Here is a 57,671-nt window from a genome sequence, read left to right on the forward strand (position 1 = left end):
AGGACCCCGGAAACCGCAAGCCGCCGCCCACATGTCCCTTCATCTTTACCTACAATGTCAAAGAGCCGACAAAAATACCGACACTCGCATAACCCTCCCTCGCGGAAGATTTGGAGCATCTGGTTTTCTTGCGACAGCCGCAGAGGCCGGTGAGGCACTCCGCTGCGGTTCGACCTATCTAAGAGAGCGAACTCAGAACGTCAACAGCGAATTTTTCAAATATGGAATAACGACGACGCGGGAGGGTAGCGGTCCGGTGTCGGGCTCGCGGACATGAAGCAGCTCATAGACCCTTGGCGCCTACGGTTCGACTAGCACGCCTAGCGAGGGCGGCAACGCGTAGATGAGGCGAACCACCGGGACCTTTTCGCCGCAGGTAATCAGGGCACGCATCGATGACACCCAGCCGTTGAGCGAACCAGCCGTTGAACGAAGTCGCTATCCGGGCGGTCGCAACTGGCTGGTCTGCTGCCAGCCATTCCTCGGGCAGATCACATAGGCATGGATACTGCCGCTGGCGTTATGGTGCGCAGGGATGCCCTGCCCTGCCCTGCCCGGCGCCGCCGCCATCAACGTGCCCGAGCCGATCACCGGCGCGGCGGGTACCGCGCGGGGATCATCCGCGTCGAAGTGACCCTCGAAACACTATAAAACCTTTCGGCTGATCGCGTGGTTGGCGAATTATCCTCCCGCCTCACCCATCGAGATAGGCGGCGAGTTCCTCGGGCGCGGCGTGCGGGAAAGATTGCCGCAGAAAGTCGAGAAAGGCGGACACCCTTGCATTGAGCAGTCTGCGCGACGGGTAAAGTGCCCAAAGGGCGATGTCCGAGTCCGCTATGTCGCCCCAATGCGCCAGCCGCCCGCTGCCGATATCGCGACTGACCAGCGACAGCGGTAGCCGGGCGGCCCCTGCCCCAGCGCGCACTGCGTCGCGGATCATGATCAACGACGACAGGCGCAGCACCGGATCGACCGCAATCGTCGACGTCCCAGCCGGATCTGCAAGCCGCCAGTTTTGCGCGGCGTCGCCACCGCGCACCACGGCGGGCACGGCGCCTGCACTGTGCGGCATGTCAGGCGCGGCCACCACCACCAGTCGGTCGTGGAGAAACGGGCGGCCGACCAGCGCATCATCTGCCGCGGGATCGACGCGGATCACCAGATCGTAGCCTTCCTCGATCATGTCCACCGCACGATCTTCAGTGGTCACTTCCAGCCGTATTTCGGTGTGGCGGCGGGAGAACTCTGCAGCCAACCGGCCCATCGCCGTCTGCGAGAACAGCAGCGGTGCGCTGATCCGCAGGCGGCCGCGTACCCGTTCGCTGCCCGAGGCAATGGCCGCAGCCGTTTCCTCCAATTCGGTCAGCAGCGCGCCGGCGCGTTCGAACAGCGCGCGCCCTTCCTCGGTCAGCTTGAGATCACGTCGTCCGCGTTCGAACAGCCGCAGGTCGAGCGCTGCCTCCAACTCCCCCACGCGTCGGGACAGCGTCGCCTTGGGCCGGCGCGCGGCACGAGCGGCTTTTCCAAACCCGCCATGACGGGCGACGAGTATGAAGTCGGCAAGCGCGAGCAGGTCCATAACGTTCCACCAGTGAGACCATGCGTCCAGATTACGCATCTATTTGCACGAACGTGGATCACGCATCTTTGCATCGTCAGCAAGACAAAACGAAGGAGCGAACACCATGACCATTCTCGTGATCGGAGCCACCGGCCGCGTCGGCCGCCATGTCGTCGACCAACTCATACAGCGCGATGCGCAGGTGCGCGTGCTCACGCGCGATCCCGCCAAGGCGGCGTTCCCGGTCGGCGTCGAGGTGATGCAAGGCGACCTGCTCGACATCGGCGCGCTGCGCGCCGCCTTCTCCGGCGTCAGCACGGTGTTCCTGCTCAATGCGGTAACGGGCGACGAATTCACCCAGGCTATCCTCACACTCAACGTCGCGCGCGAAGCCGGCGTCGATCGTGTCGTCTATCTGTCGGTGTTCGACGCCGACCGCGCCGTCAATGTCCCGCACTTTGCGGTGAAATCGGGGGCCGAGCGGATGCTGGCCGCGATGGGCTTCGGCGCCACCATCCTGCGCCCGACCTACTTCATCGACAACGAGGTGATGGTGAAGGACGTGATCCTACAGCACGGCGTCTACCCAATACCGCTCGGCGGCAGGGGCGTGGCGATGGTCGATGCGCGCGACATCGCCGAGGTCGCGGCGATCGAGTTGATCCGTCGTGAGCGCGCACCGCACACGTTACCGATCGAGACGATCAACCTGGTCGGCCCCGAGACGCTGACCGGGGTCGACGTCGCGGCGATCTGGTCCGACGTTCTCGGCCGCACCGTCACCTATGGTGGCGACGATCCCAGTGGCTTCGAACAGACCATGGCGACGTTCATGCCGGAATGGATGGCTTATGAGATGCGTCTCATGGCCGAGCGCTACGTCAGCGACGGCATGATCCCGGAAGATGGCGACCGCGAGCGTCTCGTGACGCTGCTTGGCCGCCCTCTCCACGGCTACCGCGAGACCGCCGCCCGGATCGCTGCCGATTGATACTCAGGCAGGGCCCAGCGGTCGGCAGGTTCGCACCCGTCGACCGCTGGGTTCGCGTATCAGGCAACCGAGACCGCATCGGCGGGGATCTTGAGCGGCGTCGCGGGATTGGTGGCGACCTCGAACACGGCTGCGGCGACATCGCCCAGATGCGTGACCCGTCCCGTGTCCTCGCGGAACGGCGTCATCATGCCTTCGATCAATGGCTTGTAGTCGAGTTATCGAGCCCACGCGGGAGGGGCATCGCATTGGCGCCGAACTGGGTCGTCGGCGAATGTGCCGCAGCACGAACGGCGAGGCTCTCGGTGAACGTATTTACCGCAGCCTTGCTCGCGCGGTAGGTGCTGATGCGGTTTCCAAGGCAAAGCCCGAGGAACAGCCGGCAATGAGCGCGATGCGCGCTCTTCCATCCGCTATGCTGCCCGGCTGATCCTGTTCTCGAGCAGCCCAGCGATGCGGCCACTCTCAACCGGACGACTGAATAGATAGCCCTGAATGTAACCGCAGCCCTCACCGCGCAGCAGGTCGAGCTGCCCGGTATCCTCGACGCCCTCGGCGGTCGTTTCCATGTCCAGCGCGGTCGCCAGATCGACGATCGCGCGAACGATCGCCGCGGCGCTCGGATCGGTGGCGATGCTGGTAATGAACGAGCGGTCGATCTTGATCTTGTCGAACGGAAAGCTGCGCAGGTAGCTCAGCGACGAATAGCCGGTGCCGAAATCATCGAGCGCAACGCGGATGCCCATCGCGCGCAGCGTGTGCAGCAATGCGATGACCGGGTCCTCGCCGTCGAGGAAGACCGATTCCGTGATCTCGATCTCGAGCCTGTCGGGTGCCAGGCCGCTATGTGCGAGCGCCTGGAGAATGATCGCCTGCAACCCGCTGTTGCGGAACTGCAACGGCGACACGTTGACCGCGACGCGGATATGCTCTGGCCAGTGCATCGCCTGTCGACAGGCCTCCTGCATCACCCACTCGCCGATCGCGATGATCAGCCCGGTATCCTCGGCGATCGGGATGAACTCGGCCGGGGGAACGATGCCGCGCTCCGGATGATGCCAGCGCACCAGCGCTTCGAACCCGCCGATCCGCTCCGCCTTCAGGTCGAATACCGGCTGGTAGTTGAGCACGAACTGGCCTGACTGGATCGCCTCGCGAAGGTCGAGCTCGACCTGCCGACGCCAGCGCGCAGCCGCGTCGAGCGAGGGTTCGAAAAACCGGAACACGCCGCGACCGTCTTCCTTGGCGAGATACAGCGCGAGGTCAGCATTCTTGAGCAGTTCGTCGGCGTCCTCGCCATCGACCGGGCCGATCGCAATGCCGATGCTGACCGCGGTCGCGATATGGTGGCCATCGGCCAAGACCGGCTGGCGCATCATGTCGAGGATGCTCTGTGCCAGGACGCGCGGGCGATCGGCATCGAACTGGCCCGAGAGGATCACCGCGTATTCGTCGCCGCCGAGCCGCGAGACCAGCCCGTCGGGTGCGACCTCGCTCAACATCGTGCCGATCGCCTTCAGCAACGCATCGCCGACCGGATGGCCGAGCGTGTCGTTCACGCCCTTGAAGCGATCGAGATCGAGACACAGCACCGCAATCCCCCCGCCGGCGCGCCGGACCTGGAGGATCGCCTGGTCGAGCGACTTGCGGAAAAAGGTGCGGTTCGGCAGGCCGGTGAGGACATCGTGGAACGCGAGATGCGTAATCCGGTTCTCGCGTTCGAGGATGCCGGCCGACATCCGGTCGAAGCTGGCGGCCAGCCTGCTGATCTCGTCGCGCCCCTTCACGACGATATGCGCGCGACTCCCCTCCTCCAGCGCTCGCGCCGCGGCGTCCAGCGCCGCGATCGGTCCGGCGATCCCCATCGCCAAACGCCGGCTGCCCAGCACGACGAGGATCAGCCCGGCCAGCCCGGCCAGCGCGATGCCCGCCTGCAATGGCAGATACGGAGTCAGCGCGGCGTTGAGCGGATAGCGGATCAGGATCGCCGCCTGCGGTCGATTTGTTAGGCCGGCGAGCGGCTTGGCGATCGCGAACGCGCGGCCGGTCGACAGAGTGAGAGTGGCGAGTGTCCGAGACGACCGCGATGCCTCGACCAGATCGTCGACCGCGGCGTTCGATCCGACCGACCTGTCTGCCGCGTGCCAGCGCCCTGCGCCGTCGCTGCGCATGATCGTCGCGATCAGCGGGATCGCAGAAAGCCGTTCGAGCCCCTGCATCTCCATGCCGTCGAGCCGCACTGCGAAGACCACCCAGCCGACCTGCATAGGTGCCATCACCGGTGACATGATGAGTCGGTACACCTGCCCCGCCACCACCACGACCGCGTCGCGCCGACCGTCCGGAACCGCGAAGGGGAACTGCGCGACCGTCGCAGCCAGGGCGCCTGAGGGACCGGTGACCTGGCCGTCCTGATCGACCACGAACGCGGCGGTAACCTCTGCCCGGTTGCTGATATTGGCGAGCGCGGACGCAATCGTCGGCCGATCGCCGCTAGCGACCGCCGCGCGGAATCCGAAATCTCGCGACAACAGGTCGGCCGAGGCGATCAGCGACTGAGACCTGAGCGACCAGAGCCGGTCGTAGACGCTGCCGCTGGTAACGAGTTCCTGACGCACGGAATCGCGCGCGTGCGTCCAGATCATCACCTGCGCGACGACGGCAAGCAGCACCAGCGTCACCGCGAACAGGCTTGCGTACAGCACTGACAGCTTGGTCCGAAGATGGCGGAACCGCGGCCAGCGCAGACTCATCACCGGTGCAGCACGAAAGTCGTGGCAAAGCCGGTGGCGGCGACGTCGATCGGCTGGGAGGCAGTGCTGCCGGGCGCGCGAATAGATGGGTGCCAGACACGGACCGTGCCTGTCCCCGCGGGAACGCCGGTGATGCTGACATGCCCCGCCTGGTCGGTCAGCGCGGCAAACGGGGTGGCAGTCACGAACACGAATCCGCTCATCGAGTCATGGATGTTGCAGCCGAGCGGGACCACGCCCGGACGGTCGAACAGGACGGTTCGCGCATCCTCCTGCCCGTAGAGTTTCAGATCGAACTTCTTGGTCTTCGAAAACGAATAGACGTGGTGACGCACCCGGTCGCGATTGGGGAAGCCGACCGTCGCGCCGACGGGGACGATCAGCACATGCGGCTGAAACGCGATGTCGCGCTGTTCGATCATATACGGCCCACGCACCGTCACCGCCGGCGCCTTGGGCGTCTCGATCGTGACCACCGCGCCCGGCAGCGGCTTGCCGTCGAAGCCACGGACGTCGATCGCCACCGTGGCGGCATGCGCCGCCATCGGCAGTGCGAGCACGACGATCATCGAGGTCAGGCGGAGGACGGATGCGTACATAGCTTGGCCTCTAACGGTCCGAAGATTGCGAAGCCGTAAACGCCACTGACGTCCGGTCATGTCTTTTTCGCTCGGGCTCCGCATCGATAACCCGACGTGGGAGACCAACAATTAACCAATAGTCTCCATGAGATACCGGATGATTCGCATGTCGCCATCGACCGTCGCCGGATGCATCGCCAAGCTCGTAGTGGCGATCACCGTCGTGACAGCATCCCCCGCCGCAGCGCGCGAGGGTCGTGCCGGCGGTAAGCTCATGCTGACCAACGGCGTCACCACGATCGAGGGAAGTTCGGGCGGCGGCATCTCCACATGGGCGCTGATCGCCGGTAACGAAACCGTCGACGGGATCGGCGGGTCCGCGCATGTCTCGGTCATCCTGCTGCCGGGCTATCGGTGGGAAAGCCACGGCGCAGCGATCGGCGTCCACGACCGGCTGGAACTGAGCTACGCCCGACAGAATCTCGATACGCGCGACGTCGGTGCAAAGCTGGGTATCGGCCGCGGGTATACGCTCAACCAGGACGTATTCGGTGCCAAGCTGCGCGTCGTCGGCGATGCCGTCTATGGCAGCCCCTACCTGCCGCAGATCGCGATCGGCGCGCAGTACAAGCACAATCTCGATCCGCAGATCGTCGCTGCGGTCGGTGGACGCCACGCCAGTGGTACCGACATCTACGTGGCTGCCACGAAGCTGCTGCTGCGACAGAGCATCCTGCTCGGCACCACGATCCGCTACACCAAGGCCAACCAGAATGGCCTGCTCGGGTTCGGGGGCGATCGTGGCGCAAATCGCACCGTCCAGGTCGAGGGCACGCTGGGCTATCAGATCTCGCGCCAGTTGGTCGTCGGCGGCGAATACCGGTCGAAACCGGACAATCTCGGGTTCGCCAGGGAGAACGACTGGAAGACCGCCTATGCCGCGTATGCGATCAGCAAAAACCTGACTGCGACCGCGGCCTATGTCGATCTCGGTTCGATCGCGACGGCCGAGCGCCAACGCGGCGGCTTCCTGTCGCTCCAGACCGCCTTCTAGGAGACGTTTCCGATGCTCGTGCTAGCCCTGCTCGCCCTCCTCCAGACCGCGCCCACGCCGCCCGGCGAGGACCCGGTCGCGCCCTATGCAATGAGCGATGCCAATGCCGGAGGCCGCCCGTTCAAAGGCGTTGCCATGCTCGAAGCGTTTCACGGGGTGGCCGGCATCGACCGGATCGTCGACGATCTGGTGACGACGAGCCAGGCCGACGCGCGGATCGGCGACATCTTCAAGGGGCAGGACATGATCCGCCTGCGCCGCACGCTGAAAGAACAATTCTGCGTCCTGCTGAACGGTGGCTGCCGTTACACCGGTCGCGACATGGCGACCGTGCACAAGAACCTCGGCATCCAGGCCAAGGACATGAACGCGCTGGTCGAAAACCTCCAGGCCGCCATGCGTCGCGAGGGTGTGTCGTTTCCAGCTCAAAACGCCTTCCTCGGCAAGCTTGCCGTTATGAAGCCGGACGTGGTCACCCGGTAGAAACACTCACGGACGTTCGGCTTCCTGTCCCCGCCTCCCAACTTCAGATGCACCTTGATGAAGAGGGTCTCGGGGGTCGTCAAAAAATCAAACTGTTGTGAATGATTGAGTTTTGTGACGGGCCAGGATGGTGAGCTTGGCGCCAGAATGCCGGCGATTCATCGCTGCTCAGGCGGTATGTCTCGCGCTCGGGCTGACAAATCACGGATGTCAGTTGGCTCGAACCTCAGCTGTCGACGGTGCGTCGACGGTGGCCTCTTCGCCACGGATAGTCCCGGCCGCCATTCTGTCGCAGGGCGGATAGGACGCGGCGTAAACCCTCCTCCGCAATTTGGGCAGACGTTGAGCAACTCCGTCTCGACGCACGTCGTACAGAAGGTGCATTCATAGGTACAAATACGCGCGTTCGTCGCCGCGGGCGGCAGATCGCGATCGCAGAACTCACAGTTCGGCCGTAGCTCAAGCGCCATGATTTCCTCCGGCATCCTGCGTCGCGGCCCGCGCCGGTTTGGGGGGCTCGACAAGGTGAATGGAGTTACGGCTGTCGCCGATCCGCTTCGGCATTATGTCTGGTGTACGCCCCCGCTCCCCGCGAGCGTCCGCCAGTGGGTCTCCGTCCTGTCGCCAATTGGTCCATTCCGGCGACCGGTACGCTCGGCAACGACATGCTGGTCGTCCACGCCTCGCAGACCGGCAATGCCGAACGCATTGCCCGGTTGAGCGCGGCGGCCTTTCCCGGCGCGACCGTCCGTGCGCTGGCGACGCTTGATGCTGAGACCTTGCGTGCCGCCGACCGCGCGCTGTTCGTGATCGCGACCTACGGTGAAGGCGACGCCCCCGATCGTGCCCGCAAATTCGAGGTGAAGACGATGGCCGCCCCGATCGACATCGGTGCGCTCGACTATGCGGTGCTGGCGCTGGGCGACCGCGAATATCCCGGTTTCTGCGCGTTCGGGCACCGCGTCGATGCGTGGCTTCATGCCAGCGGTGGGAAACGGTTGTTCGACCGTGTCGATCTCGATGGCGCCGACATCGACGCAGAACGGCATTGGCAGCAACAGCTGTCCGCCATCGCCGGCGCGGCGATCCAGCCCGACTGGCAACGTGCGGACTATACGCCGTGGACACTCGTATCGCGCAAGCACGTCAATCCGGGCAGCCCAGGCGGCGCGGTCTACCGGGTCGTGCTGACACCCCACGCGCCGACCATTTGGGCGCCGGGCGCGATCGCCGAGGTTCTGCCGCGCCACGACCCGGCACGCGTCGATCGCTGGCTGGCCCGCGTCGGTCGGTGCGCCGATTCCGGGTTACGTGAGACGCTGCTGGACAAGATACTGCCTGACGACGAAGGCGACCGCCCCGCCCCGCTACAGGCCCTCGCGCACCGCGACTACTCGATCGCCTCGATCGCAGCGTCCGGCGCGGTCGAACTGCTGGTCCGTGCGTGTCCAGGTCCGGATGGGGGGCTCGGGATCGGTTCCGGCTGGTCGACGAAGGTCGCGCCAATCGGTGGCGCCATCCTTCTGCGTATCCGCGACAATCCGGGGTTCGCGCCCGCCGACCCGACGATACCGATCGTCCTGATCGGAAACGGGACAGGACTTGCCGGCCTAATGGCGCATCTACGCGCACGGACGGCCGCCGGCGGCGCCCCGGCATGGCTGCTGTACGGCGAGCGGTCGGGTGCTCACGACCGACCTTTTGCCGCGGAACTGGAAACGCTGTCCAACAATGGCCCACTGATCAGAATCGACCGCGCGTTCTCGCGCGACGCGGAGTGTGGCCGCTACGTCTAGCACCTCGTCGCCGGTGCTGCCGACGCGATGCTCGAATGGGCGGATCGTGGCGCGGCCATCTATGTGTGCGGCAGCCTTGCCGGCATGGCGAGCGCCGTGGATGCGGCGTTGCGCGCCATCCTTGGCGATGCGCGACTTGAGGAGATGGCCGAACAGGGCCGATATTGTCGCGACATCTATTAGGCAGGTCCCACAGCCGTGGCAGCCGAACGGTCCCTGTTCCCGGCAAGGGCGATCAGAAGCACGATGGCGAACCCGAGAACGACAGATGCCAGCGGACGGCTGAAGGCCAACCCACCATGATCGACCGGCTTGTCGAGGAAATCCCCTACCGCTGCGCCTAGCGGGCGAGTCAGGATGAAGGCCGTCCAGAACAGGGTGACCCGGCTGACGCTTGTCTTCACGTACAGCAGCACGAGCAGGGCAAGGCCGGCAGCGAAGATGGCTGCCGCGCCTATGTAGCCAAGCCCGCCGGTATCGGCGAACCAGTCGCCTAGCGCAGTGCCGAGCGTCTGCGAGACGGTGATCGTGATCCAGTAGAACAGTTCCGCACGCGGTTCGTGCACCGTCTCGACCGCGATCGAGCCGAGCGTGCGATACCAGGCGAACAGCGCCATCAGGACGAGCGTCAGTAGCAGCGCCGACCCACCGGCATAGCCGATCCCTAGCGAGCGGGTGGCGAAGTCCGCCATCGTCGTGCCCGCGGTGGTCGAGGCGATGATCGTCGTCCAATAGAGGAAAGGCCGGTAACGCGTCGCAGCGATCTGCAAGGCGATCAGGATGACCAGCGCACCGAGGAAGATCGCGCTGCCGACCAGATAGCCGAGGTTCATCGACATGCTGACGGTATCGCCGGCGGTCTCACCCAGCGTGGTCGCGAGGATCTTGATGATCCAGAACCCGAGCGTGACCGCCGGCACCTTGATGATGGCGGCACGGGCGGGGTCTGACAGCGGCATCGCGCGATCTCCAACGAATACCGCGACGTCTAGACTTTTGTGGGCACGGCGCGAAGATGCGCCTGCGAACATTAGGAAATGGCGTAGCGCCGCAAGCTGCTCTCAATCGGCGCCGCTAACCGGGGGCATGCCCCTGATACGCCCGATCCCGATGTTCGCGCACCGCTATCGTCCGAAAACCGGCCGGCGGCATCGCTTGTCGCGTCGGCGAAGACCGAGGCAGTCGCCATAAAGGCGATGTGCTCAAGCCAACGTTGCCTGCCGACGCGCAAGCCCGGATTGGCATCGTCACGGTCCGGGTCGAACAACGATCCGGCTTCGGTGAAGGCTCAGCGTGAACCTTATTTACCAGGATCAGGACCGATGAGGTCAACGAACTCGCCGGCCGGGTCGAGCCCGATCGCGACGAGCAAGGTGTGATCGGGATAGACGAGAGCGAACTCGTCAAACCCGAACCCATCGGGCCGGCGAAAGCGGATGGCCTGCGAACGCCGAGCAGCCGTAGGCGGCGGTGGAAGATCACCCCCATGCTGCAAATGACCCACCCGCTATCGCGTGCATGCATGATGGGCTTTAGTGAATCTCTGCTCCCGCACACATCCGCAACTGACGGCGTTGCCCCGCTCGTCCATCCAGGTCCAACGCCAAACCTTTAGAGACAGCCCTCCGGGAAGCTCAGGGCTGTTCCCCGACCGGGGCGACATACTCGCCCATGTCGGGCGCATCGTCCTGCGGCTCTCCACGCTGCAGGTTCGAGTGGCGGATGCCATAGGCGAAATACAGCACCACCCCGCCCGCCAGATACCAAAGGAAGAACATCAGGACCTTCATCGGCACCGTCGTGATCAGGTAGACGCACGACGCGATGCCCAGCAGGGGCACAACCGGATACAGCGGTACGGTGAAGCCACGCGGCAAATCGGGCGCGGCGCGGCGCAGATAGATGACCGACAGGCAGACGATCGAGAACGCCGACAACGTCCCGACCGAGGTCATGTCGCCCAGCACGTTGATGTCGAAGAACCCCGCCGCCACCGCGGTGATGACGCCGACCAGCACCGTGTTGACATACGGCGTCTTGAACGTCGGGTGCACGGTCGCGAACACCCGCGGCAACAGGCCGTCGCGCGCCATCGTGTAGAAGATCCGGGTCTGGCCGTACATCAGCACCAGCACCACCGACGTCAGGCCGATGATCGCGCCGATCTTGATGAGCTTGGCGAGCCAGCTCCATGTCGGGCCGAAACTGTCGACCACCACGGCAACCGGATCGGACACGTTGAGCGCGGTATAGGGCACCAGCAGGGTCATGATCGCGGCGACGAGCATGTAGATCAGCGTACAGACGACCAGCGCTCCGATGATCCCGAACGGCATGTCCTTCTTGGGATCCTTCGCCTCCTGCCCCGCCGTCGAGATCGCCTCGAAGCCGACATAGGCGAAGAACACGATCGAGGCGGCGCGCATCACGCCGTCGACGCCGAACTTGCCGTCGCCTTGGCTGGCGGGAATGAACGGCGTCCAGTTGCGCGCGACCAGCTCGTTGAAGTGCGACAGCACGATCGCGCCGCCGACCGCGATGAAGGCGACCAGCACGCCGACCTTGATCGCGACGATGATCGTGTTGACCTTGGCCGATTCCGCAACGCCCCGCACCAACAGCGCGGCAAGTGCCAGGCAGATCAGGAACGCCGGCAGGTTGAAGATCGTCGTCACCGGTTGTCCGTCGACCAGCACGGGCACACCGCCCCGCATCAGCGGGTACCCGGCCGGTCCGGTGAACTGCGGCGGAATGTGCATGCCGAAATCGCCCAGTAGGCTTACCGTATAGCCCGACCAGCCGACAGCCACCACCGACGCCGCCAGCCCGTATTCGAGCATCAGCAGCGCACCCATCATCCACGCGACGAACTCGCCGAGCGTGGTATAGCCATAGGTGTAGGCCGATCCGGACACCGGCAACGTCGAGGACAGCTCGGCATAGCACAACCCGGCAAACGCGCAGACGATGCCCGCTACGACGAACGACAGCAGCACCGCCGGTCCGGCATGCAGCGCGGCCGCCGAGCCGGTGCGCACGAAGATGCCCGCGCCGATGATGCAGCCGATGCCCAGCATCAGCAGGTTCCATTTGCCCAGCGTGCGCTTCAGTTCGCTCGCCGCGGTTTCGCGTTGCACCTGCGCAATGGATTTGCGCGCGAACATGCGCTCGACGATGCCCCTCGCGGCCTTGGTTGCCATGTTTCCCCCGGGGTCAGATAAGCCAGCCAACGCGTCTAAGCGCAGCGACCAACCGGGACAACGCAATCTTGCTGCTTTCTAAGGGGTTAGCGTTTCGATGCCCGTGGCAGACACACGGCTGCCCTGCGCTCCGCAACGCGACTCTCGGCCAGCGTTGGTGATCGACTGCTGTCATCAATCGTATCCGAATAATCGATTGGACAAATGTCGGTCAAATCCTGCATCTTAGGCCCAAGCACGGAATACTCATCGAGAGAGGACGCCAAGATGGCCGATTACGAACAGCCCAAGAGCAGCGGTTGCCCCATGGGCCCCAACGGTGGCGGCGAGGTCAAGGCCCGCTCGCTGCTCGGTCGCACGAACAAGGATTGGTGGCCCGATGCGCTGCCGATCGACATGCTGCACCAGCACGGCGTCTCCCCCGACCCGATGGGCGAAGAGTTCGACTATGCCGAGTCGTTCCAGCAGCTCGACTATGCCGCGCTGAAGGCGGACCTGACCGCGCTGATGACCGACAGCAAGTCCTGGTGGCCTGCCGATTACGGTCACTACGGCCCCTTCATGATCCGCATGGCATGGCACGCCGCCGGCACCTACCGCGTGACCGATGGTCGCGGCGGGTCGTCGTCGGGCCAGCAGCGTTTCGAGCCGCTCAACTCGTGGCCGGACAACGGGAACCTCGACAAGGCACGTCGCCTGTTGTGGCCGCTGAAGCAGAAGTACGGCAAGAACATCAGCTGGGCCGACCTGTTCATCCTCGCCGGCAACGTCGCGATCGAGAGCATGGGCGGACCGATTTTCGGCTTCGCAGGCGGCCGCAAGGACGTCTTCGCCTCCGAGGGCGACACATTCTGGGGCGCCGAGGAGCTGTGGGTCAACGAGGGTGCTCAGACGCGCATCAGCGAGGACATGCCCGAGCTCGAAGGCCCGCTGGCTGCGATCCAGATGGGTCTCATCTACGTCAATCCGGAGGGTCCGGGCGGTGATCCGAACCCGCTCCTGTCCGCGCGCGACATGAAGGCGACGTTCCTGCGGATGGCGATGAACTCCGAGGAAACCGTCGCGCTGACCGCGGGCGGCCACGCGTTCGGCAAGTCGCATGGCGCCAAGCCCGCACCGCATTTCAAGAGCCCGTCTTCGGAAGCCGTGCACATGCAGGGTCTTGGCTGGCTCACCGACAGTGAGGAGATCGGCCAGGGCCACATCACGACCTCTGGTATCGAGGGCGCGTGGTCGAACAACCCGACCAAGTGGACCGGCGATTACCTGCGCCTGCTGTTCAAGTACGACTATGAGCTGACCGAGAGCCCGGCCGGCGCGAAGCAGTGGCAGCCGGTCAACCCGGCACCCGAGGACATGGCACCCGACGCACGCGATCCCAACAAGCGCGTGCCGACGATGATGACCACCGCCGACATGGCCCTGAAGATGGACCCCGAGTTCCGCGAGATCGCACTTCGCTTCCGCGACGATCAGTCGGCACTCGACGACGCGTTCGCACGCGCTTGGTTCAAGCTGACGCACCGCGACATGGGTCCGCGGGTCCGCTACCTTGGGCCTGAGGTTCCGGAAGAGACGCTGATCTGGCAGGATCCCGTTCCCGAGGGCACCGCGCCGTCGGACGCTGATGTTGCTGCGTTCAAGGACGCTCTGCTGTCGAGCGGGCTGACGATCGGCCAGCTGGTCAAGACCGCTTGGGCGTCGGCATCGAGCTATCGCCGGTCGGACCATCGCGGTGGTGCGAACGGTGCGCGCATCGCGCTCGCCCCGCAGAAGGACTGGCCGGTCAACGAGCCCGAGCAGCTGAGCAAGGTCCTGGCCAAGCTCAACGAACTGCGCGGCGACATGTCGCTCGCCGATGCGATCGTGCTGGCCGGTTCGGCAGCGGTCGAGAAGGCGGCACGCGATGCCGGTCACGACGTATCGGTGCCGTTCCTCGGTGGACGCGGCGATGCGACGCAGGAGTGGACCGATGTCGAGAGCTTCGTGTGGATGGAGCCGCAGGCCGATGGCTTCCGTAACTACCTGAAGACGCGTCACCCGGTGAAGACCGAGGAGCTGTTGCTCGACAAGGCTTCGCTGCTCGGCCTGTCCGCGCCGGAGATGACCGTGCTGGTCGGTGGCCTGCGCGTACTTGGCGCGAACTTCGGCGATGCGCCCGAGGGCGTACTCACCGAGCGTAAGGGTCAGCTGACGAACGACTTCTTCGTCAACCTGCTCGACAACGACACCTTCTGGGATCTGGTCGACACGTCGAGCGACGAGAAGTTCATCGGCTACGATCGTGGTGGTCGCGAGAAGAAGTGGCAGGCGACCCGTACCGACCTGATCTTCGGCTCGAACTCGCAGCTGCGCGCGACGGCCGAAGTCTATGCCGAGAACGGTCACGAGCAGAAGTTCGTTCGCGACTTCGTCAAGGCATGGGTCAAGGTCATGAACGCCGACCGTTTCGACGTCACGGCCAAGCCCGTGTCGTCCAATCAGGCGACCTGAGCTTCGGTGACATGAATATAAGCCGTGGTGGGTCGGACAATGTTCCGGAACACCACGGCTTAGCTTTAACTGGCCTATGTAGTTCATAGGCACATTACACGGTACCCGCCCTCGCTCGTCGTCTGGGGCCGTTGCGCTACACACGTATGCGAGGCGGTCTGCGAAAGCGCCGGTTATCAGATCTTTGCGAAGACGATCGCATTAGTCACGCCGCTTCAGCAACGCCCAAAGACACCCGTTCCGGCGGTAGACAGACGGATCGCGTGATCGTGACAGGACCAGCCAGAGAAGCCGATTTCGACAGGTTCCTGGCGATGCTCATCGACCCGACCAAAGTTACGCGGATGCCTTAGCTCTCGGCGCAGTTCGTATGAGCATATTGTGCTAAATTTTATAGTTCTCGGCAAAGGCTCGGGAGGAGACGGAACGCTGCAGTCTCGCAATTCTCTACGATGACGTGAAGATCACCGTGCGAGCCAGCCGCCATCGACGGCGAGGATGTGGCCTTGCACGTAGTTGGCTGCCGCCGACGACAGGAACACCGCCGCACCGCCGAGATCGCTCGCGTCGCCCCATTTGCCTGCCGGGATGCGGTCGAGGATCGAACGGTTGCGGGTCTCGTCCGCCTGGAGTGCAGCGGTGTTGTTCGTCGCGATGTATCCCGGTGCGATCGCGTTGACGTTGATGCCCTTGCTTGCCCATTCGTTCGCGAGCAACTTGGTGAGGCCGCCGATCCCCGATTTGGACGCAGTGTAGCTCGGCACGCGGATACCGCCTTGGAACGTCAGCATCGAGGCAATGTTGACGATCTTGCCGCCACCGTTCGCGATCATGTGGCGACCGGCCGCCTGGCACAGGAAGAACACCGACTTGAGGTTGGTGTCGATCACCGCATCCCAGTCGGCTTCGGTGAAGTCGACCGCGTCGGCGCGGCGGATGATGCCGGCGTTGTTGATCAGGATGTCGAGCCCGCCGAGCTTGGCCACCGTCTCGTCGACGACGCGCTGCACCGGTTCGATCGTCGACAAGTCGGCCGACACGATCTCGGCATTGCGACCTAGCGCGCGAATTTGCGCGACGGTGTCTTCGGCGGGCGTGCGGCCGACACAGGCGACGTCCGCGCCGGCGGTAGCGAGCGCAATGGCGATCGCCTGGCCGATGCCAGTGTTCGCGCCGGTGACGATGGCGACCTTGCCGGTGAGATCGAAGGGATTTGTCATGCTTTCTCTCTCATTCCCCTCCCGCCTGCGGGAGGGGCTAGGGGAGGGGAAACGCGGACCGACGCTCGTGGACACGCCCTCACCCGACCCCTCCCGTGGACGGGAGGGGGGAAGATTTACGCCAGCTGGCAGATATCCAGGACGTTCATGTCGGTATAATCCTGGTTCTCGCCGGCCATCGCCCAGATAAACGCATAAGCCTTGGTGCCCGAACCCATGTGGATCGACCAAGGCGGGCTGATGACCGCTTCCTCGTTCGCCATGACGATGTGCCGGGTCGCTTCGCCTTCGCCCATGTAGTGGAACACGCGATCCTTCTCGAGGTCGTCGAGCTCGAAGTAGAAATAGATCTCGCTGCGACGCTCATGGATATGCGGCGGCATCGTGTTCCAGACCGAGCCGGGCTTCAGCACCGTCAGTCCCATGACAAGCTGCGCGCTGTCGCAGATGCCAGGGATGACCATCTGGTAGATCGTCCGCTCGTTCGAGTCCTCCAGGCTGCCGCGCTCCAGCGTGGTCGCATCGCCGACCGAGATCACGCGCGTCGTGAACGCCTTGTGCGCGGGGCACGACGCCAGATAGAAGCGCGCGCCGTCGCCGGAGAACTGCACGTCCTTGGCGCCCATCGTCACGTACAGGCAATCCTTGTTGCCGAGCGTAAACGTCTCGCCGTCGACCGTGACGGTGCCCGTGACCTTGCCGACATTGACGACCGCAAGCTCGCGACGCTCCAGGAATGGGTGGCCTGCCGCCGATGCCGGCTCGGCCTGATCGGGCAGCTTCACACTACCGCTCGCGACGGCGACGCCGCCGATAACGAAACGCTCGGCATGCGTGTAGTTGAGCACGCACTCACCGTCGCGGAACAGGTCCTGGATCAGGTACCGGTCGCGCAGTTCGTCGTTGGAGACGCACTCCATCATGTCGGGATGCGTGGCGTAGTAGGTGCGGTCGTACATGCGGGACTCCGATGGCCGAGAGATGGATGCCGGAAGCGACACCTCAGTTGACAGAACCGATACCGCTCCGCATATTTTGGCGCAAGTGACCACAATACGGGATTTTCTCAATCAGTCGCGGCCGGCATCGCCAAGGCGGCGTTTACCCAATGCCTCTGGCGATTGGATGGTCGCGCGGTCGAGCGCCTCGGGGATCAACGCCAGACACTGGATTGCGGCGAGACCCCATTGCGCGGACGCGTTGGTCGAGACGCCGGGCCATTCGGTGACGTGCCCTTCGGTATGCCGCGGATCGCTCGGCCATGTGCCAAGCCCTGCATCACCAGACAGGAACTCTCCCGCCGCCCGGGCAGCGAGCGTCGCATCCTGCGTTTCGTGCGCGACGTACGCAGTCAGCCGGGAATGCGCCTCGCGTAAGTTGCGCGGGCCGAACGGCGCACCGAACTTTGCCAGATACTCGGCCTGGGGCGCGTTGTACCAGCGGCAATAGTCGAGCCACGCGGTGCGATAGCGCGGCACGTCGAGCAGGCGGACCAGTTCGGAACTCACCTCGACCGCGCCGAACACCGCGTTCAGATGCGAGAGCCGGATACCGCGATTCTGGTCGATGAACCGTCCCGAGGCGAGATCAAACGGCGCGCTGCCGGTCATCCAGCCATGCGGCAGCCGCCCTATGCTGTCGAGCCCGGCGACGATCCGGTCGCGCCAGTGGGAGTCGCCGGTCCGCTCCCATTCGGTCAGCCACGCCGCGGCAAGCGGGCACCAGGTCGTCCCGAACGTCATCTCGATCGTTCCCGTCGGCAATACCGGCTTCTTCGCCCCCGGCACCTTCCGCCCGATCTCGACCTGCTGGAGCGTTTGGTCGGATGTGAGCAGGTCGCGCATCAGGTCGCCGACGCGCTCGTCCGCGGTCAGATAATAGAAGATGCGGCGATAGCTGGCGTTGCTGACGCGAGGCTGTTTGGAGCTGTCGCTCCAGTGCTGGACGCCGTGGCGCGTGCCCATGCCGGCGAAGCGACCGCCGTGATAGACGTCGACCTCGCCGGTGTGGCGAGTCATCGCTTCGGCAAAGCGGAACGCCTGCGCGTTGCCGGTGCGCAGGACCGAATACCAGAGCCACAGGTCGGGCGAGAGTTCGCTGTTATCCCACGCGAACCCACCGATATCGTACCGCCAGCGATGCCGGTCGCTGTCATAGGTATGCATGATGTCGCCGTGGTTCCAGAACCCGTACCAGGACCGGCGGTCCACTTCACCAGCGTAGAAATCGATCAAATTGTCGAGCTGGTTCTCGATCGCGGTGCGGTTCGGCGTCGAGCGATCGGGCAGGCTCCAATCGCCGAACACGTGCGCGGCGTGGAGGTGTTCGGGGCTCGCCATCAATTGCGGCGGTGTCGCTTGAGCCTTCGCCATCTGCGCGAGCGTCACGGTGTCGGGCGTCGCAGGCAAGGCCCAGAGCGTCAGTTCACTGGTCCGCGCGATGCCGGATGCGTCGTCCCAGCCGGGTTCGTAATCCTCATAGGTGACGGACAGGCCCTCGTTCTGCGCGGCAAATCCCTCCATCCCCATCGCACCGTGATAGGGCCGCAGGTCCATCGCGGGCGCCTCGGGCGACCAGAGCCACGCGGTCAACCGTGCCGCGTCGCCATCCGCGCCGTCGATGTGGAGCGCAGTCGGGTGCCGCTGCCAAAAATAGCGCTGGCCGAGCGCGACGCCGCCATCCGGACCGCCAACATAGGCGAGCCCAGGCGCGCGGCGACCTTCGTCCGCGTCGATCCAGCCCTGGCCGGGCGCGGTCCGCTTGGTCAGCTGCCAGCCATTGGCGTTCGGCTGTTCGAGACGGAAGTCGCCCCAGGCGGGGATCCGGTCGAGCGTGTCGCGCACCGCTGGCGCCATCGTTGCCAGCGGCGGGGTCGCGTGTCCGGCGATCTGCGCCTCGCGGAACGCACGGCCTGGATCGCGGCGCAGGCCGGTGAGCGGTCGCACGCCCTCGGCGAACATCTGGCCATCGGTGGCGATGCGGACATGGCGATCGTGGAGCGCGCCACGCATCGGCACGGACGCCTGCACGCCCAAGCTCGCAAGAAAGTCATGGCCTGCATTGCCGTCGAACACGAAGCTGTGGACGATCCGCAACGCGTCAGATCCGGCATAGGCATAGAGCCGCACCGTAAAGGGGAGCCAGCGACGATCGGCCATCACGTGCCGCCCCTCGATCTTGACGACCGCGCGGACGGGGCCGCGTTGCTCGATGGTCACCTTTTCAATCTCGCCGGCGAACGACGCGGGTTCGCCGTGGAGCGGATCGGACTTCACCGAACCGACCAGGGTTACAGGACCGAGCAGGGGCCGCCCGGACTGGCTGGCCGAGCGGACCAATGCGGGGCCGGTGCGGCCGATCTCCCAGCGCAGGTCGCCGACGTCGACGACTACCGCATCGGTCGTCTCGGTGACCTTCACCGCGCGCGCCGGTGCCATCGCCCGACCGCGCGTGACGATCAGGCCAGCGGGCGCGACATCGGCGGGTATCGCGTGGGCGGTCCACTTGATCGAACCGTCGGGCCAAGTTGCGGTGGTCCAGGTCTGCGCGGGTATGTCGGCGCCATCGGCAGTGCGAACCGCCAGCGCGGTGTTGCGCTTCACCACGCCGCGCGGCCACGCGACGCCGAACGTCTGTCCCATGTGCATCGTCGGCGTTGCCCCGTCGATCCAGCGTATCGCGGCAGACTGGAACGCAGGCGCGGCATCGAGCCGGACCGGCAGCAACGCGGTCGCACCGCCGAGCAGTGCGACCTTCAGCGTATCGCGCCGCGTAGGGTTCATTGGGGTCATGATCGTCTCCATCAGCGGCGCGTGATCGACAGGTGGCGGACGCGCAGGTGGCTCCACGTGGTCCGCAGCCCGAACTGGCCGGACGCATAGGGTTCGGGATCGTCGAGCGTGAACACCCGCCGCCCGTCGCGCTCGACCGCCACCGTCCGCCCGTCCGCGATCAGCCGGATCGTCGTCCAGCGATTGGGTACGAGCATGTCGGTGGCATCGCGCTTGTCGTCCTGGGGGCGCAGCGGCCGGTCCCCGACGCGGCCGACATAGCGGCGGAAGCGGGTCGTCGTGTTCCGGTTGCCGCCGATGCCGACATAATAGGTGCGCAGGCTGTCATAGTCCGCGAAGGCACCGCTGCGGCGGTGGACGAGAACGGAACTCCCGTCGTCTTCACGGGCCATCCAGAACGCGTTGAGGTCGCTGACTTTGTCGTTCACCCCGCCCTGCGATACCGCCATCGCCTGAAACCGAATGACGACCGGTCCCGCGACCGGCTTGCGCCACCAGAGCGTCAGGCCCTTCGCGGTATCGATATCGATGGTTCCGCCGCGTTCGGTGACTCGCGCCGCGGGATCCTCGGCTTCGACGACCCAATCGGCGCGCGGCTGGCGGGCGATCGACGTCGACGGCACGCTAGCGAGGATACCCGCCGCGATGTGAAGCCGTGCATTCAAGCGCATGCTGCCCTCCCCGTGCGCTGTCATCGCGCCCCGCCATTGCATAGGCCGCGAAATCGCTGTCGCCAAGTTCGTGCCGAATATTAGTTATACATTCCACATGATGGTTATTTCATCGAGATGCCGGTTGCTCTTTGCGGATCGGCGTCGCATCATGCGGGGAAGAAGACGCAGGAGAGTATGGGTGAGAAACGGCCTGTTGATAGCCATCGCTCTGGTTGCGCCTGCACTGAGCGGAGCCGCCCCTGCCCCGATGCGGATCTTCATCGCCAGCGACTCGACCGCGCAGGACTACAAGGCGGATCGCTATCCGCAGTCGGGTTGGGGCACGATGCTGCGATGCGCCATGGCGCCAAACGTCAGCATTGAGAACCGCGCGATCGGCGGGCGCAGCACCAACAGCTTCATCCGCGAGGGGCGGCTCGACAAGATCGCCGCGGACCTGCGGAAAGGCGACACGCTGCTGATCCAGTTCGGTCACAACGATGCGAGTGTCGACAAGCCCGAACGCTTCACGACGATCGAACAGTATCGCGCAAACCTCCGCCAATTTCTCGACGTCGCCAGCCATGCGGGTGCGAAGGCGGTGATCCTGACCCCGGTCGCGCGCCGCGACTTCAAGGACGGGGTCGAGCAACCTAGCTTTCCGACCTATGCAGATGCGGCGCGACAGGTGGCGCGCGACACGCGGACGCCGCTGATCGATCTCGGCAAGACGTCACAGGCCTGGGTGCAGGCGGCCGGGGCCGACGCGGCGAAGGGGTATTACCTGCATTACACCGGCGCAGCAGGAGCGCCCGGCTATCCCACCGGCGTGGCCGACGACACGCATTTCAGCGAAATCGGCGCGCGGCGGGTTGCCGATCTGGTGGCGACCGGACTCCACCATCTGAAGCTGCCGATCGCGCGGTACGTGACGCCTGGGACTCCCGCCCTGACGCGTGCGACGCCGGCGGGTGGCCCGTCGTGCGGCTGATCGGCGCGCTGGCTCTGGGATTTGCTTTGATGAGTACGGCGGCCGAAGCGCAGGTACGACGGTTCGTGTTCGGTGGTGGCTCGGCCCCGAAAGACGCCGTGTCGGTGGCGGCCGGGCGCGCTTATGCGGACGGCTTCGGTTTCGAGGGCGGTAACCCCGCGCTGTTCTCGGTTGCGGTCCCGCCAGGTAACTATCGGGTCACGGTGACTCTCGGCCTGCCCAAGATGCGTACCGACACCAGTATCAAGGCGGAGTCGCGGCGGTTGATGCTCGATACGGTCGTCGTGCCGGCGGGGCGATCGCTCACGCAGAGCTTCGTCGTCAACGTCCGCAACGCCGCACTCACCCCGCCGCCGCTGAACGCGCCGGGTGGGACCGCGGTGCTGATCAAGCCACGCGAGCGCGGTTCGTTCAGCTGGGACGACCGGCTGACGCTGGAGATGCTCGGCACGAAGCCCGGCGTGACTGCGATCACGATCGAGCCGATCACGGTGCCGACGATATTCCTGCTCAGCGACTCCACCGTCACCGACCAGCCGGCGGAGCCTGCCGCCAGTTGGGGGCAGATGCTTCCCGCTTTCTTCCGTCCGGACATCGCCGTCGCCAATCATGCGGAATCCGGCGAGACGATGAAATCTTTCATGACGGAATTGCGCTTCGCTAAGGTGCTGGAGTCCGCGAAGCCGGGCGATTGGGCGCTGATCCAGTTCGGGCATAACGACCAGAAAGCGCAGTGGCCGCAGACCTACGCCGCGGCCGAGACGACCTATCGTGATTACCTCCGCGCGTGGATCGCGGAGTTTCGGCGTCGGGGCGTGGAGCCAGTGCTCGTGACTTCGCCCGAACGGCGGATGTGGACCGGCGACAAGATCCGCCCGACACTCACGGACTATGCTGCGGCGGTGAAGGCGGTCGGCGCTGAACTACGCGTGCCGGTGATCGACCTGAATGCCGCGAGCATCCGCTTCTACGAGGCACTCGGACCGACGCGCGCGCCGCTCGCGTTCAACGATGGTGGCAAGGACGCGACGCATCACGACAATTACGGCGCCTGGGTCCTTGCGCGGGCGGTCGCGGCGGGCATTGCTACCGCGAAACTGCCGCTCGCCGAGCATCTGAAGCCGGACCTGACAGCATTCGACGCGGGCCATCCGCCCGACCCTGCCGCGTTCCGGCTTGCGCCGAGCGTGGCGCATGATTCCACCCGACCGGACGGAAACTGAGATGACCACGCGACGTACGATCCTGGCCGGTGGTCTCGCCAGTGGGCTCATCAGCCTGCTGCCGCTCCGCGCTCTCGCACAGCAAACGACGCTGGCGGTGGAGCGGTTCGCGCTCTGGCCAGGTGCCGCACCCGGCGGCCCGACACCGGCGGTTACCGACCAATGGGTCAAGCGTTCGCCGACCGGCGCGGCGGACGACATCGCCTGGCCGCATGTCGCGACGCCGATGCTGACGGTGGTGCGACCGGCCAAGCCCAACGGTGCGGCGGTGCTGATTTGTCCGGGCGGCGGTTACGCGCGTGTTGCAGTCGGGCGAACGGGCGGCGGCATTGCACGGGATTTCGCCGCGCGCGGCATCACCGCGTTCGAGTTGCTCTATCGCCTGCCGCACGATGGCTGGGCGGCGGGTCCCGATGCGCCGTTGCAGGATGCACAGCGGGCAATGCGCGTGATCCGCGCGGGTGCGGGCTCGCGCTGGACAGTCGACCCGGCGCGCGTTGCCGTCACAGGCTTCTCCGCTGGCGGGCATCTCGCAGCACGGCTGGCGTCCCGGTCGGCAATGCCGGCCTACGCGCCGATCGACGCGGCCGACCGCCTGTCCGCAAAACCCCTGATGGCGGGGCTGTTCTTTCCCGTCGTGACGATGCTCGACGACGGCGTGCATGCGCAATCGCGTCGCGAATTGTTAGGTCCGCACGCCGCCGATCCAGCCTGGCAGCGCCGCTATTCGACGCAGCTGGATATCCCGGCCGACATGCCGCCGAGCTTCGTGATGGCGAATGCCGACGATCCCGCGGTGCCGGCGCGCAACAGCATCCTGCTGTACGAAGCGCTGCATGCCGCCAAGATCCCGACCGAATTGATGGTGTTCGAAAAAGGCGGGCATGGCCCGCCTGCCCCGCACCGCGACGGCACGCCGATACCGTGGATGGACCTATTCCTCGCCTGGTCGCGCGACCATGGCTGGCCCGCGTAACGACAAGGATCTGACGATGCGAAACATTGCATTCGGGCTGAGCATCGCGCTCGCTATGGCCGCACCCTCGATCGCGGCAAAACCGGCCTCATGGATCGATGCGAAGACCGGCCACAAGGTCCTGCGACTGTCCGACGCGCCCGGCAATTACGCGCTATATTTCAATTACAACGCCTACACGCCGCAGGGCGACCTGATGATATTCCAGACCGCCGACGGTATCTCGGTGGCGGATACGAAGACATGGGCGGTCAGGTCGTTGCTGCACCGGCCCGGCGCTCACCTGCTGTTCGCCGGCCACAAGACGCGCACCGCGTATTTTTCCGAACAGGCCAAGGGTGGCGACGACGCGCCGATCACGATCTATGCCGCCGACATCGACACCGCCAAGGTCCGCAAGATCGCGGTGGTGCCGAAGGGCAGCCGCATCGACACGCTCAACGCCGACGAGACATTGCTCGCCGGGCAGGTCGCCTCGCGCGACATGCCGCTCCAGCCCAACGCGGCGGGCGTCGATATCAAGACCGGACAGACGGCGTACGCGGCGAACTGGCCCGACGGCCGGCCGATGGTCTATGCCGACGCCAAGGAGTTCCGGCTGAACCAGCGGCTCGACGCCAAGATTCCCATGGAGATCTTCACCGTCGACGTGACGACCGGGCAGCGGCGCAGCGTGGTGAAGGCGACCGACTGGCTCAACCACCTGCAATTCTCGCCGACCGACCCGACGCTGCTGATGTATTGCCATGAGGGGCCGTGGCACCGCGTCGACCGTATCTGGACCATCCGCACCGATGGCAGCCAGATAACCAAGGTTCACACGCGGACGATGAACATGGAGATTGCCGGCCATGAATTCTGGTCGCCCGACGGCAAGACGATCTGGTACGATCTGCAAACGCCGCGCGGCGAGGATTTTTGGTTGGCCGGCTACGACGTCGCCACTGCCAAGCGCCGTTGGTACCACCTCGACCGCAACGAATGGTCGGTCCATTATAACGTCTCGGCGGACCAGACACTGTTCTCGGGCGACGGCGGCGACAGCGAGATGGTCGCGCACGCCCCCGACGGGAAGTGGATGTACCTCTTCCGTCCGAAGCCCGTGCCCGACGTCGCCGGGATCCGCGCCGACAATGCCGACAGCCTGATCGAAGCAGGGACCTTCGCCGCAGAGAAACTCGTCGACATGGGCAAGCAGGATTACAAACTCGAGCCTAACGCGCGCTTTTCGCCAGACGGGAAATGGCTGATCTTCCGCGCGAACATCGAGGGCAAGGCGGCGATCTACGCAGTGGAGACCGCCAAGCCCGGACCCTGACGGCCGGCAGCCTCAGTCGGCGTCGTTCGACGGCCTGAGGCTGCCCGGAAAATAGCCCAGATGCGGCGGCTGGTTATAGGCGGTGTTCTGCCACGCGACGCCCGCGCGGTAGACCGGGTCCTGCATCAGCGTGACGAGGCGGTGCCTGGTCGGATACGGCGTCACGTAGATGCGCAATTCGCGGTTGTCGGCCGACCGCCACACCACCTCCTCGCGCCAGTCGCCGAGAATGTCCGCCTGTAGCGCAGGGTTGGATTTGGTGCCGTTGTTTGATGCGACGTCGGTCGGATGCAGCAATGGCAAGGCGGTGCCCGTCTTCCAGTTCCACTTGCTGATGGTCGTGCCGTCGAGCAGTTCCTGAAGCAGGTCGCCGTCCCAGTAGAGCGCGAAGTTGGTCTGGCGCGGCGCCGGTCCGATCGCATTGCCCTTCACGTCGAACAGGTCGCGGCTGTTCGAGCCCCATAGCTCGGCCCCGACATGACGTGGGTCGATATCCGCGGCGAGCCCGCGGCCCGTGTCGGTATCGGCAGGCTTGGTCCACAGGACCGCGCCGGTGCGCGCGTCGAGCAGTGCCGAGCCGATCCCGCCATTGGTCTTTACCTGCTCATGCACACCCCATTTCTCGAGACCCGGACGCAACGGGTCGAGATCGGCGACATGCATCGCATCGCCGTGGAACAGCGGCACGGTCCACAATCCCTTGCCGTCGTCGTCGACCGCCATCGAGCCATAGATCACCTCGTCGCGGCCGTCGCCGTCGACATCGGCGATGCTGAGCTGGTGGTTGCCGCGATCGGCATAGTCGGCGTTACCCGGCGCCGCACTGTCGAACAGCCAGCGCTTGCTCAGCTTGCCGCCACGATAATCCCACGCGGCGATCGCGGTGCGCGCATAATAGCCGCGACCGAAGATCATGCTCGGATGCCGTCCATCCAGATAGGCCGTGCCCGCAAGGAACCGGTCGGAGCGGTTGGCATAGCCATCGCCCCAGGTATCACGCATCTGGTCGAAGGTCGGATTGCCGCCGGTATAGCGCGGCGGATCATAGGGCGCGGTGGCGAGCGCCTTGCCCGAACGACCGTCGAACACCGTCAGATATTCCGGGCCTTTCAGGATACGTCCGACGAGCGGCGCGACCTTGGTCCCGTCCGCGAGCACCTTCGCGCCGGTCTTGTCGGGCTGCGGCACTTCGCCGTCGCGACCGCGCCAGTCCGCCTTGGCATCGCCGATCGTGACTCCGGTGCCATCGACGGTGCCGTCCGCAGTCTTCATTGCAATTTCGGCGCGGCCGTCGCCGTCGTAATCGGCAACCTGGAACTGCGTGTAATGCGCCCCCGCCCGAATGTTACGACCAAGGTCGATCCGCCAGAGCCGCTTGCCGTCGAGCGTATAGGCGTCGACGAAGACGTTGCCGGTATAGCCCGCTTGGCTGTTGTCGTGGCTGTTGGTCGGATCCCATTTCAGGATCAGTTCGTAACGCCCGTCGCCATCGAGATCGCCGACGCTGGCATCGTTGGCGGTATAGGTGAACGCCTCGCCATCGGGCGTCGTCCCGCCGGTCGGAGGCACGAGCGGAATCGACACATACCCGCGCGGCGCCATCAGCGCGGGGGCACTCGGTGCTGCTGCCTTCCCGCCGACGAGGGCACGAATGGTATAGTGGGCGCGATCATTGCCCTCGCGATCGACGAACGACGTCGCGTCGGCGACCGGCTGCGATGTGATCTTGCGGCCGTCGCGATAGACGTCGAAGCGGGTCGCGGACGGATCGTCCCGCAACAGTCGCCAGCTGACGAGCCAGCCGCCGTCCTTCGCGGGCGTGGCGACGGCGCCACGATCCAGCCGCTCTACCGCGCGGGACGGCGATGCCGCCAGCGCGGGCGTCGCAACACCGACCATGAGCGCCAGGAACGCGCGGCTGCCTATCGTCATCATCATCTCCATTGCGGCGTGCCAATTATCGCACTTATCCCAATTATTATGATTGCCCTTCAGGAAATGGCAAACTAATAAACGGGACAGAGCTTCACAATATGGTTTTTCGTCGGTCATGGTACCGGCATTGGCGACGGTAACGACCGCGTCGAGACGAGGGGATGATGATGACTGGACCCAGCACAGAAATCGATCGCGCAACATGCCGCAAGGCCTGCCGCGCCCGTGCCTTGTCGACGCGCCCAGCCGGCTAGCCCAGCCACCTAGCATGGTGACTTCACGATGGGCCGGCTACCGCATGCGTCGCCGCCCGGAACGTCTTTCGGGGGGAATATGATGACACTTCACACTTGTTCGGTGCGCAATCTGGCGATCACGACGTCTTCACTGGCGCTGATGCTGGGCTCGGCGACCGCCGCTACCGCCCAGACGACCGCGCCTACGACGCCGGCGACAGACGTTGCGCAATCCGCACAGAAGCCCGCGCCCGACGCGACCCTGCCGGACGGCGCGACCTCGGAAGACATCCTCGTCGTCGGCACGCGCGCCTCGCTGCAATCGGCGATCGCCCGCAAGCGCAAGGCCGGCACCGTGGTCGACTCGATCGTCGCCGACGACATTGCGAGCTTTCCGGACAAGAACCTCGGTGACTCGCTGGCCCGCGTCACCGGCGTGCAGCTCGATCGCGACTTCGGCGAAGGCACCAAGATCTCGATCCGCGGCGTCGAACCCGATCTCAACCGCATCGAGATCAACGGCGTCACGCAGGCCAGCGCCGATGGCAGCCGCTCGGGCGATCTGCGCGATCTCGCGACCGAACTCGTCAAGTCGATCGACGTCTACAAGGGCTATAGCGCCGACCTGACCGAAGGCGGCCTCGGCGGCACGGTCAGCGTCGAGACGCGCCGTCCGCTCGAACTGGCAAAGCCGCTCCTCAGCGCAGTGGCCTCCGCGCAGCATCTCGACACCGCACAGAAATGGCGTCCCCGCCTCACCGGCATCTTCGGGACACCCCATTTCCTGCTCGATGGCCTCGGCATCCTGGGCACCGTCAACTACGAGAAGAAGCAGCTTCGCCAGGACTATATCAGCAACACCAACTGGAAGCGGATCGCGGATTTCGATCGCTCGGACGAGAAGACCGTCGCCAACCCCGCTTATGCCAATTTCAACACCTATGGCAGTTGCGCAGGCGTCGGCGGAGCGAATGCGGCAGCGGCGACGACGCGGCGGCTGGCCTGCGAGACGCAGTTCTTCGACTGGGTCCCGACCGTGCCGCGCCTGCGCCAGCGCCGGATCGACGACCAGCGCCTGTCCGCCGATCTCCAGGTCCAGTATGAATTCGCGCCGAACTTCCGCGCGTACGCCGAAGCGATCATCACCAACCGCAAGCAGCAGTTCAACGACGTCAACTACTCGCTCGATCTCGGCCGTTTCGAGCGCTTCAACTACGACGCCGCGCTGCCGGTCGGCCTGAATGGCGCCACGTCGCGTCCGCAGATCACCGCGGGCACGTCGACCAGCGAGAACCACGTCGTCACCAGCGCGCTGACCGCGCTCAATTCGGTCAATGTCGGCACAGCCGCTGCACCGGTCTGGAACGGTGCCAGCAACATCCTCGGCGTCCAGCGTCGCGATTTCAAATACGATCAGCGCACCCGGTATTACCTGACCGGGTTCGACTGGACCTTCGACGATCTCAAGATCAAGGCGCTCGCGTCGCATTCGACGGGCCGAACCGTCAACGATACCAACCTGCTCGCCTATTCGACCGGCATCGGCGGGGTTACCATAGACCGTCGCAACGACCTTGGCGTTCCGGTGTTCGTGTTCCCCGAAAACTTCGACCCGAATTCGACCGGCGCCTATGTCCGCCCCGGCACGATCAACGCACCCGGACGGCAGGCCGGACCGACCGTCCAGTATCGCCCGAGCGACAACAACAACAAGGAAGACCAGCTCAAGCTTGACGCGGACTGGAACACCAACCTGCCGTTCCTGACGAGCATCGAATATGGCGGGCAGTTCCGCTGGCAGGAGTATGAGAACTACAACGGCGGCGGCTCGCGCCTGCTGACGCCAGCGGTTTCGGCGAACCCTTCGACCGGCGCGGCGGCCGTCCCTGCCGTGTATCAGACGAGCGCCAACGTTTCGTACACCACCGTCGTCACCGATACGCCGCCGGCCGTGCGCGCCGCGAACACCTATTACATGACGCAGGCCCAGTACGCACAGTTCATCGCGGCCAATACAGGCGGTCTGCCGGGTGCGGGCCTGTTCACCGGGCTCAAGGGTGCGCCGGCTGGCCTGCCCTCGCAACTGTCGGTACCGACCATCAATTTCGACCGACTGGGCCAGATATACGACCTGTCGGGCTTCGATCAGGATCTGGTCCGCAACGCCGATGGCCAGTCGCAGATCCCGACCGTCTTCATCAAGGAAACCGTTGCCGCCGCATATCTGAAGGGTAATTTCGAGCAGGACGTCCTCGGCATGCGGTTCAGCGGCAATGCCGGCGTTCGCTATATCAAGACGACCGACAAGGGCACCGGCACCAACATCAGCCGGCAGACGCGGATCCGTCCCGGCACGGGCGTGCCCGGTATTCCCGCAGTGATCGAAACGGTCACGCTTGCGGCAAACTCGCTGTCGTTGAAGAACAGCTACACCGACTGGCTTCCCGCGTTCAACGGCGCGCTGGAAATCACGCCGAACCTGACCTTCCGCGCCAACTGGGCTCGCAATCTCGCCCGTCCCAAGCCGACCGATCTGGTCCCCAACGTCAATTGTCTCGACGACTCCACCGATATCACCGGGCTTCAGGACGCCTGCACCGCGGGCAATCCCGATCTCGTGCCGTATCGCGCCGATCAATGGGAAGTGAACCTCGGCTGGTTCCCGAACAAGGACACCGCGGTCAGCATCGGGTATTTCAAGAAATACGAGAAGAGCTTCGTCATCTCGAACGTGACGCGCGGCGATGTCGATCTCTTCCAGGACGGCTCGCTGTTCACGGTGCGCCAGCCGGTCAACGGGTTCGGCGCGTTGCTGGACGGGATCGAAGGTAGCGTACAGACCGCCTTCACGTTCCTCCCCGCACCGTTCGATGGTCTCGGGGCCAGCGGCAACTTCACCTATGCGCGCGCGATCCGGACCAACCTGACCAACGTCGCCACCGGCCAACCGCTCAACGACTATCCCGGCCTGTCGAAGTGGACCGCGAATGCGAGCATCTTCTACGATAAGGATTGGCTCAACATCCGCGTCAACTACAATTACCGCTCGAACTGGCTCCAGACCGTGTCCGACGTCAATTTCGACAACAGCCCGATCTATCGTCGCGGCGAAGGCTATTTCGATGCAAAGGTGACGTTCCGGTTCCCCGAGCAGCACACCCAGTTGTTCATGGAGATCCAGAACATCAACAAGGAGTCGTCGGCGAGCTACATCGACAAGGCGCGGCCGGTGGAATATTATTACGCCGGCCAGCGGTTCTTCGCCGGTCTCCAGCTAAAATTCTAGAGCGCTCCCTCCTCGGCCGACCGCCGCAAGACGGTCGGCCGTTTTTTCCTGGTTTTCCAGACGTGTAGCGTGACCGGAATCGACGCAAGATTCGCCGATTGCCAGCATGTAGGAGGCCGTCTTATGGAGTGGGCATGAACACTTCCACGACGAACATCGACAAGTCGGAGTCGGCCGGAAACGGCGTCGGTGCCGGCAGCCAGACCCTCATGCGCGGGCTCGACCTGATCGAGGCGGTCAGCCACGAGGTGCTGACGCTCAGCGAACTCGCGGTAAAGCTCGACCTGACGAAGAGCACGACGCACCGGTTGCTGAGTGCGCTGGTCGATCGCGGGTATCTCGCGTTCACGCCGCGCTCCGGATACCGGCTCGGACCCAAGCTGTTGCTGCTCGGCACGCTTGCGCAGGCGCAGGCCGATCTGGTGCAGGTCGCGCGACCCTATCTGGAGGAGCTGGCCGCCTCGACCGAAGACACCGTGCATCTTGGCGTGTTCGACGGTGATTTCGCGCTGTATCTCGACAAGGTGCCGGGGCGGCGGCGGATCACGATTTCGAGCCGGGTGGGCGATCGCCAGCCGCTCAGTTCGACCGGGCTTGGCAAGGCGCTGATGATCGATTCCCCCCCAAAATATTGGCAGGAGCGCTTCGACGCGGACCAGGCGGCGGGTGCGCCCAAGGCCGATGCGAAAGTGTGGCGCGAGCGGATGCAAGGCTATGCGACGTGCGGCCGTGCGTTCGATCTGGAGGAGAACGAGGACCAGATCCGCTGCGTCGCCGCCCCGATCCGCGATGCCGCGGGCAAGATCGTCGGCGCGATCAGCGTGTCCAGCGCCGCGCAATATATGAGCGACGACCGCATGACGACGCTGACCGACGAAGTGCGCGGCACCGCGGGCGCGATCAGCCGCGAACTCGGCTTCGAGCCGCCAACCGACTAACTGGGAGAAAATAATGTTGCTCGAAGGCAAGACCGTGCTGGTGACCGGCGCATCGGCAGGAATCGGCCGCGCGGTGGCTATCGGTTGCGCGCGACACGGCGCCGACGTCGCGCTGAATTTCGCGCGTGACGTGGCGGGTGCCGAGAGTGCCGTGGCCGAGATCGAGGCGCTCGGGCGGAAAGCCGTCGCGATCCAGGGCGACGTCGCCGATCCGGATACCGCGCGCGACTTCATCGACAAGGCCGTAGCGGCGCTCGGGCGGGTCGACGTGTTCGTCAACAACGCCGGGATCTGTCCGTTCCACGCATTCCTCGACATGCCGGTCGAGACGTTCGAGCGAACCATGCGCGTCAACCTCCACGGCGCCTATTACATGGTGCAGGCCGCGGCGAACCAGATGGTGAGGCAGGGCGATGGGGGCTCGATCATCGCGATGTCGTCGATCTCGGCGCTGGTCGGCGGCGAGTACCAAACGCATTACACGCCGACCAAGGCTGGCCTGCATTCGCTGATGCAGTCGGTCGCGATCGCGCTCGGCAAGCACGGCATCCGCTGCAACTCGCTGTTCCCGGGGACGATCCTGACGGACATCAACAAGGACGATCTCGCCGACGAGGCCAAGCGGTCGTACATGGAAAAACGCATCCCGCTGGGTCGGCTTGGCAAGCCCGACGATCTGGTTGGGCCTACCGTGTTCCTGGCGTCCGATCTCGCGCAATACGTCACCGGAGCCTCGCTGCTGGTCGACGGCGGCATGTACGTGAACCTGCAATAAGCGGCTTTGGGGCCTTGTCCCTGACGCGCCGCGACGTCGGGTTGGGGATCGGCGCGGCGCTGCTTCCCTTCCCTGCGCATGCCGCGATGGTGATCGACGTGCGCAAACTCGGTGCGCGCGGCGATGGGCGCGCGATTGACAGCACCGCGATCAATGCCGCTATTGCCGCCGCCGCCAAGGCCGGCGGGGGCACCGTGACCATCCCCGCGGGCCGCTATCTCTGCTTCTCGATCCGGCTAAAAAGCCATGTGACGATCCAGCTTGCCAGGGGCGCGGTAATCGAGGCGGCCGATCCGGCGCGCCATGCCGGGCACTACGACCTGCCCGAAGACCGCGGCGAGCAACTGTACCAGGACTTCGGCCACAGCCATTGGCGCAACAGCCTGTTCTGGGGCGAGAATGTTGAGAACGTCGCGATTGTCGGCCCCGGCCTGATCCACGGGCTCGGGCTGACACGCGACGGTCCCGGTGCGCGGTGGAAGGCGCAGACCGGCGAGCGGCCGCTGTCGATGCGCCAGATGACCGCGGCTGAGATCGCCCGGCTCGAACCCGATGCGCAACGCATGAACGGTCTAGGCAACAAGGCGATCGCGTTCCGGAACGGGCGCAATATCCGCCTGTCCGGTTTCTCGATGCTAAAATGCGGGCATTTCGCCATCCTCGCGACGGGCACGCGCGACCTGCACATCCACGACCTGACGATCGACACGGATCGCGACGGGATCGACCTCGATTGCGTCCAGCGCACGATCGTCGAGCAGTGCCGCGTCAACACGCCCAACGACGACGCGATCGTCATCAAGAGCAGTTTCGCGCTCGGTCGCGCGGTCGCTGCGGAGGACGTGACGGTGCGGCATTGCGCCGTCTCGGGTTACGACCTCGGGACCATGCTCGATGGCACGCGGCGGACGACCCAACTGCTCGCGCCCGACCGCGACCGCGTGACGGGGCGGATCAAGCTCGGGACCGAGAGCAACGGCGGATACCGGCGCATCCTGATCGAGGATTGCAGCTTCACCCACTGCCGCGGGCTTGCGCTAGAGACGGTCGACGGCGGCGTCATGGAAGACGTCGTCGCGCGCCGCATCACGATGCGCGACGTGACGACTGCGCCGCTGTTCCTGCGGATCGGCGACCGACGCCGCGGCCCTGCCGGCACGCAGGTAGGTGCGATCCGGCGGGTGACGCTAAGCGACATCGACGCGACGGGGATCGATCACCGCTTCGCCGCAGCAATCGCGGGGCTTCCCGGCCATCCGGTTGAAGACGTCACGCTTTCGCGCATCCATTTGTCCTATCGCGGCGGCGGCACGCCCGACGATGCCGCACGCAGGCCTGAAGACCTCGCGGGTGCCTATCCGGAGCCGAGCATGTTCGGCATACTGCCCGCCTGGGGCTTGTGGGTCCGGCATGCGAAGGGCCTCGTAATCGACCGCCTCGACCTCGCAACGACCACGCCCGACGCCCGCCCTCCCTTCGTTGTCGAGGACGCGACCGGACTTTCGGTGACACGGACCCAACTCTGGCGCGGTTAGCGTTTGACCTGAGCCCGGAACGTCTTTACCAAATCGTACATAGCAATACCACATAGTGGATTGGGAGGGTGCGATGTCGATCCATGCGTTCAGGATGCAGCTCAAGCCCGGCGTGGTCGATGAATACCGCAAGCGCCACGACGAAATCTGGCCCGAACTGTCTGCGCTACTGACCGAGAGCGGCATCCATGACTATTCGATCTTCCTCGACGAGGCGACGCTGGCGCTGTTCGCCGTCCTGAAGCTCGCCGAACCGAACACCCGCGATGCCCTCCCCGATCATCCGGTGATGAAGCGCTGGTGGGATTACATGGCGCCGCTGATGGAGGTTGAGGATAACAACCGGCCGAAGGAATGGTCGCTCCCGCTGATCTTCCATCATGCTTGATCGCGCCCGCCTGATCGCGCTGGCGCTCGCCACCGCGCTGACGCCGGTCACCGCGACGGCACAGGTCGCACGCCCGACGCAGAACCTCGCCGCGTCGGTCAAGACCTTCGGCCGCGTCTCGTACGATGCACGGTCGCTGATGATCGACGGCAAGCGTCAGGTGATCTGGTCGAGCGAATTCCACCCGTTCCGCCTGCCCAGCCCCGATCTGTGGCGCGACATACTGCAGAAGATGAAGGCGAGCGGGTTCAACACCGTCGCGCTCTATTTCGACTGGGGATATCACAGCCCCAAACAGGGCGTGTACGACTTCACCGGCATCCGCGACGTCGAGCGCGTGCTGGCGATGGCGCAGGAAGAAGGGCTGTACGTCATCACCCGCGCCGGACCGTATGTGAATGCGGAGCTGTCGCGCGGCGGGTTTCCGGGCTGGCTGGTCAACCAGAAGGCCCGCGCGAGGACCGACGATCAGGCCTATCTCGCCGCGGTCGACGAGTGGCTCGGCCACGTCAACGCGATCATCGCGCGGCACCAGATCAACGGCGACGGCAAGGGCCATAGCGGCAGCGTCATCCTCCACCAGATCGAGAACGAACTGGCGCTGACCACGCCTGCGCAGCGCCGCTACATGGACCATCTCTACACCAAGGCACGCACCGACGGCATTACCGTGCCGCTGTTCCACAACGACCAGGGCCGCAACGGATATTGGGTGCCCGAAAGCTCGACCGTCGCGAACGTGGTGAAGGGGCCGAACGACATGTACGCGTTCGACGGCTATCCCGGCGGGACCTGCACCGTCGCGGGCAAGCCGACGCGCGGCGTCGCTGCCCCCGACTGGGGGTTCTACAGTCCCGGCGGCGCAAAGGGCGGCGCGTCCGCCTCGCCCGACACGCCAGCCTTCCTTGCCGAGTTCGGTGGCGGCTGGTTCGACTATTGGGGCTCGAACGGCGGCTACGAATGCAACGCCATCCAGCGGGGCAAGCGGTTCCAGCGCGTGTTCTACGGCACCAACTTGGCCAACGGGATCGACATCCAGAGCTTCTACATGGGCTATGGCGGGACGAGCTGGGGCTGGCTTCCCGCCCCCGTCGTGTTCACGAGCTACGACTACGGTTCGGCGATCTCCGAAGCGCGAGAGGTGCGGAGCAAGGCGGAGGAGATGAAACAGCTCGGTGGGCTGATCGCCGCGGTGCCGGACCTCGCGGGCATGGTCCCCGCCGCGCCGGTACAGGTGTCGTCGCCGAACGTGCAGGCGTATCACAACCGCAGTCCGGAGAGCGATGCGCGCTTCCTGATGGTGACGCACAAGCCATCCAATGGCCAGACCGACGACCGCTTCACGATCACCGCCGACCTGCCCGACGGGCGCTACACTTTCCCGCGAGGGGAGCCGATGCGGCTGAACGGGTTCGACGCGAAATGGCTGGTCGCAGGGGTGAATGTCGGCGGGCAGCGGCTGGTTTATTCGACCTCCGAATTGCAGACTGCACTGACGATCGATCGCGGCGACGTGATGCTGCTCTATGGTCGCGCGGGCGAGACCGGCGAGACAATGCTGCGCTATGCGTCCGCGCCGACCGTGACACTGCTCGAAGGCACTGCCACCAGCGCGTTCGACGCAGCGAAGGGCGATCTCCGGCTCGATTATACGCATGCCGGGCGCGCGGTGGTGCGGATTACCGGCGGCGGGCGCCCTGCGCTCACGCTGATCCTGGCGGACGAGGCCGAGGCGGTTCGCTATTGGCGAGGCAGCGACGCGGTGCTCGTGCGCGGCCCCGCGTTGCTGCGCTCGACCAAGGCGACCGGCGGCACGCTGGCGCTGACCGGCGATACTGCCGAGACGACGCCGCTCGAAATCTGGGCTCCTGCCGCGCTACGGTTGGTGCGGTGGAACGGGACGGCGGTTGCGACGAACACGACCGCGATCGGTAGCCGAAGCGCGACGACCGCATTGCCCGGTCCAGCGCCCGTCGTGCTGCCAGCATTGACCGGATGGCGGATGGCACAGGGTTCGCCCGAAGCAGCACCCGGCTTTGACGACACCAGCTGGCAGGCGATCGACGGACGCGGCAGCGCGACCACCACGGCCAAGCCCGATGGCCAGCCGAACCTGACGATGGATTCCTACGGCTTCCACGACGGCGACGTCTGGTATCGCGGCCGCTTCACCGGCACGCCCGACGCGAAGCAGATCGCGCTGTTCTACGGCGCGGGCGGTTCGGGTATGGTGCAGGTCTGGGTCGATGGCCAGTTCGTCGGCCAGAATGAGCTGCCGAGCGGATTGCCGCGGCCGATCACGACCGGGCTCGCACGGTTCGACTTGCCCGCCTCCGCACAGTCGGGCGGCGAGCACGTCGTGAGCGTCATGGTGCGCAACAACGGTCACAACTGGGACCTCGATTCCGACGACTATCACAAGGAAGCGCGCGGGCTGGTTTCCGCATCGATCGAGGCGCCGGGCGGGCGCAGCTTCGGCGTACCGATCGCGTGGAAGATCCAGGGTAAGCTCGGCGGCGAGGACCTCCCCGATCCGGCGCGCGGCCCCGCCAACAACGGCGGTCAATATGGCGAACGGTTCGGCTGGCACCTGCCCGGCTTCGACGACAAGGCCTGGGCCGCAGCGATCCTCCCCGCCACCACGGCGACGCCCGGCACGACCTGGTATCGCACGCGGTTCGATCTCGCGGTGCCGAAGGGCCAGGACACGACGATCGCCCTCGCGTTCGGCGACACGACGACCCCGCGCTCGGTCGCCCGCTACCGTGCGCTGCTGTTCGTCAACGGCTGGAACATGGGCCAATTTATCGCGCATGTCGGACCGCAGCGCGTGTTCCCGATCCCCGAGGGCATCCTCAACCACCACGGCGCGAACACCGTCGCGCTCGCAGTCACGTCCGACGGCGCGCCCGGCGATGCGATCGAGCAAGTCCGCCTGGTGACGATGCGCAACGTCAAGGGCGGCGTGCCGGTGCGGATGGCCGCGGCACCCGACCGGCTGGGCCCCGCCAAATGATCACGCGCAGAACATTTGGCGCGGGCGCTGGGGCGGCCTGTTTCGCTAGCATCGCACCAGCCGCAAAGGTCGCAAGCGGCGCAAGGCCATGGCCCTATCTGATCGGCGCGGACGTCTCGTGGATCCCGGAGGACGAGTTCGCCGGCGCGACGTATTTTGAGAACGGCGTCACCAAGGACCCGCTCGCAATCCTGCGCGATGCGGGGTTCAACGCGATCAAGCTGCGGCTGTTCGTCGATCCTGCGAAGGGGTATTCGAGCGGCAAGCCGGGCGGGCCGTGGTGCGACCTGCCGCGCACGATCGCGTTCGCCAAGCGGATCAAGGCCGCCGGTTTCCACCTGTCGCTGACGCTGCATTATTCCGACACCTGGGCCGATCCGCAGCATCAGGACAAGCCCGCCGCCTGGGCTGCGCTCACGTTCCCCCAACTGGTCGAGGTAGTCCACCGCCATACCGTCGACGCGCTGTCGGCGATGAAGCGCGCGGGGGCCGCCCCCGACCTGGTCGTGATCGGCAACGAGACGACCTTCGGCATGCTCTGGCCCGACGGACGCGTGCCGCTGACCATCCCTACCGGCAATCCGCAGACCGATGCGGTGCACATGAACGTGCCCGGCGCCGGCGGGTACGACCGGTTCGCGATGCTGTTGAAGGCCGGGATCGCCGGCGCACGCGAAGCGACGCCCGAGGCGCGGGTGGCGGTGCACAATCATCTCGGGCGGCACTGGCCGATCGTCCGCTACTGGATGGACAATCTGCTCCAGCGCGGGGTCAAATTCGATGCCACCGGCTTCTCCTGCTACCAGCAACAGGCGCAGGGCGACTGGGCGCGAACCTTCACCGAGTTCACCAAAGCCTATCCCGATCACGGCTTTCTCGCGCTCGAATATTCGTCGCGCAAACGGTATTTGAACGACCTCGTCCACGCGCAGCCGCACGGCTGGGGCAGCTTCATCTGGGAGCCGACGCGGCACCAGGAAGCCATCTTCACGCACAACGGCACGCTCGCCGGCGAAGGCCCCAAGCCCGACCTCCTCTCGCAGGGAATCAACGCCGCCGAAGCGCCCGACGCCGTGACAGCGCCGACCGTGCCGACACCGCCGAACGGCACGACGCCGTCGACCGGTCATGGCGGCCGCTACGACGCGGACCCCGAATTTCTCACCCTCTATCGGACGATGGCGCGCGACTACGGGCTCAGCCCTGCGCGTCCCAACAGGAGACTATAAGTGGCTGCCCTCACCCATAATGTGCCGCGCGCGGACGTAACCGCTGCGATCGCCAAACTGATGGACAACCTCGTCAACATCAAGGACGAGACCGGCGAGTTCCTGCTGCGCCTCGAAGACGGCCGGGTCATCGACACCAAGGGCTGGGCGGGCTGGGAATGGACGCACGGCGTAGGCCTGTTCGGCATGTGGCGCTATTACGAGCAGACCGGCGACCCAGGCGCGCTGGCGATCATCAAGCAGTGGTTCGAGGATCGCTTCGCCGAGGGCACGCCGACCAAGAACATCAACACCGTCGCGCCGTTCATCACGCTCGCCTATCTCTACGAGCGCGAACCCGACCCGCGCTACATTCCCTATCTCGACACCTGGGCCGAGTGGCTGATGGCACCGGACGGGCTGCCCAAGACCGAGGAGGGCGGGTTCCAGCACATCGTCTACAATGACGAAAATCCGGGCGAGATGTGGGACGACACGCTGATGATGTCGGTGTTGCCGCTCGCCAAGATCGGCCTGCTGCTCAACCGCCCGCACTATGTCGAGGAAGCCAAGCGGCAGTTCCTCGTCCATATCAAATACCTGTTCGACAAGAAGACCGGGCTCTGGTTCCACGGCTGGGACTTCAACGGACGGCACAATTTCGCCGAAGCGCTGTGGGCGCGCGGCAATTGCTGGGTGACGATCGCGATCCCGGAGATCATCGAGATCCTCGACCTTCCGGTGGGCGACGCGTTCCGCACCTTCCTGATCGATACGCTCGCAGCGCAGGTGAAGACGCTCACCGAGACGCAGGACGAGAGCGGGCTGTGGCACACGCTGGTGATGGACCCGACCAGCTATCTCGAGGCGTCGGCGACCGCGGGCTTCGCCTACGGCATCCTGAAGGGCGTCCGGAAGGGCTATCTGCCGCGCCAATACGAGGCGGTCGGGATCAAGGCCGTGCAGGGCGTGCTTGCCAATATCGACGAGGCCGGCGAACTGAAGCAGGTCAGCTTCGGCACCGCGATGGGCGACACGCAGCAATTCTACAAGGACATCGCGCTCACCTCGATGCCTTACGGCCAGAGCCTCGCGATGGTCGCGCTCGCCGAGTTCCTGCGGACCTATATCTGACCCTGCGGCGTGCCTTGCTTGCGGCCGCGCTATGGCTCGGGGCGCCAGCCTCGGCCGAGCCGGTCGCACGTCTCGTGTCGTTCGAGCCCGGGGCGGGTTTCGCACTGGCGGACGCGCAAGGCATCGCGCGCGTCGTCACGGCGCCGGGTGACCACGAGGTCGTCCGGATCGCCGCCGCCGACCTGACGAACGACCTCCGGCGCGTGACCGCTGCCACGACTGCCAACGGCACGCAGATCTGGCTCGGCACGCTCGGTCGCAACCCCGCGATCGACCGGCTGGTCCGGCGGGGCGCGCTCGACGTCTCGAAACTGCGCGGCGCGTGGGAGAGCTTCGTGATCGCCACCGTCGCCAACCCCGCACCCGGTATCCCGGCAGCGCTGGTGATCGTCGGCAGCGATCGTCGCGGAACGGCGTTCGGCGCGTACGAGCTGTCGCGCGCGATCGGTGTGTCGCCCTGGCATTGGTGGGCCGACGCCACGCCCGAGCATCACGCCGCGATTTATGCGGCGACCGGTCTCCACCGCTTCGGGCCGCCGTCGGTCCGGTATCGCGGGATTTTCCTCAACGACGAGGATTGGGGGCTGCAACCCTGGGCTGCCGGCACGTTCGAGCCAGAGGCCGGCACGATCGGGTCGAAGACCTACGCGAAGTTGTTCGAGCTCATGTTGCGGCTGAAGGCGAACATGGTCTGGCCGGCAATGCACAAGGTCACCGCGCCGTTCAACGCGAACCCCGAGAATGCGCGCCTCGCCGACCGCTACGCCATCGTCATGGGATCGAGCCATGCCGAGCCGATGTTGCGCAACAATGTCGGCGAATGGACGGCCCCCGCGGCGGACTTCAACTATTTGACCAACCCCGCCGGCGTCGCCGACTATTGGAACGCGCGCGTCCGAGCGAACGGCAGATACGAGAGCGTCTGGACGCTCGGGATGCGCGGCATCCACGACAGCGGGATCGTCGGCCCGACCACCGACGATGCGCGCCGATCGTTGCTCCAACGCATCTTCGCCGACCAGCGCGCGATGCTGACGCGCGGCGTGAACCGGGATCTGACGCGCGTCCCGCAGGTCTTCACGCTGTACAAGGAAGTGCTCGACGTCTATCGCGGCGGGCTGAAGGTACCCGACGACGTCACGCTGATGTGGCCCGACGATAATTTCGGCTATATCCGTCACGTCCCCGACGCCGCCGAGCGTGCGCGAACGGGCGGTTCGGGCATCTATTATCATTTGTCCTATCTCGGGGCGCCGCTGTCGTATCTCTGGCTGTCGACCACCCCGCCCGCGCTGATCCGCGAGGAACTTGGGCGGGCTTGGGATGCGGGTGCGCGGCGGATGTGGGTCGCCAATGTCGGCGACCTCAAGCCCGCGGAACTCGCGACCGATTATTTCCTGCAGCTTGCGTGGGACATACCGGGCACGCGCGGCAAACCGATCGATACCGTCGTCACGGACTGGGCGGCCGGCACGGTCGGCGCCGATGTCGCGCCGGAGATCGCCGCGATCATGGCCGAGCATCACCGGCTTAATTTCCAGCGCCGGCCCGAGCATCTGCAATGGTGGCTGCCCGGCGAACTCTCGAAGCCAAGCCCGCTTGCCCCTGCCGAGATCGCTACCCGCCTCGCCGCCTTCGACACGCTGCGCACGCGCGTCCGGTCGATCGCGCCGCGCATTGCGCCCGACCGCCGCGACGCGTTCTTCGAGCTGGTCGACTATCCGGTGACCGCGGCGGCGCTCGCCAATACGCGCGTGTTCGATGCCGAGGCGCATGACCGCCTGCGCGATACCGATCCGGCTGGTGCGGCAGTCGCTGGCGAACGTTCGCGCGCAGCGGACGCTGAAATCACCGCGCTGACGAGCCGCTACAATAGCGAGATCGCCGTCGGGAAGTGGCGGGGGATGATGGCGGTCGAACCTGCCGACGGGCAATGGCGCCGCTATCGCTTGTCGGTTCCAATGCTGCCCGCCCCAACTGCACCTCCCCGGCGGAAGCCGGGGCCCAGTTGGAAGGCCCCTGGTGAGATCGCGCCGCCCTCCGTTACCTCAGTCGTTCTAACTGGGCCCCGGCCTTCGCCGGGGAACCGGGAGGTTTTGCCAACGGCAACGATCGTGATCGAGGCGGAAGAGGCAGAAGGTCCACGCACCGGCTGGCGCGTGGTCGATGGCCTCGGCCGCAACGGCGCGGCGGTAGCGACCAGCGTACCGGCGACGCTGTCATATACTGTCACGCTCCCGCCCGGTCGCTGGCAGCTCTCAGCGGAAATGTTGCCGACCTACCCGACGATCGAAGGCGCCGACCTCGCGGTATCGGTCGCGATCGACGGCGGGACGCCCGTTCGCGTCGGTGTTCCGCGCAAGACCGGCGACCGGGCATGGGCGCTCGCAGTGCTCGACAACCGCCTCGACCTCGCGCTGCCGACGCCGCTCGCCGCCGGACGACACACCGTGTCGATCGGCATCGACGACCCCGCGATCCTCTTCGACGCGCTCCGCTTCGATCCGCTTCCCCCATCTCCAGCCAACGCCGGTACCCAAGGACTTTCGCATGGCCACTGATCCGATCGCCGCCCGTCCGGCCCTGCCGCTCGCGCCTGCCCGTCCGGTACGCTGGTACAATCTGCTCGCCTACGGATCGAACGACGTACTCGGCGCGGGGTCGATGGCGGTTATCAGCACCTGGATCCTGATCTTCTATACCAGCTTCTGCGGACTGTCCGCGGCGCAGGCGACGATCATCTTCGGCGTCGCGCGCGTGCTCGACGCGTTTACCAGCCCGACGATCGGCCACCTGTCGGACAATCTCGGGCGAAGCTGGCTAGGGCGCAAGTTCGGGCGGCGGCGGTTCTTCATCCTAGCGGCAATCCCCCTGCTCCCCTCGTTCGCGATCATGTGGGTCGCAGGGCAAGGCTTCTGGTATTATCTCGTGACGTACGTACTGTTCGAGATGGTCTACGCGATGGAGATCATCCCGTACGAGACGCTCGCGTCGGAGATGGCGACCGATTACCGCACCAAGGCCAAATTCGCCGGCGCGCGCATCCTGTGCGGCCAGTGCTCGGCGATCGCGGCGGCGTTCCTGCCGGGCTGGCTGATCGCGTATCTCGGCCCGGACTCGCCCGACACGTATCTGTATATGGGCATGATCTTCTCGGTGCTGTTCATGGGCGCCGCGGGTCTGCTGTACGCGTTCAGCTGGGAACGGCAGCGGCCGGAGGGGCTCGACGAGACCCAGGCGGTCGAGAAGGCGTCGCTGGGCGCGGCGTTCAAAGCGCTGTATCGCAACCTGTTCTCGACGTTGCGGATCCGCGCGTTCCGCCTGCATCTCGGCATGTATCTGGGCGGCTATATCAGCCAAGACATCTACAACGCAGCGTTCACCTATTTCGTGATCTTCGCGCTTGCCGGATCGACCGCGATCGTCGCGAACCTGGTCGGCGTTACGTACATTGTCCAGCTGGTCGCGGTCGTGCTGGCAATCAACTTCGCGCTGCGGCTGTCTCCGGCAGCCGCTTACCGGTTCGCGGCGCTGAGCTTCGCAATCGGGGTGGTGATCTTCCTCGCGATGTACGCGGCGGGGTATACCGCGACGTCGGCGCTGTTCTGGCTGCCGGTGGTGTTCGCCGGGTTGGGGCGCGGCGCGCTGAACTACATCCCATGGGCGACGTACAACTACATGGCCGACGTCGACGAGATCGTCACCGGGCGCCGTCGCGAGGGCGCGTTCGCCGGCGTGATGACGTTCGTGCGAAAGATGAGCCAGGCGCTGGCGGTGATCCTCGTCGGGCAGGTGATGCAGGCATCGGGCTTCGTGTCGAAGGCGACCGCGCAGAGCCCGCAGGCGATCTACGCGATCGTCGCGGTGCTCGGCGCAGGGACGATCGCGATGCTGATGTTCGGCGTGCTCGTGTCGACGCGGTTCCGCCTGACGCCCGCCACGCATGCGATCCTGCTGGAGGAGATCGAGCATCTGCGGCGCGGCGAGCGGACGCCGTCGACGCCGGACAACGCGCGCGTGGTCGAGGATCTGTCGGGCTGGTCCTATGACCAGCTCTGGGGCAACAACCCCGTCGCAGCGGCGGGCACGCGGTGATCCTGCTCGCCGCTGCGTTGCTCGCCGGTGCAGGTGCGCCGGTTGCGCCGAAGCCGCTGTTCCGTGATCCGGTACACGACGGCGCCGCCGATCCATCGACCGTCTATGACGCGGCCCGCCGCGAATGGGTGATGTTCTACACCAATCGCCGCGCCGACCTGCCGATGGCCGACGCGAAGGACGTGCGCTGGGTGCACGGTACCGCGATCGGCACCGCGCGATCGCGTGACGGCGTGCACTGGCGCTACGGGGGCACCGCGGCGATCCCCGCGTCCTGCACCGGCGCGACGTTGTGGGCGCCCGAAATCCAGTATCTCGCGGGCCGGTGGCACATGTGGCTGACCGTCGTGCCGGGCGTCTTCCGCGACTGGAACGCGCCGCGGTTCATCGTCCACCTGACCTCTCGCGACCTGAAACGCTGGACCTGCAGCGAACGGCTGTCGCTCGGCTCCGACCGGGTGATCGATGCGAGCGTTGCGGCACTCCCCGGTGGCGGTTATCGGCTCTGGTACAATGACGAGCGGCTGAACAAAGCGATCCGCTACGCCGACAGCGACGATCTGGTGCACTGGCGCGTGAAGGGCACGATCGTCGACACGCCCGGCGAGGGACCGAAGGCGTTCCGCTGGAAGGGCCGGTGGTGGCTGATCTCCGATGCGTGGAAGGGATTGCTGGCGATGCGCTCGGCGGATGGCGAGCACTGGACGCGGCAACCGGACTATCTGCTCGCGACGCCCGGCCGCGCCGAGACCGATCGCGCCAAGGGGCAGCATCCCGACGTGATCGTCGCGAAAGATCGCGCGTACATCGTCTATTTCGTCCAACAGTCCGGCGAACCGCAGTCCGCGCGCGATCCCGAATGGCACCGCCGCAGCGTGCTGCAGATCGCCGAACTGAAGGAAGCCGAGGGCATCCTCACGGTCGACCGCGACGCGCCGACCGCGATCCGGCTCGCGCGCCGCTAGTCAAGAAAACCGACCTGCCGCAGCCAAGCCTCGCACAGCGTCGGCCAGATCGAGACGGGCAGTCCCTGCGTATCGAGCGCGAAACCATGCGGCGCGTCGGCGAAGACGTGGAGTTCGGCCGCACCGCCGGCGTCCTGCCACGCCGTGTAAAGCCGGCGGGCGTTCTCGACCGGGACGACGGGATCGTTGCCGGCATAGACGATGAACGCAGGCGGCGGCGACGGCAGCAGTTGCGCATCGGGTTGCAGCCGGTCGTACATCGCCTGTTTCTCGACCGGGGGCAGCGGCGGCTTGTCGGCGATGATCGTCCGTCCCGCCGCGTTGGTGGAGATCGGGGCATACCCCATGACCATCACGTCGGGCCGCGTCGGCTCGTCAGGATGACGCGATGCCGGTGCCGTCCACTCGTCGGGATACGCCGCGGCAAGGCATGCAGCCAGATGACCGCCCGAGGACAGTCCGACCACACCGAGCCCTACCGGCGCGAGACCGCTCGCACGGACCCGCCGCATCGCCTCGCGCGCGTCGTCGAGCGGTGCGGCGATGCCGTTGGCGGCATTGGGGAAACGGTGGATCAGGACGAACGCGTGATAGCCGAGTCCCGTCAGCCAGGCGGCGACCTGTACCCCTTCCCTGCCCGCCATCAACTGCGTGTAGCCACCGCCGCCAAGCACGAGCATCGCCCGGCCATTGGGCTTGGCGGCACGGAACCCGAGCAGCACCGGCTGGTCGATCGTCGTCACGACCGCAACCTCGGCCGCGACCGAAGGATCCTCGAACGTCACCGCGGGCTCGTCCGCCCACAGCGGCCACACATCATCTGCACCCAGCATCACGAACACCCCGGTTTAGCGTTGTCGAACGACGAGTGCCCCGGCGTGCAGGGATGCGTCGGATACGCCTCCCCGTCGAGTTCGGTAGCCTCGCGTACCACCGCCAGCCGATCGCCCTCGTCGCGCATCTCGTACAACTTGCCGAGCGCGAAGTTGAACGGGCGGTGGAGGATCATCATCAGCCGGCCGTCGAACGCACGGAACAGCATGCCGTGGCCACTGTCGCGCTCGACGAGCGGGCCGAGTTGCTCCCACGGACCTTCGATACCGCCCGATCGCGATCGCGCCTGCCCCTCGACATAGCCCTTCTTTCCATAGCTCGACCACAGCATCAGCAATGCACCGGTCTTGCTGCGGTACAGTTCGGGACCGTCGGTGACATAGACCGTGTCGCCATCGGGCTGCTTCTGGCCGACCACCCACGCGGCGTCGTTCGCACTGAACAGGCGCTTCGCCGTGCCCGCCGCGGACAGGTCGTCGTTCAGCGGCACGGCTTCCATCGTGCCGATCGTCGTCTGCCACCATTCGTGCGCGTAGACGAGCCACGGCTTGCCCTTCGGGTCGACGTACAGCGTGCCGTCGAGCGACATCTGGTCCTTCGACACGATCGGCTCGCCACCTCGGACCAATGCATAGGGCCCGTCGATCTTGTCCGCGACCGCGAGGACGGTGCCGCGGCGATAGGTCGCGCGCTTGCCGTTGGGCGTCAGCGGCGAGGCCGGATCGTGGAACGTCGCGAAGAGATACCAGCGGTTCTTCCAGCGGTGTACTTCCGGCGCCCAGCTTCCCGCCTTGGCCCAGACGTCGCCGGGCAACACGAACACCAGCTTGGGCCTGGTCCAGTGCTTCAGGTCGCGGCTCGCATACATCATCGTGCCCAGCCGCGAGTCGCCGGTCATCGCGACCTCGTTGCGGGTAAAAAGGTAATAGGTGCGACTGGCCTTGTCGGCGACGATCCACGGATCGTGGAGGTGCATCGCGGTCATCAGCAACGGCGCGTCGGGCTCGCGTGGCGGGGTTGCGGGTGCGGCCCCCGCGAGTGCCAGCAGGCTGGCGGCAATCAGGTGCGCGATCCGGGTCATACGACGGTCTCCACCGCTATGCTGTTGCCATAGCCGATCACCACGGTCGCGATCAGCAGCAGCGCGACGCCCGCCCAGACCACGGCCTTGATCCGCGCGCCGGCGTCCTTCCACTCGCGGAACGCAAAGCCCCACAGCGTGCCGAAGATGATGATGCTCGCCATGTGCAGCGTCCAGCTCGAGAAGCCGAGGCGCCCCATCTGGCTTTCGCCCATCGTGTAGAAGAAGAACTGGAAATACCACGTCACCCCCGCGAGGGCGCTCAGTGCGTAGTTGCGCAGGAGCGGCGGACGGCCGCCGTCGGTCGTGCGGCCAAGCCATTGCTTTGCGCTCCGGTTCTTCGCGATCAACCACGCGCACCAGGCACCGTTGGTGACGAGCCCACCGGCCATGATGAGGCACAACACGGGAAGCCCGGTCCAGAGCGGCCCGGTGCCCGCGGCCGCCGACAACGCCTTGATCGGCTCGCCCGCAGCGAGGCCGAATGCGAAGCACGCGGACATTATCCCGGCGCCGATCGCGACGACGATGCCCCTGCGGAAATCGAACTCGGCGACGACCGCCAGCTTCTGTTCGGGCGTCAGCCGCGCGTCCTTCATCGCGCCCGCGATCGCGACGACGACGATCCCGGCGAGCGTCAGGCCGATACCGGCGAGGACGATGTTGCCGGAGGTGGTCGCGATCAGCTTTTCGTGAAACTCGCCCGTGAACGCCGGCGGGATCAGCGTGCCGAATACGGTGCATAATCCAAGGACGACCGCCATGCCGAGCGACAGCCCGAGATACCGCATGACGAGCCCGTAGCCGAGTCCGCCGAACCCCCACAGCACGCCGAACACCATCGGCCACCAGAACGCGCCGTCCGGTGCGCGCCCGAGCACGCCGAGCAGGTCGTGCGTCTGGAGGCTGGCGAAGAACCACGGTGCGACCAGCCACGACACGACGCCGCCGGTCAGCCAGTAGATCTCCCACGACCAGCGCTTCACGCCGCGATAGGGGACGTAGAAGCTCGCCGACGCGAGCCCGCCAAGCCAGTGATACAGGACCCCGAGCAGCGGGTTCACAGGTCGAGACCCAGCCGGTAGATCCGGTTCGCATTGCCGCCGAACAGCGCGCGGCGTTCGTCTTCGGCGAAGTCGGCGACCAGCGCGTGATAGGTTTCGAGGTAGCGATCGATCGGCGCGAACAGCGTGTCGGTCGGCGCGTCGCTGGCGAACAGGCAGCGATCGGTACCGAACAGGTCGATCGCTTCGAGGAGGAAGGGCCGCACGTTCTCCGGCGTCCAGTCGCGCGCGATGAAGCCGAGCCCCGACAGCTTGATCGCGACATGCGGCAGCGCGGCGAGCACGCGCAGGCTCTCGCGCCATTCCGTTATGCCATCGGGATCGGTGAGCACGGGCATGCCAAGATGGTTGATGATGACCGGGATGTCTGGATGGCGCGCGATCAGCGGCGCGAGGCCCGACATCTGCGCGGGATAGCATTGCAGGTCGAACGAGAGCGCGTGCGTACGTAGCAGCGCGTAGCCCGCCTGCCACTGGGCATCCTGCGTGAGGTCGCGCGCCGTGTAGCTGCGAGCCGGATCGGCGTGCCAGTTGACGATCTGGCGAATGCCCCGAACACGGGGAAACGCAGCCTGCGCAGCGAGGTGCGTGTCGACGTCGGGATCGTCCAGCGGTGCGTAGGCGACGATCGCGTTGGGCAAGCCGTGCTCGGCGGCGATTCCCTCCAGCCAGCGCGTCTCGTCGAGCGCCTGCACCGGGTCCGCACCCGCATCGACATGCACCGCGCCGACGACATTCCACCGCGCGAGCGCCGCGCGGTACTCGACGATTCCGAAGTCGCGCGCGATCGGCTCGACGCTGCCATTGGGGCCATCATCGGCGAAGGGCGGCGACAGCCACGGGTAGCGGATGTGGCTCAGGTCCCACAGGTGGATGTGCGCATCGACGAACGGGGTCATTGCACGCTCTCCTGGGATATTGCTCGCGTGCCGCCTCGTGTCGGGCAGCTTTGCTGGACGATTTCAGATGACAGTCGGAACGATCCTCCCCCGCCAGGGGGAGGTGGCGCCAAAGGCGACGGAGGGGGAGGATACGGAACAGAGGTTACCCTTACCTCCCCCTCCGTCTGGCAAGTACCAGCCACCCCCCTGGCGGGGGAGGATGCACTCTCTAGAACGTCGTCCGTCCCCCCGACGTGTCGAAGGTCGACGCCGTCGTGAAGCTGCACTCCTCCGACGCCATGAAGCACACCATCGCGGTCGATTCCGGGATCTCGCCCAGCCGCCCCATCGGGATCTTCGAGCGCATATACTCGACCTGGCTCGCCGGAAGCTGTTCCAGGATCGGGCTCTCGAACGTCGCCGGGGTCAGCGCGTTGGCGATGACGCCCTTGCCCGCGAGTTCCTTGCCGAGGCTCTTGGTCAGCCCGATCACCGCCGCCTTGGTCGCCGAATAGGCGGACGCGTTGGGGTTGCCCTCCTTGCCTGCCACCGACGACACGTTGACGATGCGGCCATAACCGTTCGCCAACATCAACGGAACGACCGTCCGGCAGCAATAGAACAGCCCGTTCAAATTGATGTCGACGACGCGCTTCCAGCTGTCGAGCGGGTATTCGTGGACCGGTGCGGTCGCCCCCGTAATTCCGGCCGAACAGATCAGGATGTCGACCTTGCCGAGCACGGCCGCGCTCTCGGCCGCCGCCGCGACGACCGCGTCGACGTCGGACACGTCGAGCGCGACGACGTGCGCCGCACCGACCTCGTCCTTCGCGACCGCGAGCTTTGCGGCGTCGAGATCCCACAGCACGACGCTGCCGCCTTCCGCGACGATCCGCTTGGCGACATCCTTGCCGAGCCCCGACGCGCCGCCGGTGACGATCGCGCAGCGACCGGCAAACCGCCCCCCATAGATCGTCATGCGATCGAACCTTCACCCAGGTGGCGCCATTCGACGACCGACTGACGCTGCGTGCCGAGCCCGGCAATGCCGAGTTCCATAACGTCGCCGGCCTTCAGGAAGATCGACTCGGGCTTCTTGCCCTCGCCGACGCCCGGCGGCGTGCCGGTGATCAGCAGGTCGCCGGGGTACAGCGTGATATATTCGCTGACGTAGGAAATGAGCTGCTTCAGGTCGAAGATCATCGTCTTCGTGTTGCCGGTCTGCATCCGCACGCCGTTGACGTCGAGGTGCATGTCGAGGTCCTGCGCGTCGCCGATCTCGTCGGGCGTCACCAGCCACGGGCCGACCGGGCAGAAGGTGTCGTGGCCCTTGCCCTTGCTCCACTGCGACCCACGCTGCTTCTGGTTGAAGCGCTCCGACACGTCGTTGGCGAGGACATAGCCCGCGACCTTGTCGAGCGCCTCGTCTTCCGAGACGTAGCGGCAGGTCTTGCCGATGATCACGCCGAGCTCGACCTCCCAGTCGCCATGCGTCGAACCGCGCGGCAGGACGACGTCGTCGTTCGGGCCGCTGAGGCTGGACAGCGGCTTCATGAACATCATCGGTTCAGTGGGGATCGGCAGGCCGGATTCGATCGCGTGATCGCGGTAGTTGAGGCCGATCGCGACGATCTTGCCGATGCCCTTGATCGGGACGCCGTAGCGCGGCGTACCGTCGACGACCGGCAGCGACGCGGGATCGGCCGCGAACGCCTGCGCCAGCGTTGCGACGCTGAGATCGTCGATCACGCCCGACAGGTCGCGGATCGCACCGTCGGCATCGACGATGCCGGGCTTTTCCTGGCCGGGTTGGCCGTAGCGGCAGAGCTTCATGAGCGGTCTTTCCGAAAGAGAAAATGGATCAATGCGTGTAGGGGCGGTGCATCGCGATCTCGGGGTTGAGCGTGACGCCGAACCCCGGCGCATCGAGCGCGCTTGCCTTCATCCGACCGTTCTGCGGCACGGGCTCGCCGAGCAGCTGCGGATGGAACATCGGCACCACCTCGGTCGGTCCGGGATGCATCATCAGGAACTCGGCGAACGGCGAATTGTGGCGCGTGATGACGAAATGGTAGCTGTAGACCGACGACCCGTGCGGCACGACCATCTTGCCGTGCGCATCGGCCAGCGCGCTGATCTTGAGCAGTTCGGTGACGCCACCGCACCAGCCGACGTCGGGCTGGATGATGTCGCAGCAGTCCATCTCGAGCAGCATCCGGAAGCCCCAGCGCGTCGCCTCGTGCTCGCCGGTGGTGACCAGCATGCCCTTGGGCACGTTGCGCTTCAGTTCGGCATAGCCCCAGTAATCGTCGGGGCTGATCGCCTCCTCGATCCACTTCAGGCCGTGCTCGTGCGCCGCGATCGCGAGCCGCGTGGCATAGTCGACGTCGAGCGCCATCCAGCAGTCGAGCATCAGCCAGAAATCGGGACCGCATTTCTCGCGCATGTCGGCGATCATCGCGATGTTCTTCTTCATGCCCTCGGCGCCCTCGGCGGGGCCGTGGTGGAGCGGCATCTTGCCACCGATGAAGCCGAGTTCCTTGGCGACGTCGGGCCGTGCGCCAGTCGCGTAAAATTGCAGTTCGTCGCGCACCGCGCCACCGAGCAGGTGATAGACCGGCTCCTGCCGTAGCTTGCCGAGCAGATCCCACAGCGCGAGATCGACGCCGGAGATCGCGTTCACGACCAGCCCCTTGCGGCCGTAATATTGCGTCGAGAAGTACATCTGGTCCCAGATCTTCTCGTACTCGGTCGGCGAGCGCCCTTCGAGGAAGCGCGCGAGGTGCTTCTCGACGATGAACGCCGCGGGTTCGCCCCCTGTCGTGACCGCGAAGCCGACCGTGCCGTCCTCGGCCTCGATCTCGACGACCAGCGTACCGAGCACGTTGATCCCGAAGCTCTGGCGCGACTGGCGGTATTCGGGATAGCGGCTCATCGGCGTCGCGATGTGGTCATCTATCCAGTGCCCCGCGCCTTGGTCGTGATAATCGGCACCACCACCACGAACGACGAACGCCCGGACGTGCTTGATCTTCGGCAAAGTCACAATCGCCACGCTCAACGCTCCTCATCCCCCGCGCCCCACCGGAGGCGCGTCGTACACACCATCGAACGATGTCCGCGTCCTGCCCGCCCGGTCTCGTTCAACCGGCAACGCAGCATATCCACGTCTCATCCAATGATTTGCATCATCTCATTTTGTGAGACGAATGATTACTTGATGAGAATGTCCGCGTCAAACGCAGACTTGTACCGGAGACCCGAAATCGCTCGCCTGCACTTGCGCGCTAATTGGGCCCAGATCGCCGTCTGGAAAAAATGACTGACACGGCCATAAACTGGTGATATATGATTTACCATCTTACAATGTGGTACATCACCGAAGAGTGGTTCCGCGCAAAGGGGAGGATACCAATGAACGGTTTACGTCTCACGGCCTGCATCCGTAGCGGCACGTCCATGCTCGCCCTGCTCTCTGCCGGCATTGCTACCTCCGCAGCCGCTCAGCAGACAACCGCGGATACGTCCCCGGTGGCTGACACACCGGCCGATGCAATCCAGACCGACGACATCATCGTCACGGGTTTCCGCGCGTCGCTCACCACTGCGATCAACCAGAAGCGCAACGAGACCGCCGCGATCGACAGCATCGTCGCGGAGGACATCGGCAAGTTCCCCGACTCGAACTTGGCCGAATCGATGCAGCGCATTCCCGGCGTCGCGCTTGCCCGCGGCGACGGTGGCGAGGGCCGCAACATCTCGGTCCGCGGGCTGGGCGCCGCATTTACCCGCGTCCGCATCAACGGTATGGAAGGCACGTCGCAGACCGGATCGTCCGACATCTATGGCGGTGGCAACAACGGTCGTAGTTTCGATTTCAACGTCTTCCCGACCGAGATCTTCTCGTCGCTCGCGGTTCGCAAGACGCCCTCGGCCGATGTCGAGGAGGGCTCGCTCGGCGCGACCGTCGACCTGTCCGCACCCAAGCCACTGGCCGGCAAGCAGGACTTCACGCTCAGCGCGACTGTCCGCGGCGTCTACAGCGAACTCGCCAAGAAGGTGAACCCTCGCGCCTCGTTGCTGATCGCCAAGAAGTTCGACGACGGAAGGTTCGGCGTCCTCGGCTCGGTCGCCTATCAGGAACGCGACATCCGCGAAGTCGGCTATTCCGCGGTCGACATCCTGTCCGCCAATACCAACGGGTTGTTCTGTTCGCCCGTCGGCTTCGCGCCCGCCACGCCGGCGATCGGCAGCAAGGGTGCCGATGCCGCGAATTGCTATCCCGGCACGCCGCGTACCAGCACGGCGGCGGCGTTCAACACGGTGCTCGCCGCGCGCCGCCCCGACCTGCCCAACACCGCCGGCAGTGGCGCGTTTTTCCCGCGCATCCCGCGCTATCTGAATTCGGAGCAGAAGCAGAAGCGGCTCGGCGGCACGCTCAGCTTCCAGTTCCAGCCCGACGCGGCGACCGATATTTCGCTCGACCTGCTCTATTCGCGTTTCCATGTCGTGCGCCGGGACAATTACATCGAGGCGATTTCGTTCGCGCGCTCGGCCGCGAACAACGGCCAGCCAGTGATGTCGATCAAGGACGTCCAGCTGACACCGCAAGGCGGCCTGATCTACGGCCTGTTCGACGGCGTCGACGTTCGCTCCGAAGGGCTGGTCGACGATTTCACGTCGACGTTCAAGCAGGCCAATCTCAACATCAAGCACGACTTCACCGACAGCTTCGGGATCACCGCGCTGTTCGGGCTCAACCAGGCCAAGGCGTTCGGCAAGCGGCGCTTCCAGTATTTCATGGATGCGATCGACACGCCCAATTTCTCGATCGATTACCGCGACGGCAATGATACGCCGAAGCTCGGCTTCGGTTTCGACGTGTCCGATCCGACCCGCTTCAACTACGGACCTGCGCTTGCCGATGGCACCGTACGCGGCGGCTACAGCTTCCAGGCGCGTCCCTCGACCAACACCAACAACGGACTGACCGCGGAAACGAACCTGCATTGGAAGGTCGCCGACGTGCTGACGCTGAAGGCGGGCGGCCAATATCGCCGCAGCGATTTCACGTTGCGCAACGTCATTCCGTACACCGCCGACACGCTCACCAGGGCGCTGCCCGCCGGTACCACGCTCGCCGACATCACGCACCAGATCAGCGGCGTCGGCAATCTCTGGGGCAATGGCGCGCCGTCGAGCTGGGCTTCGCTCGATCCAGACAAGTTGATCAGCACGTTCAACCTGGATGCAGTGCGCTATTGCGGCACCGAATGCGGCGCGCAGTCCAGCCGCGTGCTCGAGGAAGTCTCGTCGGCCTATGCGATGGCGGCGTTCGATCTCGGCGACCGGCTCGGCGGCATCGGCGTTCGCGGCGATGCGGGCGTCCGCTTCGTCCACACCGACCAGCTGTCGTCGGGCTTCATCTCGGTCGCGCTCGCAGGCTCGCCGACAGGCGTGACGGGACGGTTCGCCACCGCGAACAAGCGCTACAGCGACTGGCTGCCCTCCGGTAACCTCGTGATCGAACCGATCGAAGACCTGCTGTTCCGCTTCTCGGGCGCGAAGGTGCTCGCCCGACCGGAACTCGGCGTGCTGACTCCCACCAGCGGCGTCAACGCGATCACGCGCAACGGCAGCGTCCAGAACCCCCAACTCGATCCGATCCGCGCCAACACCTTCGATGCGGCGATCGAATGGTATTTCCGCCCGGGCGCGCTGCTGTCCGCCGCGTTCTTCTACAAGGATCTGAAATCCTACGTGCAGAGCGTCAACACGCTCATCCCGTTCAGCGATCTCGGCCTGCCGAACGAACTTCTCGCGGGCAGCAACACGTTGCCGAGCGAACAGTTCACGATCGCGCAGCCGCTCAACACGCCGGGTGGCCCGTTGAAGGGCGTCGAGGTCAACGCGCAGGTGCCGTTCACCTTCCTGCCAGGGTTCCTCAGGAACTTCGGCGCGCTGGCGAACTACACGCACGTCACCTCGCGGATCGACTATATCCTCGCCAGCGTGAACGGCGTGCCCACCGTCACGACCACCGCCAACCTGATCGGCCTGTCGAAGAACACCGCATCGGGCACGCTCTATTACGAGGACAGCAAGTTCAGCATCCGCGGCACCGCCAATTACCGCGACGGCTTCATCCGCGGCATCCCGGCCTCCCCCGGCAGCGATCTCCAGGGCAACGACAGCACGCTGTTCGTCGACGCCTCCGCCTCGTTCGCGGTCACGGACAACGTGAAGCTGATCGTCGAAGGCACCAACCTCACCGACGAACAGAACCGGCTCTACACCGACAGCGTCCGCCAGGACACGCTGTTCCAGACCCGAATCGGTCGCACGGTGACGTTCGGCGTCAACTTCAAGCTGTGACGACCGACCCGAACAGGCAAAAAGTCCCCTTCAATGACGGCCGCGTGGTCGGCCAGGCCGATAGGGACTTGGCTTCCTGTCGCGTCGCTCATAAAGCGGGCGTTGATTCGAAAGACCGTCACGATAGCCGAGAGCCCTAGATAGCATGCAAATAATCGTTCGCGACAATAACGTCGACCAGGCCCTCCGCGCCTTGAAGAAGAAGCTGCAGCGCGAAGGCGTGTACCGCGAGATGAAGCTTCGTCGTCATTACGAGAAGCCGTCGGAGAAGCGTGCACGCGAGCATGCTGCCGCGGTCAGCCGTGCACGCAAGGCCGATCGCAAGCGTGCCGAGCGCGATAACTGATCGTTCCCGGACCGGGCCTTGCACGATAATGGTCGTGCAAGCCCGGTCCGACATCATGCGCCGTTCTGGAATGGCGCCTGCGGCACTGGCCGACTGTTTCGCGACATCGCGTATCCACTCGATCCAGACATCCTGCCGACGTAACTGTGAGTTCACAGCAGAATCATCGCTGCTGACGATGACGGCCGCCTAACGACTTTGGCAGTTGAGCCCGTCCCGGCTCCGGCTCAGGCCTCACGCCGCCATCCATACCTTGATGCGTCTATTCCGGGGCGACACCGTCCGCGTTGACCAGGTCGGCGCCGACGAGCGTACCGCGCACGCGCACCCGTTTCTCGACCAGATCGACCGGTACGCGGTGCAGCTCGAGCTGGTAGCGACCGCCGATATCCCGACGTAGATAGAATGCACCGCCATCGCGCAGCAGCATCCCGGTCTCGTCGATTACTGTCCCGATTGTCGTCATGCGCGTGCCATTCCCGTTGATCAGGATAGCGCGTATCCCAAGAAGCGAGGCGTTTCCATGCAGTTACGCCGCATATTATTTCTCCGCCCCAACGACCAGGTCGATCACTGCATCGAACGATACTCTCCGCACCGATGCCGGTCGTGCGCTAATGGCCGCCCTCGACCCACGGAATGCCCGCCTCTCGAAACGCATCGGCGAGCGCGGCTTCGAGTTCCAGCGACTCCCATTGCTGCATAGGGTTCAGATGCTCGACGAGTTCGGGGAGCAGATGCACCCCGAACCTCCTGACCGCACCGCTGGCCTTGTACCCCAGCTTGTGCTGATCGAACCGCCAGTCCGGATCGCGCGACGTCTGCCCGACATACAATCCCCAGCGCTCCGGGAACCGCGAGTCATGCAGCAGCACGATATAGACGGAGTGCCTCGCGTTGCGCGAACCGGCGGTCGCCGCGCGAAAATTCTCACAGGCTCGCCGAGCCGCCGGCATCCAGCCGATCGATGTCATCCTCGTCGATTCACCGACAGGTCGATACGGTCCGAAACCTCTAGGCGTCTTTCGCCGTCTTCGTCTTGCCCGAGCGCGCCGGCAGGCGGTTCTCTTTCGCCAGTTCGGAAAGATGCTCCGCCGCCCTGATGTGCATGGCGCGGACCTCGTTGATCGGTGAGGCGACCGCCGCAGCGATATGCCTGGCCAGCTGTTCCCGCGGATCGTTCAGGAACGGTGATTGCCCCACACTCTGCTCTCCTACTGCGCCGCGCACGTCGCGCGTGTCGGCTGCCGTTCAAACGCTGCGGGCCCTTGTTCGGTTCACCCCGCTACGCAGTCGCCCGCCCTCACCCCATCATCCGCCCGCGCAGGTTGAACAGGATCACCAGCGTTCCCGACACCATCAGCGCGATGATGAGCGCGGAAAAGAGAATTAGTTGCAGGTCGTGGCGCGACGAACGCTTGAGGCTGATGTGGAGGAAACAGCGGAACTGCACCACCATCTGGACGAGACCCAGCGCCAGTACGCTGCCGAAGATCGCGCGCGCACCGAACGACGGCCAGCGGACCATCGCGAAGGCCGCCACCGTCAGCACGAGCGAGAGGCCGTAGCCGACCGCATAGGTGCGCAGTTCGCGGGTCCGGTTGCTCATCCGATATTCCCTTGCAGATAGACGACCGAGAAGATCGCGATCCAGACGATGTCGAGCAGGTGCCAGAACAGCCCCAGCCGCAACAGGTTGATCCTTACGCGGGCATCGAGGCCGTACGCGCAGACCTGGGCGACCATCACCACCAGCCAGAAGCACGCGACCGCGACGTGCAGCCCGTGCAGCCCGACCAGCGCGAAGAACGACGACAGGAAGCCGCTGCGCATCGGATAGGCACCGTGCGCGAACATCGTCGCGAAGTCGTTCGCCTCGAGCGCGAGGAAGACGAGGCCGAGGCCGAGCGTCGCGCCGAGCCAGCCGAACAGCACGCGGCGCGGTTCGTCGTACTTCATCGCGATCGTCGCGCGGCCGAACGTCGCGCTGCTCGTCAGCAACAGCAGCGTCTCGACGAACGCGGGCAGCAGCTTGAATTCTGAGGCGGGCGTCGGGCCGCCGACGGTGCTGGCGATCATCGTGCCGTAGGTGGCGAACAGCAGCGCGAAGATCACCGCGTCGCTCATCAGGAATATCCAGAAGCCGAAGATCGCGTTCTCCGCCTTGTCCTGCGTCAGCGCGCCGGTGTCGCCGAGGTTAAGGCCGGCATGCGCCAGTTCGGGTTCGCTCACGCCACGATCTCCGCAAGGCCACGATTGACCGCGGCGGTCTCCAGTTGCCGCGGAATCGCGGGCGTCGCCCGGACGCGCGTCAGCCAGGCCTCATGCTCGCGCGCGACCTCCGCAGCGGGAATGGTCCGATGCTGGTCGCGACCGAAGCTGCGTAGCACGACCGCCGCGACGATCACCTGAAACGCGACGATCGTCAGCCCCCAGATCTCCCAGATCAGGCCGAACGCGGCAACCGCGGCGGCAAGCCCGATCACGACGCTGGT

Annotated in this window: 48 protein-coding genes and 1 pseudogene (1 of these 49 running past the window's edge); 23 read left to right on the forward strand and 26 right to left on the reverse strand. The window is 65.5% G+C overall.

The genetic code is table 11. The features are described from left to right. Positions 1-694: 694 nt before the first annotated feature. Positions 695-1,579, reverse strand: a complete 885-nt coding sequence (locus tag C8J39_RS13575; protein WP_120300973.1) for a LysR family transcriptional regulator — start codon at positions 1,577-1,579, stop codon at positions 695-697. Between the two features lie 106 nt (positions 1,580-1,685). On the opposite strand from C8J39_RS13575, the gene C8J39_RS13580 reads away from it, so the two are divergent. Next, the gene (locus C8J39_RS13580) at positions 1,686-2,552 is read left to right on the forward strand and encodes an SDR family oxidoreductase (protein WP_120300974.1); all 867 of its coding nucleotides are present in this window, start codon (positions 1,686-1,688) and stop codon (positions 2,550-2,552) included. A gap of 59 nt (positions 2,553-2,611) precedes the next feature. On the opposite strand, the gene C8J39_RS19110 is transcribed toward C8J39_RS13580, so the two are convergent. From C8J39_RS19110 to C8J39_RS13590, 3 genes are all read right to left on the reverse strand, one after another. Further along, complete coding sequence (locus tag C8J39_RS19110; RefSeq protein ID WP_259457556.1) at positions 2,612-2,743, reverse strand: hypothetical protein; 132 nt, start codon at positions 2,741-2,743, stop codon at positions 2,612-2,614. 222 nt (positions 2,744-2,965) lie between these two features. Beyond that, positions 2,966-5,305 (reverse strand): bifunctional diguanylate cyclase/phosphodiesterase, encoded by a 2,340-nt coding sequence (locus C8J39_RS13585; RefSeq protein WP_120300975.1) that lies wholly within the window; start codon positions 5,303-5,305, stop codon positions 2,966-2,968. Beyond that, a complete protein-coding gene (locus C8J39_RS13590; protein ID WP_243644412.1) occupies positions 5,305-5,904 on the reverse strand; it encodes a methylamine utilization protein in 600 nt (199 codons plus the stop codon). The genes C8J39_RS13585 and C8J39_RS13590 overlap by 1 nt, the downstream gene beginning before the upstream one ends. A gap of 148 nt (positions 5,905-6,052) precedes the next feature. Here C8J39_RS13590 and C8J39_RS13595 point away from each other — a divergent pair, with 148 nt between their 5' ends. After that, positions 6,053-6,940: a DUF3034 family protein gene (locus C8J39_RS13595; RefSeq protein ID WP_120300976.1), complete on the forward strand. Its 888-nt coding sequence runs from the start codon at positions 6,053-6,055 to the stop codon at positions 6,938-6,940. Between the two features lie 12 nt (positions 6,941-6,952). Continuing rightward, complete coding sequence (locus C8J39_RS13600) at positions 6,953-7,423, forward strand: group 1 truncated hemoglobin (RefSeq protein WP_120300977.1); 471 nt, start codon at positions 6,953-6,955, stop codon at positions 7,421-7,423. Between the two features lie 158 nt (positions 7,424-7,581). Here the strand turns inward: C8J39_RS13600 and C8J39_RS13605 are convergent, their stop codons facing one another. After that, positions 7,582-7,908 (reverse strand): DUF1272 domain-containing protein, encoded by a 327-nt coding sequence (locus tag C8J39_RS13605; RefSeq protein WP_310793835.1) that lies wholly within the window; start codon positions 7,906-7,908, stop codon positions 7,582-7,584. A gap of 120 nt (positions 7,909-8,028) precedes the next feature. Here C8J39_RS13605 and C8J39_RS13610 point away from each other — a divergent pair, with 120 nt between their 5' ends. Both C8J39_RS13610 and C8J39_RS18820 read left to right on the forward strand, forming a co-directional pair. After that, a complete protein-coding gene (locus C8J39_RS13610) occupies positions 8,029-9,219 on the forward strand; it encodes a flavodoxin domain-containing protein (protein ID WP_120300978.1) in 1,191 nt (396 codons plus the stop codon). 27 nt (positions 9,220-9,246) lie between these two features. Then, complete coding sequence (locus tag C8J39_RS18820; RefSeq protein WP_165895242.1) at positions 9,247-9,402, forward strand: hypothetical protein; 156 nt, start codon at positions 9,247-9,249, stop codon at positions 9,400-9,402. Here the strand turns inward: C8J39_RS18820 and C8J39_RS13615 are convergent. After that, positions 9,399-10,178: a hypothetical protein gene (locus tag C8J39_RS13615; RefSeq protein ID WP_120300979.1), complete on the reverse strand. Its 780-nt coding sequence runs from the start codon at positions 10,176-10,178 to the stop codon at positions 9,399-9,401. The genes C8J39_RS18820 and C8J39_RS13615 overlap by 4 nt on opposite strands. 675 nt (positions 10,179-10,853) lie before the next feature. Beyond that, positions 10,854-12,419 carry an amino acid permease gene (locus tag C8J39_RS13625; protein ID WP_120300981.1) on the reverse strand — a complete coding sequence of 522 codons (1,566 nt, stop codon included), beginning with the start codon at positions 12,417-12,419 and terminating at the stop codon, positions 10,854-10,856. Between the two features lie 267 nt (positions 12,420-12,686). Between C8J39_RS13625 and katG the strand changes: the two genes are divergently transcribed. Next, positions 12,687-14,912: a catalase/peroxidase HPI gene (katG, locus tag C8J39_RS13630; RefSeq protein ID WP_120300982.1), complete on the forward strand. Its 2,226-nt coding sequence runs from the start codon at positions 12,687-12,689 to the stop codon at positions 14,910-14,912. A 464-nt stretch (positions 14,913-15,376) separates the two neighbouring features. Here katG and kduD read toward each other — a convergent pair whose 3' ends face one another. The 5 genes and pseudogenes from kduD to C8J39_RS13650 all read right to left on the reverse strand — a co-directional run bounded on the left by kduD (position 15,377) and on the right by C8J39_RS13650 (position 20,594). After that, complete coding sequence (kduD, locus tag C8J39_RS13635) at positions 15,377-16,132, reverse strand: 2-dehydro-3-deoxy-D-gluconate 5-dehydrogenase KduD (RefSeq protein ID WP_120300983.1); 756 nt, start codon at positions 16,130-16,132, stop codon at positions 15,377-15,379. A gap of 116 nt (positions 16,133-16,248) precedes the next feature. Beyond that, positions 16,249-17,091: a 5-dehydro-4-deoxy-D-glucuronate isomerase gene (gene kduI, locus C8J39_RS13640; RefSeq protein ID WP_120300984.1), complete on the reverse strand. Its 843-nt coding sequence runs from the start codon at positions 17,089-17,091 to the stop codon at positions 16,249-16,251. A gap of 111 nt (positions 17,092-17,202) precedes the next feature. Further along, positions 17,203-18,504 (reverse strand): hypothetical protein, encoded by a 1,302-nt coding sequence (locus tag C8J39_RS19325; protein WP_404969356.1) that lies wholly within the window; start codon positions 18,502-18,504, stop codon positions 17,203-17,205. Positions 18,505-18,507: 3 nt separating this feature from the next. Continuing rightward, positions 18,508-19,935 (reverse strand): annotated as a pseudogene (locus C8J39_RS19330) (Tat pathway signal sequence domain protein); the annotation flags it as partial. Further along, positions 19,935-20,594, reverse strand: coding sequence for a DUF6250 domain-containing protein (locus C8J39_RS13650; RefSeq protein ID WP_120301204.1), 660 nt, complete (start codon positions 20,592-20,594; stop codon positions 19,935-19,937). The gene C8J39_RS13650 and the pseudogene C8J39_RS19330, both read right to left, overlap by 1 nt. A 181-nt stretch (positions 20,595-20,775) precedes the next feature. Between C8J39_RS13650 and C8J39_RS13655 the strand changes: the two genes are divergently transcribed. Genes C8J39_RS13655 through C8J39_RS13670 form a run of 4 tightly spaced genes read left to right on the forward strand, consistent with a single transcriptional unit; the run spans position 20,776 to position 25,084 of the window. After that, positions 20,776-21,567 (forward strand): rhamnogalacturonan acetylesterase, encoded by a 792-nt coding sequence (locus C8J39_RS13655; protein ID WP_243650091.1) that lies wholly within the window; start codon positions 20,776-20,778, stop codon positions 21,565-21,567. 29 nt (positions 21,568-21,596) lie between these two features. Continuing rightward, positions 21,597-22,790, forward strand: coding sequence for a rhamnogalacturonan acetylesterase (locus tag C8J39_RS13660; protein WP_120300985.1), 1,194 nt, complete (start codon positions 21,597-21,599; stop codon positions 22,788-22,790). Between the two features lies 1 nt (position 22,791). After that, complete coding sequence (locus C8J39_RS13665; protein ID WP_120300986.1) at positions 22,792-23,766, forward strand: alpha/beta hydrolase; 975 nt, start codon at positions 22,792-22,794, stop codon at positions 23,764-23,766. A gap of 16 nt (positions 23,767-23,782) precedes the next feature. Continuing rightward, the gene (locus C8J39_RS13670) at positions 23,783-25,084 is read left to right on the forward strand and encodes an oligogalacturonate lyase family protein (protein WP_120301206.1); all 1,302 of its coding nucleotides are present in this window, start codon (positions 23,783-23,785) and stop codon (positions 25,082-25,084) included. 12 nt (positions 25,085-25,096) lie between these two features. On the opposite strand, the gene C8J39_RS13675 is transcribed toward C8J39_RS13670, so the two are convergent. Further along, positions 25,097-27,016, reverse strand: coding sequence for a rhamnogalacturonan lyase (locus C8J39_RS13675; RefSeq protein ID WP_243650093.1), 1,920 nt, complete (start codon positions 27,014-27,016; stop codon positions 25,097-25,099). Positions 27,017-27,352: 336 nt separating this feature from the next. Here C8J39_RS13675 and C8J39_RS13680 point away from each other — a divergent pair, with 336 nt between their 5' ends. The 11 genes from C8J39_RS13680 to C8J39_RS13730 all read left to right on the forward strand — a co-directional run bounded on the left by C8J39_RS13680 (position 27,353) and on the right by C8J39_RS13730 (position 44,595). Next, positions 27,353-30,541, forward strand: a complete 3,189-nt coding sequence (locus C8J39_RS13680; protein WP_259457557.1) for a TonB-dependent receptor — start codon at positions 27,353-27,355, stop codon at positions 30,539-30,541. 134 nt (positions 30,542-30,675) lie between these two features. Beyond that, positions 30,676-31,479, forward strand: coding sequence for an IclR family transcriptional regulator (locus C8J39_RS13685; protein WP_120300987.1), 804 nt, complete (start codon positions 30,676-30,678; stop codon positions 31,477-31,479). Positions 31,480-31,489: 10 nt separating this feature from the next. After that, entirely contained in the window at positions 31,490-32,254 is a 765-nt protein-coding gene (locus C8J39_RS13690) for an SDR family NAD(P)-dependent oxidoreductase (RefSeq protein WP_120300988.1), read from the forward strand. A gap of 14 nt (positions 32,255-32,268) precedes the next feature. Then, a complete protein-coding gene (locus C8J39_RS13695) occupies positions 32,269-33,789 on the forward strand; it encodes a glycoside hydrolase family 28 protein (protein WP_243650095.1) in 1,521 nt (506 codons plus the stop codon). 73 nt (positions 33,790-33,862) lie between these two features. Beyond that, positions 33,863-34,177: an L-rhamnose mutarotase gene (locus tag C8J39_RS13700; protein WP_120301210.1), complete on the forward strand. Its 315-nt coding sequence runs from the start codon at positions 33,863-33,865 to the stop codon at positions 34,175-34,177. Continuing rightward, positions 34,170-37,193 (forward strand): beta-galactosidase, encoded by a 3,024-nt coding sequence (locus C8J39_RS13705; RefSeq protein ID WP_120300989.1) that lies wholly within the window; start codon positions 34,170-34,172, stop codon positions 37,191-37,193. The genes C8J39_RS13700 and C8J39_RS13705 overlap by 8 nt, the downstream gene beginning before the upstream one ends. Next, positions 37,190-38,422, forward strand: a complete 1,233-nt coding sequence (locus C8J39_RS13710) for a glycosyl hydrolase 53 family protein (RefSeq protein WP_120300990.1) — start codon at positions 37,190-37,192, stop codon at positions 38,420-38,422. The genes C8J39_RS13705 and C8J39_RS13710 overlap by 4 nt, the downstream gene beginning before the upstream one ends. After that, complete coding sequence (locus tag C8J39_RS13715; RefSeq protein WP_120300991.1) at positions 38,423-39,535, forward strand: glycoside hydrolase family 105 protein; 1,113 nt, start codon at positions 38,423-38,425, stop codon at positions 39,533-39,535. A 14-nt stretch (positions 39,536-39,549) separates the two neighbouring features. Beyond that, positions 39,550-42,096, forward strand: a complete 2,547-nt coding sequence (locus C8J39_RS13720; protein ID WP_120300992.1) for a glycosyl hydrolase 115 family protein — start codon at positions 39,550-39,552, stop codon at positions 42,094-42,096. After that, on the forward strand, positions 42,086-43,630 hold the full coding sequence (locus C8J39_RS13725) for an MFS transporter (protein WP_120300993.1): 1,545 nt from the start codon (positions 42,086-42,088) through the stop codon (positions 43,628-43,630). Before C8J39_RS13720 ends, C8J39_RS13725 begins: the two co-directional genes overlap by 11 nt. Beyond that, positions 43,627-44,595: a family 43 glycosylhydrolase gene (locus C8J39_RS13730; RefSeq protein ID WP_243650102.1), complete on the forward strand. Its 969-nt coding sequence runs from the start codon at positions 43,627-43,629 to the stop codon at positions 44,593-44,595. Before C8J39_RS13725 ends, C8J39_RS13730 begins: the two co-directional genes overlap by 4 nt. On the opposite strand, the gene C8J39_RS13735 is transcribed toward C8J39_RS13730, so the two are convergent. From C8J39_RS13735 to rhmD, 7 genes are all read right to left on the reverse strand, one after another. Continuing rightward, positions 44,592-45,428: an alpha/beta hydrolase gene (locus tag C8J39_RS13735; protein ID WP_120301212.1), complete on the reverse strand. Its 837-nt coding sequence runs from the start codon at positions 45,426-45,428 to the stop codon at positions 44,592-44,594. The two genes, C8J39_RS13730 and C8J39_RS13735, sit on opposite strands and share 4 nt — an antisense overlap. Next, entirely contained in the window at positions 45,428-46,510 is a 1,083-nt protein-coding gene (locus C8J39_RS13740; RefSeq protein ID WP_120300994.1) for a glycoside hydrolase family 43 protein, read from the reverse strand. Before C8J39_RS13740 ends, C8J39_RS13735 begins: the two co-directional genes overlap by 1 nt. Then, positions 46,507-47,574 carry an L-rhamnose/proton symporter RhaT gene (gene rhaT, locus C8J39_RS13745; protein ID WP_120300995.1) on the reverse strand — a complete coding sequence of 356 codons (1,068 nt, stop codon included), beginning with the start codon at positions 47,572-47,574 and terminating at the stop codon, positions 46,507-46,509. Before rhaT ends, C8J39_RS13740 begins: the two co-directional genes overlap by 4 nt. Beyond that, on the reverse strand, positions 47,571-48,473 hold the full coding sequence (locus C8J39_RS13750; protein WP_120300996.1) for an amidohydrolase: 903 nt from the start codon (positions 48,471-48,473) through the stop codon (positions 47,571-47,573). The genes rhaT and C8J39_RS13750 overlap by 4 nt, the downstream gene beginning before the upstream one ends. A gap of 211 nt (positions 48,474-48,684) precedes the next feature. Continuing rightward, the gene (locus tag C8J39_RS13755) at positions 48,685-49,434 is read right to left on the reverse strand and encodes an SDR family NAD(P)-dependent oxidoreductase (protein ID WP_120300997.1); all 750 of its coding nucleotides are present in this window, start codon (positions 49,432-49,434) and stop codon (positions 48,685-48,687) included. After that, positions 49,431-50,288, reverse strand: coding sequence for a fumarylacetoacetate hydrolase family protein (locus C8J39_RS13760; RefSeq protein ID WP_120300998.1), 858 nt, complete (start codon positions 50,286-50,288; stop codon positions 49,431-49,433). Before C8J39_RS13760 ends, C8J39_RS13755 begins: the two co-directional genes overlap by 4 nt. A 28-nt stretch (positions 50,289-50,316) precedes the next feature. Continuing rightward, on the reverse strand, positions 50,317-51,501 hold the full coding sequence (gene rhmD, locus C8J39_RS13765) for an L-rhamnonate dehydratase (RefSeq protein ID WP_056065412.1): 1,185 nt from the start codon (positions 51,499-51,501) through the stop codon (positions 50,317-50,319). A 368-nt stretch (positions 51,502-51,869) separates the two neighbouring features. On the opposite strand from rhmD, the gene C8J39_RS13770 reads away from it, so the two are divergent. After that, complete coding sequence (locus C8J39_RS13770) at positions 51,870-54,830, forward strand: TonB-dependent receptor (protein ID WP_120300999.1); 2,961 nt, start codon at positions 51,870-51,872, stop codon at positions 54,828-54,830. A gap of 145 nt (positions 54,831-54,975) precedes the next feature. Next, entirely contained in the window at positions 54,976-55,176 is a 201-nt protein-coding gene (gene rpsU, locus C8J39_RS13775) for a 30S ribosomal protein S21 (RefSeq protein ID WP_031393196.1), read from the forward strand. A 262-nt stretch (positions 55,177-55,438) separates the two neighbouring features. Here rpsU and C8J39_RS13780 read toward each other — a convergent pair whose 3' ends face one another. The 6 genes from C8J39_RS13780 to C8J39_RS13805 form a co-directional block, all read right to left on the reverse strand. Next, complete coding sequence (locus C8J39_RS13780) at positions 55,439-55,642, reverse strand: DUF5818 domain-containing protein (protein WP_120301000.1); 204 nt, start codon at positions 55,640-55,642, stop codon at positions 55,439-55,441. Between the two features lie 148 nt (positions 55,643-55,790). Further along, complete coding sequence (locus C8J39_RS13785) at positions 55,791-56,150, reverse strand: hypothetical protein (protein ID WP_120301001.1); 360 nt, start codon at positions 56,148-56,150, stop codon at positions 55,791-55,793. A gap of 40 nt (positions 56,151-56,190) precedes the next feature. After that, complete coding sequence (locus C8J39_RS13790) at positions 56,191-56,406, reverse strand: hypothetical protein (RefSeq protein WP_120301002.1); 216 nt, start codon at positions 56,404-56,406, stop codon at positions 56,191-56,193. A gap of 73 nt (positions 56,407-56,479) precedes the next feature. Next, positions 56,480-56,785 carry a cytochrome o ubiquinol/quinol oxidase subunit IV gene (locus C8J39_RS13795; protein ID WP_120301003.1) on the reverse strand — a complete coding sequence of 102 codons (306 nt, stop codon included), beginning with the start codon at positions 56,783-56,785 and terminating at the stop codon, positions 56,480-56,482. Continuing rightward, the gene (locus C8J39_RS13800) at positions 56,782-57,408 is read right to left on the reverse strand and encodes a cytochrome c oxidase subunit 3 (RefSeq protein WP_120301004.1); all 627 of its coding nucleotides are present in this window, start codon (positions 57,406-57,408) and stop codon (positions 56,782-56,784) included. Before C8J39_RS13800 ends, C8J39_RS13795 begins: the two co-directional genes overlap by 4 nt. Further along, positions 57,405-57,671, reverse strand: the end of a protein-coding gene (locus C8J39_RS13805; protein WP_120301005.1) for a cbb3-type cytochrome c oxidase subunit I. Its footprint extends 1,833 nt past the window's final position; only the last 267 of its 2,100 coding nucleotides appear in the window; its start codon lies off the right edge, out of view; it ends in the stop codon at positions 57,405-57,407. The genes C8J39_RS13800 and C8J39_RS13805 overlap by 4 nt, the downstream gene beginning before the upstream one ends.

The sequence above is a fragment of the Sphingomonas sp. PP-CC-1A-547 genome, assembly GCF_003610375.1.
Classification (GTDB): domain Bacteria; phylum Pseudomonadota; class Alphaproteobacteria; order Sphingomonadales; family Sphingomonadaceae; genus Sphingomonas.

Bases quoted from the DNA above. Each gene is read 5' to 3' on its own strand.
- C8J39_RS13750 (WP_120300996.1), bottom strand. From the start codon at position 48,473: ATGACCCCGTTCGTCGATGCGCACATCCACCTGTGGGACCTGAGCCAC.
- C8J39_RS13760 (WP_120300998.1), bottom strand. From the start codon at position 50,288: ATGAAGCTCTGCCGCTACGGCCAACCCGGCCAGGAAAAGCCCGGCATC.
- C8J39_RS13615 (WP_120300979.1), bottom strand. From the start codon at position 10,178: ATGCCGCTGTCAGACCCCGCCCGTGCCGCCATCATCAAGGTGCCGGCG.
- kduI (WP_120300984.1), bottom strand. From the start codon at position 17,091: ATGTACGACCGCACCTACTACGCCACGCATCCCGACATGATGGAGTGC.
- C8J39_RS13700 (WP_120301210.1), top strand. From the start codon at position 33,863: ATGTCGATCCATGCGTTCAGGATGCAGCTCAAGCCCGGCGTGGTCGAT.
- C8J39_RS13590 (WP_243644412.1), bottom strand. From the start codon at position 5,904: ATGTACGCATCCGTCCTCCGCCTGACCTCGATGATCGTCGTGCTCGCA.
- C8J39_RS13680 (WP_259457557.1), top strand. From the start codon at position 27,353: ATGATGACACTTCACACTTGTTCGGTGCGCAATCTGGCGATCACGACG.
- C8J39_RS13595 (WP_120300976.1), top strand. From the start codon at position 6,053: ATGTCGCCATCGACCGTCGCCGGATGCATCGCCAAGCTCGTAGTGGCG.
- C8J39_RS13650 (WP_120301204.1), bottom strand. From the start codon at position 20,594: ATGCGCTTGAATGCACGGCTTCACATCGCGGCGGGTATCCTCGCTAGC.
- C8J39_RS18820 (WP_165895242.1), top strand. From the start codon at position 9,247: ATGCTCGAATGGGCGGATCGTGGCGCGGCCATCTATGTGTGCGGCAGC.
- katG (WP_120300982.1), top strand. From the start codon at position 12,687: ATGGCCGATTACGAACAGCCCAAGAGCAGCGGTTGCCCCATGGGCCCC.
- C8J39_RS13660 (WP_120300985.1), top strand. From the start codon at position 21,597: ATGAGTACGGCGGCCGAAGCGCAGGTACGACGGTTCGTGTTCGGTGGT.
- C8J39_RS13795 (WP_120301003.1), bottom strand. From the start codon at position 56,785: ATGAGCAACCGGACCCGCGAACTGCGCACCTATGCGGTCGGCTACGGC.
- C8J39_RS13705 (WP_120300989.1), top strand. From the start codon at position 34,170: ATGCTTGATCGCGCCCGCCTGATCGCGCTGGCGCTCGCCACCGCGCTG.
- C8J39_RS13785 (WP_120301001.1), bottom strand. From the start codon at position 56,150: ATGACATCGATCGGCTGGATGCCGGCGGCTCGGCGAGCCTGTGAGAAT.
- C8J39_RS13665 (WP_120300986.1), top strand. From the start codon at position 22,792: ATGACCACGCGACGTACGATCCTGGCCGGTGGTCTCGCCAGTGGGCTC.
- C8J39_RS19325 (WP_404969356.1), bottom strand. From the start codon at position 18,504: ATGGCGAAGGCTCAAGCGACACCGCCGCAATTGATGGCGAGCCCCGAA.
- C8J39_RS13625 (WP_120300981.1), bottom strand. From the start codon at position 12,419: ATGGCAACCAAGGCCGCGAGGGGCATCGTCGAGCGCATGTTCGCGCGC.
- C8J39_RS13780 (WP_120301000.1), bottom strand. From the start codon at position 55,642: ATGACGACAATCGGGACAGTAATCGACGAGACCGGGATGCTGCTGCGC.
- C8J39_RS13685 (WP_120300987.1), top strand. From the start codon at position 30,676: ATGAACACTTCCACGACGAACATCGACAAGTCGGAGTCGGCCGGAAAC.
- C8J39_RS13755 (WP_120300997.1), bottom strand. From the start codon at position 49,434: ATGACGATCTATGGGGGGCGGTTTGCCGGTCGCTGCGCGATCGTCACC.
- C8J39_RS13770 (WP_120300999.1), top strand. From the start codon at position 51,870: ATGAACGGTTTACGTCTCACGGCCTGCATCCGTAGCGGCACGTCCATG.
- C8J39_RS13710 (WP_120300990.1), top strand. From the start codon at position 37,190: ATGATCACGCGCAGAACATTTGGCGCGGGCGCTGGGGCGGCCTGTTTC.
- kduD (WP_120300983.1), bottom strand. From the start codon at position 16,132: ATGACAAATCCCTTCGATCTCACCGGCAAGGTCGCCATCGTCACCGGC.
- C8J39_RS13600 (WP_120300977.1), top strand. From the start codon at position 6,953: ATGCTCGTGCTAGCCCTGCTCGCCCTCCTCCAGACCGCGCCCACGCCG.
- C8J39_RS13725 (WP_120300993.1), top strand. From the start codon at position 42,086: ATGGCCACTGATCCGATCGCCGCCCGTCCGGCCCTGCCGCTCGCGCCT.
- C8J39_RS13580 (WP_120300974.1), top strand. From the start codon at position 1,686: ATGACCATTCTCGTGATCGGAGCCACCGGCCGCGTCGGCCGCCATGTC.
- C8J39_RS13675 (WP_243650093.1), bottom strand. From the start codon at position 27,016: ATGACGATAGGCAGCCGCGCGTTCCTGGCGCTCATGGTCGGTGTTGCG.
- C8J39_RS13735 (WP_120301212.1), bottom strand. From the start codon at position 45,428: ATGCTGGGTGCAGATGATGTGTGGCCGCTGTGGGCGGACGAGCCCGCG.
- C8J39_RS13670 (WP_120301206.1), top strand. From the start codon at position 23,783: ATGCGAAACATTGCATTCGGGCTGAGCATCGCGCTCGCTATGGCCGCA.
- C8J39_RS13575 (WP_120300973.1), bottom strand. From the start codon at position 1,579: ATGGACCTGCTCGCGCTTGCCGACTTCATACTCGTCGCCCGTCATGGC.
- rpsU (WP_031393196.1), top strand. From the start codon at position 54,976: ATGCAAATAATCGTTCGCGACAATAACGTCGACCAGGCCCTCCGCGCC.
- C8J39_RS13740 (WP_120300994.1), bottom strand. From the start codon at position 46,510: ATGACCCGGATCGCGCACCTGATTGCCGCCAGCCTGCTGGCACTCGCG.
- C8J39_RS19110 (WP_259457556.1), bottom strand. From the start codon at position 2,743: ATGATGACGCCGTTCCGCGAGGACACGGGACGGGTCACGCATCTGGGC.
- C8J39_RS13605 (WP_310793835.1), bottom strand. From the start codon at position 7,908: ATGCCGGAGGAAATCATGGCGCTTGAGCTACGGCCGAACTGTGAGTTC.
- C8J39_RS13585 (WP_120300975.1), bottom strand. From the start codon at position 5,305: ATGAGTCTGCGCTGGCCGCGGTTCCGCCATCTTCGGACCAAGCTGTCA.